The organism is Candidatus Omnitrophota bacterium (genome assembly GCA_040755155.1).
Taxonomy (GTDB): domain Bacteria; phylum Hinthialibacterota; class Hinthialibacteria; order Hinthialibacterales; family Hinthialibacteraceae; genus JBFMBP01.
Window position 1 is genome coordinate 1 of the sequence record JBFMBP010000077.1, and the last position, 57,671, is coordinate 57,671.

General features: G+C 48.6%; 41 protein-coding genes and 2 tRNA genes. 29 read left to right on the forward strand and 14 right to left on the reverse strand.

Annotated features, from left to right (window positions below; translation table 11 throughout):
* Both AB1656_09975 and AB1656_09980 read left to right on the forward strand, forming a co-directional pair.
* On the forward strand, positions 1-199 hold a 199-nt coding region (locus tag AB1656_09975; GenBank protein ID MEW6235702.1), incomplete at its 5' end, for a hypothetical protein.
* 501 nt (positions 200-700) lie between these two features.
* A complete protein-coding gene (locus AB1656_09980; GenBank protein ID MEW6235703.1) occupies positions 701-1,090 on the forward strand; it encodes a response regulator in 390 nt (129 codons plus the stop codon).
* Here AB1656_09980 and AB1656_09985 read toward each other — a convergent pair.
* The 3 genes from AB1656_09985 to AB1656_09995 all read right to left on the reverse strand — a co-directional run bounded on the left by AB1656_09985 (position 1,085) and on the right by AB1656_09995 (position 4,029).
* Complete coding sequence (locus AB1656_09985; protein ID MEW6235704.1) at positions 1,085-2,326, reverse strand: uroporphyrinogen decarboxylase family protein; 1,242 nt, start codon at positions 2,324-2,326, stop codon at positions 1,085-1,087. The genes AB1656_09980 and AB1656_09985 overlap by 6 nt on opposite strands.
* Before the next feature lie 498 nt (positions 2,327-2,824).
* Positions 2,825-3,268: a hypothetical protein gene (locus AB1656_09990; GenBank protein MEW6235705.1), complete on the reverse strand. Its 444-nt coding sequence runs from the start codon at positions 3,266-3,268 to the stop codon at positions 2,825-2,827.
* Between the two features lie 83 nt (positions 3,269-3,351).
* Positions 3,352-4,029: an endonuclease V gene (locus AB1656_09995; GenBank protein ID MEW6235706.1), complete on the reverse strand. Its 678-nt coding sequence runs from the start codon at positions 4,027-4,029 to the stop codon at positions 3,352-3,354.
* A 113-nt stretch (positions 4,030-4,142) separates the two neighbouring features.
* Here AB1656_09995 and mfd point away from each other — a divergent pair, with 113 nt between their 5' ends.
* The 3 genes from mfd (at position 4,143) to AB1656_10010 (ending at position 10,842) form a co-directional block, all read left to right on the forward strand.
* Complete coding sequence (gene mfd / locus AB1656_10000; protein MEW6235707.1) at positions 4,143-7,685, forward strand: transcription-repair coupling factor; 3,543 nt, start codon at positions 4,143-4,145, stop codon at positions 7,683-7,685.
* Between the two features lie 294 nt (positions 7,686-7,979).
* The gene (locus AB1656_10005; protein MEW6235708.1) at positions 7,980-9,401 is read left to right on the forward strand and encodes a formylglycine-generating enzyme family protein; all 1,422 of its coding nucleotides are present in this window, start codon (positions 7,980-7,982) and stop codon (positions 9,399-9,401) included.
* Positions 9,402-9,477: 76 nt separating this feature from the next.
* On the forward strand, positions 9,478-10,842 hold the full coding sequence (locus AB1656_10010; GenBank protein MEW6235709.1) for a beta-agarase: 1,365 nt from the start codon (positions 9,478-9,480) through the stop codon (positions 10,840-10,842).
* A 45-nt stretch (positions 10,843-10,887) separates the two neighbouring features.
* On the opposite strand, the gene AB1656_10015 is transcribed toward AB1656_10010, so the two are convergent.
* Positions 10,888-13,266 carry a beta-L-arabinofuranosidase domain-containing protein gene (locus AB1656_10015; protein MEW6235710.1) on the reverse strand — a complete coding sequence of 793 codons (2,379 nt, stop codon included), beginning with the start codon at positions 13,264-13,266 and terminating at the stop codon, positions 10,888-10,890.
* A 252-nt stretch (positions 13,267-13,518) separates the two neighbouring features.
* Between AB1656_10015 and AB1656_10020 the strand changes: the two genes are divergently transcribed.
* The 8 genes from AB1656_10020 (at position 13,519) to AB1656_10055 (ending at position 20,249) form a co-directional block, all read left to right on the forward strand.
* Positions 13,519-14,988, forward strand: a complete 1,470-nt coding sequence (locus AB1656_10020; GenBank protein ID MEW6235711.1) for a hypothetical protein — start codon at positions 13,519-13,521, stop codon at positions 14,986-14,988.
* Between the two features lie 280 nt (positions 14,989-15,268).
* Complete coding sequence (locus tag AB1656_10025; protein ID MEW6235712.1) at positions 15,269-16,561, forward strand: glycosyltransferase family 87 protein; 1,293 nt, start codon at positions 15,269-15,271, stop codon at positions 16,559-16,561.
* A 387-nt stretch (positions 16,562-16,948) separates the two neighbouring features.
* Complete coding sequence (locus AB1656_10030; GenBank protein ID MEW6235713.1) at positions 16,949-17,209, forward strand: DUF433 domain-containing protein; 261 nt, start codon at positions 16,949-16,951, stop codon at positions 17,207-17,209.
* A 47-nt stretch (positions 17,210-17,256) separates the two neighbouring features.
* Positions 17,257-17,658 (forward strand): Asp23/Gls24 family envelope stress response protein, encoded by a 402-nt coding sequence (locus AB1656_10035; protein MEW6235714.1) that lies wholly within the window; start codon positions 17,257-17,259, stop codon positions 17,656-17,658.
* 20 nt (positions 17,659-17,678) lie between these two features.
* Entirely contained in the window at positions 17,679-18,317 is a 639-nt protein-coding gene (amaP, locus tag AB1656_10040) for an alkaline shock response membrane anchor protein AmaP (protein MEW6235715.1), read from the forward strand.
* 15 nt (positions 18,318-18,332) lie between these two features.
* Positions 18,333-18,620, forward strand: a complete 288-nt coding sequence (gatC, locus tag AB1656_10045) for an Asp-tRNA(Asn)/Glu-tRNA(Gln) amidotransferase subunit GatC (protein ID MEW6235716.1) — start codon at positions 18,333-18,335, stop codon at positions 18,618-18,620.
* A gap of 11 nt (positions 18,621-18,631) precedes the next feature.
* Positions 18,632-18,973 carry a hypothetical protein gene (locus tag AB1656_10050; GenBank protein MEW6235717.1) on the forward strand — a complete coding sequence of 114 codons (342 nt, stop codon included), beginning with the start codon at positions 18,632-18,634 and terminating at the stop codon, positions 18,971-18,973.
* Between the two features lie 241 nt (positions 18,974-19,214).
* Complete coding sequence (locus AB1656_10055; protein ID MEW6235718.1) at positions 19,215-20,249, forward strand: hypothetical protein; 1,035 nt, start codon at positions 19,215-19,217, stop codon at positions 20,247-20,249.
* A gap of 187 nt (positions 20,250-20,436) precedes the next feature.
* Here the strand turns inward: AB1656_10055 and AB1656_10060 are convergent, their stop codons facing one another.
* The 3 genes from AB1656_10060 to AB1656_10070 form a co-directional block, all read right to left on the reverse strand.
* Positions 20,437-25,776 carry an FG-GAP-like repeat-containing protein gene (locus AB1656_10060; protein MEW6235719.1) on the reverse strand — a complete coding sequence of 1,780 codons (5,340 nt, stop codon included), beginning with the start codon at positions 25,774-25,776 and terminating at the stop codon, positions 20,437-20,439.
* A gap of 206 nt (positions 25,777-25,982) precedes the next feature.
* Positions 25,983-28,118 (reverse strand): hypothetical protein, encoded by a 2,136-nt coding sequence (locus tag AB1656_10065; protein ID MEW6235720.1) that lies wholly within the window; start codon positions 28,116-28,118, stop codon positions 25,983-25,985.
* 89 nt (positions 28,119-28,207) lie between these two features.
* Complete coding sequence (locus tag AB1656_10070) at positions 28,208-29,314, reverse strand: formylglycine-generating enzyme family protein (GenBank protein ID MEW6235721.1); 1,107 nt, start codon at positions 29,312-29,314, stop codon at positions 28,208-28,210.
* A gap of 795 nt (positions 29,315-30,109) precedes the next feature.
* Between AB1656_10070 and AB1656_10075 the strand changes: the two genes are divergently transcribed.
* The 13 genes from AB1656_10075 (at position 30,110) to AB1656_10135 (ending at position 48,681) form a co-directional block, all read left to right on the forward strand.
* Entirely contained in the window at positions 30,110-38,131 is an 8,022-nt protein-coding gene (locus AB1656_10075) for a right-handed parallel beta-helix repeat-containing protein (GenBank protein ID MEW6235722.1), read from the forward strand.
* Positions 38,132-38,822: 691 nt separating this feature from the next.
* The gene (locus tag AB1656_10080; protein ID MEW6235723.1) at positions 38,823-38,945 is read left to right on the forward strand and encodes a hypothetical protein; all 123 of its coding nucleotides are present in this window, start codon (positions 38,823-38,825) and stop codon (positions 38,943-38,945) included.
* Positions 38,946-39,227: 282 nt separating this feature from the next.
* Positions 39,228-40,415: an AAA family ATPase gene (locus tag AB1656_10085; GenBank protein ID MEW6235724.1), complete on the forward strand. Its 1,188-nt coding sequence runs from the start codon at positions 39,228-39,230 to the stop codon at positions 40,413-40,415.
* Positions 40,412-40,975: a DUF4276 family protein gene (locus tag AB1656_10090; protein MEW6235725.1), complete on the forward strand. Its 564-nt coding sequence runs from the start codon at positions 40,412-40,414 to the stop codon at positions 40,973-40,975. Before AB1656_10085 ends, AB1656_10090 begins: the two co-directional genes overlap by 4 nt.
* A 253-nt stretch (positions 40,976-41,228) precedes the next feature.
* Entirely contained in the window at positions 41,229-43,766 is a 2,538-nt protein-coding gene (locus AB1656_10095; protein ID MEW6235726.1) for a carboxypeptidase-like regulatory domain-containing protein, read from the forward strand.
* 68 nt (positions 43,767-43,834) lie between these two features.
* Positions 43,835-44,863, forward strand: coding sequence for a phosphoribosylformylglycinamidine cyclo-ligase (gene purM, locus AB1656_10100; protein ID MEW6235727.1), 1,029 nt, complete (start codon positions 43,835-43,837; stop codon positions 44,861-44,863).
* 469 nt (positions 44,864-45,332) lie between these two features.
* Positions 45,333-46,640 carry a Gfo/Idh/MocA family oxidoreductase gene (locus tag AB1656_10105; protein ID MEW6235728.1) on the forward strand — a complete coding sequence of 436 codons (1,308 nt, stop codon included), beginning with the start codon at positions 45,333-45,335 and terminating at the stop codon, positions 46,638-46,640.
* A 136-nt stretch (positions 46,641-46,776) separates the two neighbouring features.
* Positions 46,777-46,962, forward strand: coding sequence for a hypothetical protein (locus tag AB1656_10110; protein MEW6235729.1), 186 nt, complete (start codon positions 46,777-46,779; stop codon positions 46,960-46,962).
* A complete protein-coding gene (locus AB1656_10115; GenBank protein ID MEW6235730.1) occupies positions 46,949-47,413 on the forward strand; it encodes a PIN domain-containing protein in 465 nt (154 codons plus the stop codon). The genes AB1656_10110 and AB1656_10115 overlap by 14 nt, the downstream gene beginning before the upstream one ends.
* Before the next feature lie 120 nt (positions 47,414-47,533).
* Positions 47,534-47,755 carry a YgiT-type zinc finger protein gene (locus AB1656_10120; protein MEW6235731.1) on the forward strand — a complete coding sequence of 74 codons (222 nt, stop codon included), beginning with the start codon at positions 47,534-47,536 and terminating at the stop codon, positions 47,753-47,755.
* Between the two features lie 48 nt (positions 47,756-47,803).
* Positions 47,804-48,094: a nucleotidyltransferase family protein gene (locus AB1656_10125; protein MEW6235732.1), complete on the forward strand. Its 291-nt coding sequence runs from the start codon at positions 47,804-47,806 to the stop codon at positions 48,092-48,094.
* Positions 48,084-48,431, forward strand: a complete 348-nt coding sequence (locus tag AB1656_10130; GenBank protein MEW6235733.1) for a DUF86 domain-containing protein — start codon at positions 48,084-48,086, stop codon at positions 48,429-48,431. Before AB1656_10125 ends, AB1656_10130 begins: the two co-directional genes overlap by 11 nt.
* A 31-nt stretch (positions 48,432-48,462) precedes the next feature.
* On the forward strand, positions 48,463-48,681 hold the full coding sequence (locus AB1656_10135) for a type II toxin-antitoxin system HicB family antitoxin (GenBank protein MEW6235734.1): 219 nt from the start codon (positions 48,463-48,465) through the stop codon (positions 48,679-48,681).
* Between the two features lie 120 nt (positions 48,682-48,801).
* Here AB1656_10135 and AB1656_10140 read toward each other — a convergent pair.
* From AB1656_10140 to trpB, 4 genes are all read right to left on the reverse strand, one after another.
* Positions 48,802-48,874 (reverse strand) — tRNA-Ala (locus AB1656_10140).
* 116 nt (positions 48,875-48,990) lie between these two features.
* The gene (gene accD, locus AB1656_10145) at positions 48,991-49,899 is read right to left on the reverse strand and encodes an acetyl-CoA carboxylase, carboxyltransferase subunit beta (GenBank protein MEW6235735.1); all 909 of its coding nucleotides are present in this window, start codon (positions 49,897-49,899) and stop codon (positions 48,991-48,993) included.
* 151 nt (positions 49,900-50,050) lie between these two features.
* Entirely contained in the window at positions 50,051-50,884 is an 834-nt protein-coding gene (gene trpA, locus AB1656_10150; protein ID MEW6235736.1) for a tryptophan synthase subunit alpha, read from the reverse strand.
* Entirely contained in the window at positions 50,881-52,110 is a 1,230-nt protein-coding gene (gene trpB, locus AB1656_10155) for a tryptophan synthase subunit beta (GenBank protein ID MEW6235737.1), read from the reverse strand. Before trpB ends, trpA begins: the two co-directional genes overlap by 4 nt.
* A gap of 907 nt (positions 52,111-53,017) precedes the next feature.
* On the opposite strand from trpB, the gene AB1656_10160 reads away from it, so the two are divergent.
* Together AB1656_10160 and AB1656_10165 are read left to right on the forward strand one after the other, a co-directional pair.
* Positions 53,018-53,821, forward strand: a complete 804-nt coding sequence (locus AB1656_10160) for a methyltransferase domain-containing protein (GenBank protein MEW6235738.1) — start codon at positions 53,018-53,020, stop codon at positions 53,819-53,821.
* A complete protein-coding gene (locus AB1656_10165) occupies positions 53,818-54,975 on the forward strand; it encodes a uroporphyrinogen decarboxylase family protein (GenBank protein ID MEW6235739.1) in 1,158 nt (385 codons plus the stop codon). The genes AB1656_10160 and AB1656_10165 overlap by 4 nt, the downstream gene beginning before the upstream one ends.
* 79 nt (positions 54,976-55,054) lie before the next feature.
* Here the strand turns inward: AB1656_10165 and AB1656_10170 are convergent, their stop codons facing one another.
* From AB1656_10170 to AB1656_10180, 3 genes are all read right to left on the reverse strand, one after another.
* Positions 55,055-55,636, reverse strand: a complete 582-nt coding sequence (locus tag AB1656_10170) for an aspartyl protease family protein (GenBank protein MEW6235740.1) — start codon at positions 55,634-55,636, stop codon at positions 55,055-55,057.
* Positions 55,637-55,879, reverse strand: a complete 243-nt coding sequence (locus AB1656_10175; protein ID MEW6235741.1) for a hypothetical protein — start codon at positions 55,877-55,879, stop codon at positions 55,637-55,639. It abuts the gene before it with no gap.
* 399 nt (positions 55,880-56,278) lie between these two features.
* Positions 56,279-56,352: transfer RNA gene (locus AB1656_10180), tRNA-Ile, on the reverse strand.
* Positions 56,353-56,707: 355 nt separating this feature from the next.
* Here AB1656_10180 and AB1656_10185 point away from each other — a divergent pair.
* Positions 56,708-57,631, forward strand: a complete 924-nt coding sequence (locus tag AB1656_10185) for a PfkB family carbohydrate kinase (protein ID MEW6235742.1) — start codon at positions 56,708-56,710, stop codon at positions 57,629-57,631.
* Positions 57,632-57,671: the final 40 nt, after the last annotated feature.

A 57,671-nucleotide genomic window follows, 5' to 3' on the forward strand; every position in this document is an offset into this window, starting at 1 on the left:
TTTTCTCCACTCGTTTTCTTATGAATTTAGCCATTTTACAACAAATTTAATCCCTGGGATAGGAAAAGAGCGAAAGCAGGATTCAACAAGAAAAACGATTGATTTATTACTCAAAGAAATCATAAAAATCATGCAACGACGGAAAGCCGAAAACCCATCATTCTATCTCACTCCCGAAGGCGAGAGGATGGAATTGTGAAACAAGAGTAAATAATACCAATTGTTATTTATAAAGACAATCGTAAATTTAGATTGAATTAACGTTTCGTTACACTGATATTATATTAGCGCATTTTTTCACTTTTTAGTATTCCTTTTATGGTAAATGAACTATAATAAGTAGATGGGGAACTATTTATTAATAAAATGAAATGATCGTTTTTAAGGCGGATGGGTTTTAAATTCCATATTTTTCAATATCTTAAGAAGGATATTCATTTATCAATTTATCTTGCGTCCATGAAAATAGATATCATATCGCCACTGCTGTTATTTTTATAAGACATTGAATTTGTTATAATTATATAAAGAAAGGGTATCATTAATTTATCAATAATGGACTGATAATATTGATGCTATAAAGGAATAATTACACATTATATAATTTTGATTTTTGAATTTCCTTTTTCCAATTCAATGAGATAAGGTTGATTTTGAGACCTTTGTTCTGTGATTCGATAACAAGGAATGGAGGCTCGTAATGGAAAAAAACCAACTTATTCTTTTAGTTGAAGACGAAGAATGCGTTTTAGCCGTTATGAAATCCATGCTTCGTCATTTGAAATGCGATTATATCGAGGCCAAAACCGGGCATGAAGCGTTGCGTCAGATTTACGAACGGGAAGACGATATATCTCTCATCATTCTGGATTACAAACTTCCCGGAATGGATGGCATTCAATGCCTGCAACACATTCGGCGAGTATCGAAGAAGCCCGTTATTATGACGAGCGGCGAGAGCATCCCCCAAGAAGTAACAAAACATATTGGAGCGCAAGGATTTCTGGCGAAACCATTTTCCATCGGAAATATGGAAGACGAACTCATACGCCTCCTTCATAAAAAAGAGAAAGATTCGAAGCCGTTATGAATGAAATTCCTTGACGGCTTCGAATAACGCGGCGATGTTTTCAGGAGGCGCATCGGGAAGAATATTGTGTTCCGCGCAAAATACGAAGCCGCCGCCCGGCGAAAAGATCGCCAGGCGCCGTTTTACGTGTTCTTTCACTTCGTTCGGCGCGCCTCGGCTCAAGACGCGCCGAATATCGCATCCCCCGCCCCAAAACGTTATGTCTTTGCCAAATTCCCGCTTCAAGCAATCCGGTTCCATGCGGCGGCAGGAAGCCTGCACGGGATTGACGATCTCCAATCCGGCGTCGATAAGGTCGGGAATCAAAGCGTATATGGAGCCGCAGGAATGCAGAAACGTATGCATCCGGCTGTTCCGCTTCACATAATCGTACAATCGAGCATGACGCGGCTTAAATAATTTCCGATACGTCGATGGGGCCATGAACGGCCCTTCGTTCGTCCCCAGATCGTCGCCGAAGCGGATGATATCGGCAATATCGCCCACGGCGGCGCAAACCTTTTCCAGGGTATTTAAGTGGATTTCCATAAGAGCGTCGAGCAAGGCTTCCACTTTAGCGGTTTCCGCCGCCAGATCCATGAGGAAATTGTCCATGCGCCGCAAGAAAGTTCCCCATTCGAATAGATTGCAGCCGCAAACGATCATCAGCGCCCGTTCGGAGTTTTCGTGCAGTGCGAGCGCCTTTTCTCTCAATTTTTCCCAAAAACCGGTTTCGCCCGCCCGATCCCACGGACTATGCGCCAGCGCCGCCCATGATACTTTTCCCATCGCTTCCGGCAAACGCCGAAAATCGCCGGGATAGCCGTCAATATAGGGAAAACAAGTCTGGTCGAAAAATGCCGCGCCAGCGGGCATGGAGGCGATGCGGGTTCCATCCGCCGTCAGCACATCCCGCCGTTCGCCGGGCTGCGTCGAGGGGGAGAACCAACGGGGAAAGTCCGCTTCGCTTCCATCCGGCAGCGTCGCGGGACGCCAATCCTCGTCATTAGAGTTAAAAGCGCGGCCGATGTCGATGGCGTCGATTTCAAATCGGTCCAGCGCCCAATCCTCCGGTTCCGCCAACTGCTGAACTACGTCATATACTCTTGTACGTCCTTGCTGTACGCCAAGATGTTTTTTGAGCCGGTTGTAAGCGATGGCGGAAATGCCGGAGCTGGGCGTCGATCCCAAATCCACGGGGACTCGATCCGGCTGGCGATGAGCGACGCTGGCGAGAATGCGTTCTTTTCCATTCATAGCGGATATCTTAATCGTACCCAATCACAAGTAATTTTTGATTCTTCACCGATTTATATGGGTGAAAAGTATGAATCGGCCTAGCCACTATTTCATTTTTTACTTGATTTTTCTACTTCTTGAATTCTCTCGATAATAGTCTGCTTCGTAGAATTGTTCAATGAATCTAAAAACAGTGATAAGTGACAAGTGACAAGTAACGAGTGATAAGTAAAATAAATTAAGCGAGTTACGAAATACTTTCCGCTCACCTTTTGGGTGATAAGGATGTTATTACGCATCATTATTAAAAACAAGGATTAATAATCTCATACAAATTGCCAACTGATGTTTTTAGGTTAATTCTGGGAAAACAAAAAAACTCGCAAAATCCTTCAAGTCTGAGTAAGACCGGTTAGAATGAACTTCTAACTGTCGAATTATTCTATAAACCGCATAAATAAAAAACGCCAGCCGTTCCGCTGGCGTTCGAATATAAAAAACTTTTGGCGCAATTCATTAAGCCATTACATTCAACGACTGGCCTGGAGCTAAGTCTTGCGTAGGCGTATAGGCTGGCGGCGCAGGCGGGGCGGGTTGCGTCGGCTGTTGTTCGGCGGTTACGTTGTTTTGTGCGGCTCTAGGCGCAGGCCGGGAATACGTCGCGCCGGTTGGTCCTTGCGCGTTGTTCATGTTCCGAGCCAATCCTGGCTGCGTAGGCGCATTCGCCGCCGTACCGGGACCCGTTGTCAATGCGCGAACAGCTTGTTGGCTGATTTGCACTTGATCCAGCCCATTGGTTTGGTTAAATGAAGGAGCAGCCGTTTGATTCCTTGCCGGAGTTTGGGGCGTAGTAAAAGGATTGGTTGGAGCCGTTGGAGCGGTAGGCCTTCTTGGTTGAATGCCTTGCATCTGGGTTGGATTCGTCGGTATTGCCGTTTGGTTCGTAGGTCCGTTTACCATGATAGGAACCTCGCATATATTAAATTAATGAATGAATGATAACATAAATAATATCAAAAAGCAAATACTATTTTTACCTTTTTTTATCTTTGCGATGATTCGTATTCCCTCTTCCTAATTTCATTGACAAAGCGATGCGCTTCCCGAATAGGTTCCGGCAGACGGCATTGGCGGCAAAGATGGAGAATCAACTGGGTTGATCGTTCGAAATCTATTCTATGTCCTGGACTTATAAACAAAGGTTTTACATGGTTTCTCGTTCGGACGACCTCGCCGATTTTATCGCCGTTCAATAGTAAATCGCTTTTGCCGCCGCGTTCTAATCCCGGCTCGGCATATTCGCCAACCAGGCGGCTTTTGGCGCAGCCAACCGTAATCAATCCCGATTCCACGCCGATATGGCTGGCTAGTCCTGCACGCCGGGGATGAGCGATTCCCTGACCGTCGCACACTAAAACTTGTGGAAGAGCCTTCAGCCGTTCAAGGCAAGTCTTGACTAAAGGCCATTCACGGAACGCCAAAAAACCGGGGATATAGGGAAAGGCTAACTCTTCCTCCGCCCATACTCTCTCGATCAATTCCAAATTCGGATAAGTCATAACCACAACGGCGGCATAACCTATTTTAGAAAAACGGCCGCAAGATATATCCGCCGCTCCCACAGTCTGCAGCTGATCGAAGGGCGGGAGAGCGTTATGGAGATCGACGCGGCGGGCGATCTCTTCCTGCTTCTCGCGTAAGGATGGAATATCCTGTTTCATTTCATCTTTTCTCAAGGATGGATATTGTTCATTTCGTTTATAGTGGATATCTTAATCTAAAGCGTTTTTTTAAATATGGTTCGCAATCCGTTGGATAGAATTGCCGCAATTCCATGAAACTAAAATCCGAAGTCTCCCCTTTCCTGCTCGATTCCTTATTGCATGAGATCGTTTCCCGCGGCGAATTCGTCCAAGCCTTCGACATTGTGCGGCGCGGCGGCCAGGTCTATTGCGGGCAGGCGGTGGGTTCGTCCAAGGCGTTGTTGACCATCCAACTAGCGGCGGCGGCGCAAGCGCCGGTCGTCGCCATCACGCCGGATCAGAGCGGCGCTTATCTCATGCTGGACGATGTGGAATTTTTTCAACGTGGACGGGAAGCAAAAATTCCGGTCTTCGTCTACCCTCACCTGGAAATTCTCCCTTACGAATCCCAGGCGCCGGAATTGGCCATTGGCATGGAGCGCCTAGCCCCCATCCAATATTACTTGGAGCATTACTCCAACGCGCCGGATGCTGCCAGCCCGATGATCGTCATTGCGCCCGTTTCCGCCGTTCTTAAGCGCCTGCCGCCTTTGACCCAATACGAACGCCAAGCCCTGCGCTTGCAAAGCGGCAAGGAGATTAGCCGCGACGCCATCGCCGCCTGGCTGGCGGCTCAGGGCTACGAGTTTCGCGATTTGGTGGCGCAACGCGGCGATTTTTCCATTCGCGGCGATATCGTCGATATCTACTCTTTCTCCTATCCCGATCCCGTGCGCATCGAATTATGGGGTGACGAAATCGACTCCATCCGCCTCTTCGACATCTCCACCCAACGCTCTAAAACGACCGTCAAGGAAGCTGTTTTTTACGCCAGCAACGAAGATTCGTTAATCCGGGAAGCATTAGCAGACGGAATAAGGCTGCCTAGCCTGCCATCGCTGTTGGGACCGCGCTGCGCCGTGGTCTTAGCAGGAGAAGACGAAGTAGAGAAGGAAGGAGAGAAGTTCGTTTCTCTCATTGATAAACGTTATAGAGAAATAACTACTCGCTCAGACGACGAACATGAATTGTTATTGGGCGAGGAAGATTTCCATAAACATCAACAAGCCATTTTGGAACCTCCGGAGACGCTTTATTTCAATTATGGCGAATGGGAAAACGAATTCGGCGCGCGTCCGCTGCTCTCGCTTACGGAATTCGCGCTGGATCCTGGTCCTCAGCGGATCAACTTGGGCTTCGCTACGCCAGAAATTTTCGGCGAAGACAAAAAGGAGCGCATCGCCAGTCTCATCCGCCTCACTACGGCGGGCAGCCGGGTTTTGATTGTCTGCGACAACAGCGGCCAACAAAGCCGCCTGGAAGAAATCTTCGAAACTCACCGTAAAGAGAACAACCTTCCCCCCGGCGCCGCTTTCCCGCAAACCGTCGTCGGCGAACTCCATCGCGGCTTCGCTTCCGCCGTTCCCAATATTCTTCTATGCGCCGACCGCGAGATTTTCGGGCGTTACCATCGGTTTAAGACTCCCGCCCGCGAGGGCATCGCCATGCCCATCGCCGACCTTATGGATTTGAAGCCGGGAGAATTCGTCGTGCATATCGATCACGGCATCGGGCGCTTCACCGCCATCCGGCGCATGACAAACGACGGCGTCGAGGGCGAATTTCTGGAACTTGAATATGCAGACAACGGCGTTCTCTACGTCCCCATCGATCAGGTGGACAAAGTCGGTCACTACGTCGGCGGCGAAAACGCCCAGCCCGCGCTATCGAAACTAGGAACGAAAAACTGGGAGCGCGCCAAGGCCCGCGCCCGGCAGGCGATCGAAGATATGGCGGAAGAGTTGCTTGAACTCTACGCCACCCGCCGCATCCGCAAAGGCCACTCCTTCGCTCAGGATACTCCCTGGCAGCACGAGTTCGAGGCGTCCTTTCTTTACGAAGAAACCGCCGACCAATGGCGGGCGATCGAAGAGGTCAAGCGCGATATGGAGAACGGCGAGCCGATGGACCGCCTCATCTGCGGCGACGTAGGCTTCGGCAAAACGGAAGTGGCCATCCGCGCCGCTTTCAAAGCCGTCATGGACGGCAAACAGGTCGCCATCCTCACGCCTACGACGATCCTCTGCCAACAGCATTACAACACCTTCAAGGATCGTCTCGCAGAGTATCCCGTGCGCGTGGAAATGCTCTCGCGCTTTCTCTCCAGCGGAGAGCAAAAAATCGTCGTCGAGGATGTCAAGAATAACGAAGTCGATATCTGTATCGGAACCCATCGCTTGCTATCCAAAGACATTCAATTCAGCGATCTGGGATTAGTCATCATTGATGAAGAACAGCGCTTTGGCGTCAAACATAAGGAGCGGCTGCGCCAAATCCGCAAACTGGTGGATACGCTCACCCTGACGGCGACGCCCATCCCGCGCACTCTCTACATGTCCATCTCTGGCATCCGCAACATGAGTATGGTCAGCACGCCGCCCAAAAACCGTCTGCCCATAGAAACCTACATCATGGAATGGTCTCCGGACGTGATCGAGAACGCCATCCTACGCGAACTGTCCCGCGATGGCCAGGTGTACTTCGTCCACAACCGCGTGGAATCGATTCTGCAAGTCGCCAATTACGTGCAGGAGATCGTTCCCCAGGCGCGCATTTGCGTCGGTCACGGACAGATGGCCGAGCGCGAACTGGAGACGATCATGATGCGTTTCATCCGGCGCGATTACGACATCCTCGTCGCCACCAGCATCATCGAGAACGGCCTCGACATTCCCAACGTCAATACTATCATTATCAACAAGGCCGATCATTTCGGCCTTTCCCAGCTCTACCAACTGCGCGGGCGCGTAGGACGCGACCGCCATCGCGCCTATTGCTACCTGCTCGTGCCCAGCAAGAAAGCGCTAACGCCCATCGCCCGCCGCCGCCTGCTGGCGCTTCAGGAGCACAACCAACTCGGTTCGGGATTCCACCTCGCCATGCGCGATATGGAACTGCGCGGCATCGGCAATATTCTAGGACGCCAACAGCATGGGCATATCGCCGCCATCGGCTTCGATCTCTATACCAAATTGCTCGCCGATACGGTTCATTCCCTGAAAAGAAATAAGAACATCCCCTTAGAATGGGAAACGACGCTGGAAATTGTCCCCAAAGGCTCCATCCCGCCCAATTACGTCGAAAGCAGCAAACAGCGCATGTCCCTGCACCAGCGTATTGCCAAAATCAAGACCTTCGAAGAAATCGAAAGTCTTAAGGAAGAACTATCGGATATTTACGGTAAGATCCCAGCCGAAGTGGAGCGCTTGCTCTATGGCGTAAATATCCGCGTCCGCGCCCATCAGGCGGGCATGGATATCGTTAGCCTGCGGCGCAATAAAGGCTATCTGCGCTACCACCTGAGCCAGGCGGAACGTTTCAATCCCATGCGTATTTTGGAAATGGATGGGTGGGAAGGTTTGAAACTGCTGGTAACTACAAAGGGCGACAATGTCGCCATCGAATTTCAAGATCCGCAAAACCGCGGATTCCTGGCGGACAAAGCGATTCCGCTCATCGACGCGCTGGAAGCCAAAGAAGCCCCCGTCTTCCAAAAGCCAACGCCCCCGCCTCCTCCACCGCCGCCCAAGAAAAAAATCCTCTCAAAAGCGCCGGGGAGAAAACGGTTTTATTGATATTCCGATTTGATAACTTATATTACGCAGCCATTCCTATCACCCCATCAGTTGGGTTCAGAAACTTCAAGAACCGATCCCCATCCCCTGGTTGGATAACCGTCTCGTGCAGATCAAATTTTCTGCTTAATCGGCCTCCTGCCCCTAAAAATTCTTGGATTAATTATGATGGTTGGGGATGACGTGAAAATCGGTGTTGAATAATTAAAATAAATATAATAAAAATTGTTGTCGTTACGCTATATCAATGATATATAAATTCATAAATAAAATATCTACTTTGGGGGGCAAGAAATGGATAACAGAAATAAAATTATTGTAGAACTCAGCGCCATCGTTTTCTTATTCGCGCAGATAGCCTTCTCTCAAACCGTAATATTCGATTTTTCCGGCAAAACTAAAGAAGAAAACAAAATTTCCATCCGTGAAGTCGGATTCGGAATGCTTCCCTTGGCCGATGTTTCTTTTGGCAAAATTCCGACCGACGCCGATGATCCCAGCGCGACGGATGGGCGGGGCGTGATCGTAACCGCTGATCCCGGTGAAGGGGCTATGATCTATTTTCCTCCCGTTATTACGACGCATCCCGTGCTGATTCGTTGCTATGTCCGAACAACCAATTCCGACTCCTCCGTTTATCTCGCGTCCATCGATCTGGGAAAAAATGTCTTTGTCTCTACTATGACTCCGAACTATGGCCGATTTTTCGAGAATAAATATCAGCGATTGTCTTTTCTCGTTACGTCTTCTTCGCATATAGGCATCCAACCGATCCTGCAGACCGCGGATTTTACCGAACCGGATGTTCTTACGGCGTATGTCGATAACGTTGAAATCATTATTTTGGAATCAGGAAAGTATTACAGCGAAGTTTTTATCAATGGCGGCAATATCGATCCATATAGCGTCTCCGCCGATGAATGCCCCTCGATTCCAACTCAACAAACGCCTACGCCGGTTCCCATTTCCACCTATAATCTTCCTCAAGAAATTACTATCGATATTCCCAACCTGCCAGCGGACGCAACGCCTCTCGAAATGGTCTTGATTCCCGCCGGTTCATTTGTCATGGGAAGCCCGGAAACGGAAATCGACCGCGATGAAGACGAGATGCAACATCCGGCGACCATCACGAAACCTTTCCATCTTGGAAAATATGAAATCACCAATGCGCAATGGAATTCAATGCTCAATATAAAGGAGTTGCTTCCTGCAGGAAATAGAAATTTGCCTAAAGTCAATATTACTTGGGACGACAGTTTAGCTTTTATACAACAACTCAATCTTACAAAGCAAGGATCGTTTCGCCTGCCAACCGAAGCCGAATGGGAATACGCCTGCCGCGCCGGAACGACAACAAGCTACTATTGGGGAGACAACGCCAATGACAATGAAGAATTAAATCGCAAATACGCCGTATATTCATGCGACGGAGGAGGATGCGAATCGAAAAAAGCGGGTTCAAAATTGTCTAATCCATTCGGACTTTATGACATGAGTGGAAATGTATCGGAGTGGTGCTTGAACTGGTATTATCCTTATCCTAATGCCTTGGAAGAGAATCCTTTTGGACCTCCTATCGGCGAAAGTCACGCTGCGAGAGGCGGATTTTTTTTCGGATATTCATACCAAATGCGCAGCGCCAATCGCGATTTTTATAAACCTGATAATGCTTCCGCTATTGTTGGTTTTCGAATTCTAAAAGAAGTGGAATAACAAACAATGATAATATGGCGGAGTGGCAAGGGCAAGGTTTTTTCTGCTCTTGAGTATTTCAACATAGGAGCAAGTTATGTTCAAGCGATTCATCCATATTAGTTTAGCGCTGCACTTTATAACCGGAATCGCATCGACGCAAATGGAAAATGAGGATTACGATCAATACGGCGGCTGGAAAGCTATACATTCGGTTGCGACAGGCCATTTCTACGTCAAAGAAATAGACGGCGTTTGGTGGATGATCGATCCCGAAGGCAACGCCATTCTTTCTATCGGCGTGAATTATATCAACAGTCAAGGCGATTATTCGCCGGTTACGGAGAATTCGCCTTTTCAGGAGTATGTGAGTGAAAAATATAATCAACATTTTGATGTTTGGTACGAAGAGACGGCGAAACGATTGCAAGAATGGAATTTCAATACGGCGGGAGCATGGTCGAATGAATTTTATTTACATAAGCTGCCAATCTCTTTTACCGATTCCTTTGAGGATAACGATGGAAATAGAACCAACGATTGGTACTATGGCATCCCTTTGAACATTTTCAACTATTCCGGTTATGTAAACAGGTTAGCATTTTCCTTTGCAAAATTATATAATAATAATCCTTATTGCATTGGCATTTTTTCCCACAACGAACTCCGTTGGGGGCCGGATTGGCGCAGCAATCGATCCCTTTTGCTCGATTTTCTAGTATACAATCCCGACGATCGAAAGGGATTCGACGCCGCCGTGCAATTTGTCAAAGAGAAGTATAAAACCATTGACGAATTGAACTGGCAATGGGGAATCCAAGCGAGAACCTTCAATACCATCTCTTACGATACGGCGCGTTTCCCTCCTTCAGAATCGCGCGCGGAAGCAGAAGAGGAATTCTTGACCTTTTATGCGGAAACCTATTTTCAAACTTTCCGGGATGCTTTCACCCAACACAATTTACAGCAATTATATCTCGGCAATCGCTTTGCAGGCGATATTCCCGCGCCCGTTTTGAAAGTCGTCGGCAAATACGTCGATATCGTATGTCTTAATACTTATGAACTTGCGCCCCCCATCGATCAGTTGGAAGAGATTCACCGGACAACCGGCCGTCCGATCATGATTACGGAATTCTCGTTTCGCGCTAGGGATTCGGGATTGCCCAATACGATAGGCCCGGGTACTCTCTTAGCGACTCAGGCGGATCGCGCTAGCCATTATCGATCTTTCGTCCAACAAATTTTATCCTTGCCGTATATGGTAGGCTATCATTGGTATCAATATATGGATCAACCTTATGAAGGCCGCTTTGACGGACAAAACAGCAATTACGGCTTGGTTACCATTCACGACGAGCCTTGGCAAGAGTTAGTAGACGCCGCTAAAGACGTAAATCGAAAAGCCATGGAAATTCATGCCGCATCCAAGTCGGCCGTCCCTTCTTGGCCGGAGTTTTAAAATAGGCTCTCACACAAGATGCGCTCCGCTATCTTTCAAAAAACCTTATTCCAAAACGCTCCATTCCAATATGCCGCCGCTATAGTCCTTTAGCAATTCCACCTCCACGCGCAGGGAGGTGGTCGTTACGGCGTCGAAATCCGCATGGTTGAATTGATGGAGCGCCGTTCCATATTCCGAAACGCCAGCAATCGGCTTCCAATCCTTTCCGTCTTTGTAGAGCAATTTCCACGATTGCGGAACGCGGCAGCCGCCCTTGTCGCGGTCGTCGAACCAGTAGATTTGTACCGACGATACAGTCTGGGATTTGGGAAAATCATACTGCGCCCATTCTGTCGTACCCTTGCGATCCCGCCAGGTGAAGCGCGGGATGGATGCGTCGTTCGAACTTTTGGATTCGATTCGGTCGTTCAGCGCGTCAAGGTTCGCGCCTTCTCGCGAAGAAGAGGCGCGGCTTTGCGAGGCGATAGTGGGGAATGGCGTTAAAGCGGGAATTTCCGGCAGCCACATCGCCATCGCGCCCGCCTTGCGATTGTCCCAGGCGTAATAGGGAATGGCGGTAAACGGAACCTTCTTCCAATCGGCGGCGGGACGATAGAGTTTCCCCTTCCATTCTTCCTCGCTGCGCATCGCAGCCTCGCCCTCGATAACAACGACGCCGCCGAGCAAGTCCGGACGACGATTAGCGGTCACTTGCGCATCGCGCGGCAATGCCAGTTTAAATACGTCGGCGGCATTGTCGATTTCTTCCAGGCAATAGACCATCGGGCCGCGTTGCAAGGCAAGACGCCCAACATCCTCTTTCACGAAGGGATGGGCTTCAACGCGCTGGATGGGCATGGGCAAATCCAGTTGAATCGCATCGCCCCGTTGCCAGCGGCGTTCGATGCGGGCGTAGCCGTTATTCATAACATAATCCGCTTTGCGGCCATTGACGCGCAAGCTCGCGCCCTGGCGCCAGCCGGGGATTCTCAAATTCATGGCGAATTCCGCTGGTTCTTCGGGATCGACGTTGACGCGGACGGCTCCATCCCAGGGATATTCCGTCGATTGAGACAACGTCAAGAGAACGCCGTTGAGGGAAAAACGGGATTGGCTGCAGATATATAAATTGATATACGCCCCATCCTGCCCGGCGGCGTAAATATACTCGCCGATTTTAGGGATAAAACGCGCGACGTTCGGCGGACAACAGGCGCAACCGAACCAATATTGCCGATGCTGATGGCTGTCGGCGACTTTGCCGCCGCTGGGATCGAATTTTTCCGGTCCATGACTGGCCAGGGGATTGCGATAGAAAAATTTGTCTCCATCGAGAGAAACGCCGGACAATAAGCCGTTATAGAGCGATTGTTCGAAGACATCCATGTACTTGGCGTCCCCGTAAAGCCAATTCAGCCGGGCATTGAAGAAAGCCAAGGCGATGGCGGCGCAAGTCTCGGAATAGGCGTCCTCATTGGGCAAATCGTAACCGCCGGAAAAACCCTCGCCGTGTCCGGAAACGCCGATGCCGCCGGTGATGTACATTTTGTGCGTCGTCATATCTGTCCAGACGCCATCCATCGCCTTGAAATAGCCCTTATCGCCCGTAATCGCCGCCAAATCGGCGACGCCGCTGAAGAGATACATGGCGCGCACGGCGTGTCCGAATACGTGCATTTGCTCGCGCACGGGAATATGATCCTGAGCGTATTTCCCATATAGTTCCCGTCCATCGGCGCGTCCGCGCTCGTCCACGAAAAACTGCGCCAGTTGCAAATAACGCTCGGCGCCCGTCAGACGATAGAGTTTTACCAGCGCCAGTTCGATCTCTTCATGGCCGGGAACGCCATGACGCTTATCCGGGCCGAAGATGGATTCGATGAGATCGGCGTACTTAATGGCGACGTCGAGCAGCGTCCGCTTGCCCGTCGCCTGATAATGGGCAACGGCAGCTTCGATCAGATGCCCGGCGCAATAGAGTTCGTGCATGTCTTTCAGGTTGGACCAGCGCTCCTTCGGCTTTACCAGGGTGTAGTAGCAATTAAGGTAGCCATCTTTCTGTTGGGCGGCGGCGATCGTGGCGATAATATCGTCCACTTTCTTATCCAGCGCGGGATCGAGATGATTGGCGAGAGAATAGGACGCCGCTTCCAGCGCCTTGTAGACGTCGGAATCATTGAAATAGATGCCTTCAAACTCGCCTTCCATCAGCCCCGCCGCTTTGGCGAAATTGCTGATGCGCCCGGTTTTTTCGCACCATTCCAAATTTTTGGGAATCGTTACCGTGCGGTTAATTTCCAAGCGCGGAGACCAGAAACCATCCTCGATTTTCACTTCGGTATAGGGTATAGGCGAGAGTTTTTGATAGGCCTTGTCCGCCGCGTTGGCCAATAGCAATGCAGAAAAAAAGATTGCGGCAAGAAATGGAATAACCCGGGTCATGAGGCATCCTCCAATCATGGACTTGATTGTCTTTAAGTACGATTATTCTCGATCAATCAAATCATAATTCAATATCCGGCGTCAAATTCCAGCGTTCATTCTATTTATTTTTTATGAAAAACGATTTCGTTTTCTTATGCGATATATACATCGCCTTTTTTCTGTGTATAATGGCGCCGTTCTGATTCGTAAGCGTAGTTTTCACCATAATTAAGCGGGTTTTCCCGCTTTTCGTAAAGGAGAAGAAAACTTATGAAAACTTCCTTTCGACGGGCCGCCTTTCCTCTAACTCTGGCTATTTTCCTGCTCATCGTATTCTTAAACCCGCAGCCGCTTCAAGGCGCCGTCCTTCAAGTGAAAAAAGACGGGACGGGAGACTATACCACCGTGCAAGCCGCTCTCGATGCGGCGAAATCGGGAGATACCGTTATCGTAAACGCTGGAACCTACACGGAAGACGTTAACATCGGCGATCTTAACGCTCCCTCCGTCAAGAAAGACAACGTTACGCTCAAAGCCGCCGAGGGCGCAACCGTGGAAATTATTTCCGCCAATACCAAATCCAGGGCGGGAGGTTTATTGCTGGCGGGCATCGACATTGGTCCCCAAGATATGGCGGGCTTCGTCGTCAACGGCGACGGCGTCGTCGTGGAAGGAATTCATTTCGTGCAGCCTGTCTCCAACGTGAGCGGCATCAACCGTAACGTGTGCGTAACCGTATGCAGTTCCAACGTCACGTTTCGCCGCTGCGAGATCGTCGGCCCCTCGACGGACGACGGACCAACGCAAAACTTTGGCGGCGACGTAGTGGGGCTGGCATTCGCCAGCGCGGACGTATACCGGATATCGCAAGGATTGAGCGCTCCCCCGACGAATCTCTTATTGGAAGACTGCAAAATTCATCACGCCGAATACGGCGTTGCCATCGAGGATTTTTTGAATATTGGCTATTCGGCGCTGGTGACGCTGAAGAATTGCGAAGTCTATTACAACCGCTATGGCGTGGAATCCAACGACGGCGGTTATCAATTGATCGACAGCCATTTCCATCATAATCTCATCGGAGTGCAATTTTCCGACGACGCCTCCGCTATCTCCCATTGCGTCATCGACTACAACCAGGAACATGGCGTGAATCTCAACGGCGGCGAAGGCGACGCCAACGAACCGCCGGAACATCCTAGTTTGAAAATCGACAACTGCGACATCGCCCATAACGGCGGCGATCAAAACCACTACGGAATCCGCGTCCGTTATGGAACTTTGGAAGTTGTCGATACGATTGTCCGCGATAACGCCGGCGCCAACGTTTTTTTCGAAGCCATCGATACAGGAGAAACCACCGCCAAGATCGATCGCTGCGATCTCTATAAATCGCTCCTCGGCATCGGCGTCAAGACGACGGATAGTCCTAAAAATATCATCAATGTTTCGATAACCAACTCCATCATCGTCGATGCTGACGGCATCGAAAACAACATGGAACCGCTGGCGGACTTCACTGTGGAGTATTGCGACATTTTCGTTACGGGCGATCAATTCATGGGGGAAATTATCAAACAAAGCAATATTCTGAAAGTCGATCCCGCATACGTTGACGCAGACGCGGGCGATTTCACTCTCAAGCCGAATTCGCCTGTCGCCGAAGCGGGAAAGAATAGCGGGCGCATGGGGTCCAAAGGCGTAGCGGCGCCTATTAACGACTGGATGGTTCTTGAGTAGATTATGATCCTATGTTTTTTTGCAGAATGGCGGCGGATTGGATGAGCTCATTCAATCCGCTTTTTGATTTTTCTTCTCTCGGCGCATTTAACCAACTTAAGGGATAACGCCGCAATAGTATTTTCCGCGGCATCCCAAAAAACATCCGAGGAATCCGAGATTCAATAATTTTGCGCTATTCGCGCCTTTTCGCGCTTTCTCATTGTAAAAATTCAGCCATACTAAGCATCTAGCCTTACTGCTCATGAGAGATTCCTTGATATTGGATCGAAGACAAGCAATGGATCGGGACCAACAGCGCGTTATTGGAATACTATTATTGATCGTTGGAGCTGTTTTTTATTTTCACTCTTCCGTCTATCAATCCTATTACTCCCATCGCAACGATTTCGCCCATCTCTATTTGGGCGGCTATATAGCGGATCGGGGCGGGAATTTTTTTGATTTCAACTTGATTTGGAACGCCAAGAATTATTTGCATATCCCTACTGGCCTCAATCCGTTCGTCTATCCTCCCTTCTTCGCAATTTTACTCATTCCGCTGAGCCATTTCTCCTATAATAACGCCTGGACGCTCTTTTTCGTTCTCAGTCACGCAGCGTATTTTTTCTCTCTCGCTCTCATCGTGCGCAGCTTCCGCCGCGAAGAGGAATCAGCCTGGCTTTGGTGGGGAGGATTGATGGCCTTGTCCGCCTGCTTCATTCCACTGCCCAAAACCTATTCCGCCGGACAGATGAATACGTTCATGCTGTTGATCCTTAGCGGCGGATGGTTTTTATGGCAAAGAAAGCGCGAGGCGGCGGCGGGCGCCGTCATCGGCTTGGGAGCGGCAATCAAAATCACGCCCGCTATTCTATTGCTCTATTTTCTTTGGAAAGGCCGCTGGCGGGCGGCGGCGGGCGGATTCGTAGTCATCGGCTTATCGATTATTATTTCCTATTCCTGTTTCGGCGCAGAAATCCATCGATCCTTTCTGCGCGAAGCGCGGCAGATGTCTTACGGCTCTTCCACGTGGTCTAACCTGCCACCGCCGTATGATCGCTTCAACCAGCATTACCACGTAGAACCACACAACCAGGCGCCGTCCGCCCTCTGGCATCGCCTTCTGACCAACAATCCCTCTACGCAAGGAGCCGCCAACTCGCCCCGGACGGCGAAGGCGTTTTCCTATCTGACGGCGCTGGCGATTCTGGCCGCGTTGGCTTGGGGAAATAAGTTAGGCTCCGGCGAATGCCGGATCGAAGAATACAGTTTATGGATTCTGGGAATGCTGCTATTGCCCAGCTTGTTATGGGATCACTATCTCGCGCAAGCGATTTTGCCCATCGCGGCGGCCTGGCGTTTGGCGTTGGATGGACGGTCGCGCGGCCTCGTTCTTCTGGGCCTATCCATCGCCATCATGGCGATTCCCTTTCTGCACGACCATCCGCTCTACAAGGAAGGGTGGATGACGCTTTTCATGTCCTTAAAACTTTTCGCGCTGTTGCTGCTGGGCATTTATTTTTTCTTGAACTTGCCAAATCGAAACGCCAAGGGAAAATTTCCCTGCGACGAATATCCTGACTTCGAATAGATAAAATAACTCATGTTACGCGCGATGAGTAATTAAAGGAATCTCTTATTCTCGTCGTTCGAATCACGAAAACATAAAAGGAAAAAGAAAAACACGAAAAAAATGGTTGACGCAAAGGATCGCGCCGAATGAAAGATTTTTCCGTGATATCCAAAAGAATCCGTGAAATCCGCGATTCGAATATTTCGTGGAATTCGAGTTATTTCGTGTTTTCGTGATTCAAAAACGTAACTGATATAAAGTCCATTCGCCGCTCTTGGATGGTTTTTCCAATGCGTAGGCGGGACGCCTGCACACCCAGGCTGCGTAACATGAGTAAAATAAGATAGATCGTGTTTTTCTACTCAGCGGCGCCGCGTTAACAAAGTATTGAAGGGCTTTTTAACGATGACCTTAATCAATCGCATCGAAATCAATCCTGATATCATGCTGGGCAAACCTGTGGTTCGTGGAACCAGGATTCCAGTGGAACTCATCCTGCGCAAACTCAGCGAGAGAGCAAGCGAGGCGGATTTTCTGGATGCCTTTTCTCAGTTGACGCCTGAGGACATACAGGCGGCTATCCTTTATGCCGAAGTAATGAAGGATATGAAGATGAAAGACCTTTCAAGAGAGAAATTCAGGGCTATTTTTTTATTTCTATATTGATGTATGATAATAGAGATTAGAATTGGCGAAACAACCCGGAGGTAGTAATGATCGGTTATTTCGATACGGATTTAGGACGAGTTCAAATTTCCGCCACCATCGTTCGGCGATTCATCATGAAAGAGGTGGAAAAAAATCGTTCTTTTCGCTTTCCGGGAACGAAACAGGGGGAGCCGGTCAGCCGAAAAACGGCGGAACGCTGCATTCGCGTCAACTTCGTCGAAGGACATGTGGAAGCGATTTTGATTATCTCCGTCCTCTATGGAACCCGGATCATCAAGGAAGCCCGCGAGTTGCAAGGCAAAATCGCCCGGACGCTGCAATTGGGCGCCGGATTGAACGTCGATAAGATTTCTATCAATGTAGAGAGCGTTTTCGAAATGGAACCGGAAAAAACGCCGCTGTTGCTGGATCACGAATCGATGCGCGCCAATGCCGTCAATCAATAAGAGAGCCTGATAGGAAGTTCATGAGACAACTTACCCTGCTGGCGTCGTTTGTCATCTTAATCTGTCTATCCCTCGCCTGTTGGCTGATCGTGTTGGGGAACAGTTCATTGCTGTTGGGCATCAGCGTTTGGCTTCCCAATATCTATATGGATGCATGGGGTAAAATCGCATTTTGGGCGTTTGCTTTGCTTTCGCTGGGTTGCAGCCTGTCGTTGCTGGCGATGATTTTCGGATTCGAACCCCGAATGCGCAAGCATATCATTTTGGAAGACGAATCCGGCGCCATCGGCGTCTCGTTGGACGCCATCGAAGACTTCATCAAACGCAAAGCCATCAACATCAACGGCGTGCGCGATCTGCATGTGCGGGCGGAAGCGGTCGAGGGCGAGTTGTTGCTCAAAACCAAGGTCGTGCTGGAACTGCAACGCAACGTGCCGGAATTCACGAAGATGTTCCAGGAAAAAATCCATCGCGAACTGGTGGATACCCTCGGCCTGCAAAACGTGAAGGAAGTCCAGGTTCTCATACAAAAAATATTGCCGCGAGAGACGAAATCCGAACCGATTCTCTTATCCCCACCCGCGCAAATTTATCTCAAAGAGCCGGATGAAGAAAATTCCCCCGGCGAGGATCATCCCACGAAAATCAACAACGCCTAAAACCAAAGGACGAACATGAACATCAGCCGCGAAGAAGTCAAACATATCGCTCTCTTGAGCCGCCTGGAACTTACGGAAGACGAAGCGAAACTCTATACCGGCCACCTGGCGGAAATACTGCAATACGTCGAAAAATTGAAAACGCTGGACGTGTCGGACGTCGAGCCGATGTCCCACGCCGTGCCCATGTCCAACATCTTCCGCGAAGACGAAATCGCGCCTTGCCTCAGCAACGAAGAAGCCCTCAAAAACGCCCCCGACAGCGCTCCCCCCTTCTACCGCGTCCCCCGCGTTACGGAATAAGCGGTAAATTTATGACCATATTCGTACTCGCCGCCAATTCTCAAGAAAAAGCTATTGAAAAAGTCTTCGATTTCGTCGAAAATAAAGACCAAACCGAATGGCTCAACTTGGAGCGTTCCAGCGTCGCTTTGGTCGCTGACGACGAAAATCAAAGCGTGGTGAAGATGCGTCCCGCCGTCATGCGCACTGGCGGTCCCAAGATCGGCGTCGTCATGGGCGATGTGCTCTACTTGAAAGCTCAGCCGGTGGCGGGAAAGGGAAACTACGGCGTGTTCGGCCAGCGCATCGTCCAAATACCCAACCTGAAGTATATCCAGTTCCAAGGGGGAGAGGAAATCCTCGGCGGAGCGTAGTATCCCGTCGATTTCCATCTCCTGGTCGAGACGCGCAAGGATGCCGGCAGTCCCTGGCAGGCGGATGCCGCCTTCCCCGCCCGCGGACTCGATCCCAACCGCGCCGTCAGTCCTGGTTCCTGCTGGTTCATGGAGGATTTGACGCAATGGGCGGGCCAGGAAGTGCGCCTCTCGCTCATAGGAACAATCTTCGAGTGAAACAAAGAGAAAACGGAATATAGCAGGAAGGGACAATGGAAATATGTTAAACACGAACCGAAATAATTTCCAAGACGATAACCGCATCCGACGCAGAACATTTCTGCATAAGTCGATGGCCGCTTCAACATGCGTTATATTGGGATGTAGCTTTGAAGAACATAACCTGCTCGCGCGGGAAATCGAACAATCCCCGCCCAATCCTTCGCTTGGTTCCAGCAACAATATGAAAATGGGTCGAATTGGCAAGCTTTCAGTATCCCGCTTGATTGTTGGGGGAAATCTAACCAGTGGAATCGCTCATAGCCGCGATTTAATTTATGTCTCTCCCTTGCTGAAGAATTACTTTACTGATGAAAAGATTTTCGAAACCTGGGAATTGTCCGAGGAATGCGGAATCAATTCGGCGATTCTTCGGTTAGACGATCAAGTCATCCGGCTTACGCACAAATATTGGAACGAGCGGGGCGGCAGGCTTCAGTGGATCGCGCAAATCAAGCCTCGAACCATGGACGTCGAACCGTTTCGCGCCGATATAAAACGCGCGATAGATAATGGAGCCGTTGGCGCCTACATCCAGGGGAATGTTTCGGATTGTCTCGTAAAAGACAACCGTCTCGATCTTCTGGAAAATGCCTTGCAGTGCATAAAGGACCAAGGCGTAATTGCGGGGATCGGCGGGCATTCGCTTGAAGTGCCGATCGCCTGCGAGAAAGCTGGATTGGAACCCGATTTTTATCTCAAGACATTACATAGCCGAAATTATTGGACATTCAATCCGGCTAATGATCCGTGGGAGAAATTTCATGTCAGTACGGGGAAAACGTATGACAATGTTTGGTGTACGGAACCGGAAGAAACCATTGCGTTCATGGAGAAAGTGAACCGGCCTTGGATTGCTTTCAAGGTAATGGCGGCTGGAGCCATCCATCCCAAAGAGGCGTTTCAATACGCCTATGCCAATGGAGCGGATTTTATCTGCGCTGGAATGTTCGACTTTCAAGTGCGAGAAGATTCCATCATCGCAAGCGAGTTACTGTCCAGCCAGATGGCGCGATCTCGGCCTTGGCGGGGATGAAGAAAAACCAAGTTGTTTGCATTCTGTCCGGGTGAAAGGATTTGCGGACGCGGGAACTATTCTATGCCGTAAGATAAATAAGTCCCATCTATTCATTCGATTAAACAAATTCTATTGACGGTTTTAAAATTAGAAAAAATGGGGGACAACCGTATATGATTGTCCCCCATTAATGCTTTTTACCTTTTTACATATCCAGCCAATTCGTTATGCTGGTTTCTGCGGACAATACAATCTTGAAATATCGAGATGAACCGCTTGGATCCGTAGGAGCCGTTAATTGCAGCGAATTTTGACTTTTCATGGAAATCGTTTTCGCTCCAGCTAACGGCATCTGCGTTGCGGGATCCAGTTCTACTAATTCCGCTTTGGATACGCCGGAAAAACTGGTTGTATCCCACGTTATCGCTGCAGGTATTTTTGTTTTCTGATCGATTTCGAGAATCCATTCTTGTTCGCCGTTCATACTGCGAATATCTCGGACGGTATTGACATAATCGATTCCCGTGTTAGTCCAAAAATATGCATTGCCATCCGAATCGGGAACTGCGGGCGGCGCCAAGTAATCTTCTATGCCTATTCCATCCACGGCGGCGGCGTCCCTCCCCATCTCTAAACTCGCTAAAGGAGCTTGTCCGATAGAAGGATTCAAAACGTATATTCGCGCCGGATTCTGAACGGATGCAGGTTTAGAGACCGGACCTCTTCCAAGTACTTTTCCTGAAGGGGTTTCAAATAATGTAACGGGAGCGTTCACTTGGAACCAATATCCCTTTTGCAACTCCAAGTAATCTGTAGGAGCAATTGGAATGTATTTCTTGGCAACGTTGTCGTATCCCCAAACGACTCCTATTCCTTCCGTACTGCGCAATACTTCGTCATTCACTCCAATAAGGTTCCATATTGGAAGCAACGTGATGGGAAGATTATTTTCCCGATAACCTTTTATTTCATACGTACTATTTTGAGCAACAAAAATCCAATAGCCCTTATGGGTTTCGAATTTGTAAGGTATTTCGTATTGCGATATTTGAGGATTGTAGGTCCATATTGGAGTATTCACGCCGAAAACGATTTGAGGAGTAATATTATTGTCAACGCTTAAAGGAACGGATATCAAATTCCATCCCTTTATCAGATTGTAAGTTACCGACTCCACAGTCACTACTTTAAAATTAATCTGGTAGTAAAATTTACGCGCTACGAATCCCCCTTGAGAAGCAATGTTGATTAAGGATTCCTTTTGCATGTCCATCGATTTTCCGGTGGGTATTTCCTGAGCATCCGTAGGCACAAGATAGGCGATAAGGCGAACATTCGCGAGAACAGGCAACGAAGCCGGATTCCACTGGATCACCGCTTCCTGGTTGGGAGGAACGGTAATGATTAACTTCCATTTCATATTTTCCGTATTGACATCCCGCATATCTTTCCACAATTTGCTTTTTTCAGCGACATCGTTAATAAGGAAATAGGCTTCTCTTCCCGATGGATCGGCTGGAGGACTTAACGTGTCAATGCCGACATCGTATTTATCGGTTGCTCCTTCTTTCTTTCCAAAAGCGAGTTGGAAGTTGGATGGACCGATTTTTATGGATATTGGAAATTCAAATGGCCCAATTATCGGATTTATTGATGGAGTATAAACGGGAGGTATTGTAGGCGTATTTGTTGGTTTAATTGTAGGGGTATTTGTGGGCGTATTTGTTGGAGGAATAACCGGAATAGGCGTATTTGTCGGGGGAACAACAATAACAGGCGTATTTGTTGGGGGAATAATTGGAACGGGCGTATTTGTAGGGGTAAAAATTGGTACGGGCGTATTGGTGGGGGTAATTGTCGTAAACCCTGGAATATCAACATCTCTCTGATAATAGTATATCCCGTCTCCGCCATCGCCGCCCCAAACGACATTATTTGACGTAAATTTTCCGCCTCCGAAGCGAAGATCGCCTATCGTAGAGCTAGTATCATCATGATATATTACGAGAACAGAACCGCCGCCGCCGCCGCCGCCATAACGATTCGTGGATTGACCGCCAATAGCGGATATTTGGATATTCGAACTGCCGATTTTATTGGCAAATACGCATACAATACCTCCTCCAGCGCCTCCCGCAATTTTCTTTGCGTCTATGGAAGAGTCGATATTATGGTTATAGCCTTTTCCGCCGCCCCCGCCGATAAACAGTTTATGCAGGAGCAATTCTCTCGAATAGGGATAAAGGTCGACAATATTTTTCCCTCCGGTAATCAACTTTCTATGGTTGAAATTCCATATACCGTTCAAACCATCGGCGCCGTTTGCGCCGCCGCCGCCGCCGACAATCGTATCCGTTGGCAGCTTATACGAATTAAAATAAAGAAACTCATCTGCGTTATCCGGTTCTGGGGCTTTCACTTCTCTTTGCCCATAGTGATTCAACGTTACGTAAACGCTGCCGAATTGATTTCTTTTTATTATTTCATTATCGCTGGTTGCAGATTCACTATTAATGATATTAAGGCGTCTTCCTACCACAATATCCATATCGCTATCTTTATCCACATCATCGACGGCTATAGCATGGATGTCATCGTCATCACTACTAAAACTCAGCAATGGAACAAATTCCACAGATCCGAAACTGTCTACGCTCGTCAAAATGATTTGGCTTGGAGTTTGATTTTGACTCCATTTACCGCCAATTACCATATCCATAAAATTGTCCTTGTTCATATCTTTCAAGACCAAGGATTGAATATCTTTGTATCGGTTATAAGGAATTGACTTGACGAAATTTCCTTTGCCGTCATTAAGATAAATAAAGATATATTGTCCAGCGGAAACTATATCCAAATCGCCATCTTTGTCCATATCCGCTAAAGCAACGCAGTTTGTAACTTCTCCTTGGCCGAATATCCGTTTATTCGTATCGCGGAAATTGCCGCCTTCTCGTATTATGTTGTTATTACTGTCTTTTTCCGGTTGATTGATATAGACAGAATTAACGCCTTTCGCATTACCGGTAACTAAATCTGGAAAACCGTCGCCATTAACATCGCCAAATGACAGGGAGCGTATTTGATCGTCTTCTTGTCCGATAATTTTTACATCTGGAAATGGTTTAGTAACCAATCCATTCATGTATTTTTCGACGGAATTGAGATAGACATAACAGACGCCGGCGTTGCCCACCGCTAAATCCATATCCCCATCTTTATCCACATCGGCGAAAGCAAGCGCATACGTTTGACCAATTTCAGAAACGTCCAGGATATCCTTTTTCAGTTGATAACCATTACTTCCATAATTTCCTTTCCCATCATTGAGATAAATAACCACGTTATGGCGCGTCACGTCATTTTCTTTGGTCGCAACCCATTTTCCCACAGCGATATCATCCCAACCGTCTTTGTTAACATCAGCTATGGCCACGGCATTCGTAATTTCCGTGTTGTTTGCGTTCGTACCCAAACTTTGAAACGATCCCCAATAATCAAGACCATTATTGTAATAGACTACGTTTTGTCCGTCTTCGCACCCTACTACGATGTCCAAATTATCGTCTTTGTTCAAATCCTTCATTGCAATAGCGTTGATATGATCGGAACCGGTTCCGAAATGGCCCATATCTTCAATCATGGGCGTTCCATCCGAATCGACGATAATGGGCGCATATTCCGATCCAGCTTTAATCTGGGGTTGCAATAAATAATTCATTTGATTGTAGTTCCCTACAATCACTTCCGAGATAAGATCATTATCGATATCAGCCACGAGAAGGCATGTCGTTTGACTGCTCGCTTTATCGTTCGCGTTGCTGAAATAGAGGTATTTATTCGATGGGAACGTTCCGCCTTGATTTAAATAAACAATCGAACGTTGCCCGTTGTCATTCCCCACGATTAAATCCAGTTTTTGATCTTTGTTAATATCGTATAAAACCAATGAACGAGTCGAATCTTTCCCCGTGCCGAAATTGACTATTTTTGTACTAATATTGTTACCGTCCCTTTCGTGAAATGAAATATAGTTTTGTTCCCCATAATTTCCCGCCGCTATATCCGGTCTACCATCATTATCCACATCCCCAACCGTTAAACAAGCCGTTTTGTCGTTACCGGATCCAAAGGGGAGCGCTTGATTGAAATGGCCATTCTCGTTGATATATACGGCGTTTTGCCCTTCCCAATTGCCTGCGACAATATCCAAATCGCCGTCGCCTAAGTAATCGCCGTTTTTCTCCCAATCCACCAAAACAAGACACGTTGTACGATCGCTTCCTGTTCCGAAAGAAATGACTCGATCATCGCTAAATTCACCTTTCCCATCGTTCAAATAGACAAGATTTTGTTCCCCATCATTGCTAACTACAATATCCAAGTAAGTATCGTTATTGATATCTCCCACCGCAACGGACTGAGTGTGTTCGCGCCCAAGACCAAAAGACTTATGATCGACTAAACCGATCATATCGTCCTTAAAATTCAGCAAATTTCCTCTACCATCCGTATAATAAACGATGTTTTCTTGTCCATCGCACCCCATGACAATATCGATTCCGCCATTGTTGTCAAAATCCCCCACGGCAACAGAAGTTACATTTTCTTGAGCGGTTCCAAGGAATTTTACGCCAGCAGTAAATTTTCCTTGTCCTGAATAACTCTGTTGTTTGAGATTGTTCATATAAATTATACTTTGACCGCCTACATAGTAAGGATCGGTGCGAAGTTGTCCCGTTCCTCCCACCGAAGTTAATTCACCATAACTGGTCGAATTGTTTCCAACGATTAAATCCATATCGCCGTCATTGTCGATATCGGCGAGCGCCATCGCTCGAGTGGAGTCGTTTTGCGTTCCCACTTTACGAATCGAGCTGAGAGTGCTGGCGTTGCCGCCGGCATTAACGCCGCCATAGATGTCGCCATCGGCGGTTTGTCCGCCGCCGCTCCCAACGCTGGGAGCAAATCCTTTGCCGTCCACATTGATTTTTATATCGTTTAGCGTATTTTGCACGCGAAAAACGACTAAGCCGTATTTTGAGCTTGTAATCGTTCCGCCCCCTTTAACCTCTTTATAATTGGGTACACGTTGTAAAATCACCGTCTGCGAATTTTCTATACCATCGGTTTGTCCCCAGTTTCCATATTCCTTGACGAGATTCGTCAGGAACGTAATTTTCTTTCCCGACATTTCTTTAATTCGTAAAAATTCGTAATTTCCAATATTTTTCCAACGGCGATTTTGCGCCGTTATCTTTATAAGCATCACTTCATCACCGACTTTTAACGTACTTGTCAATGGAGCGTCTTTGAGAGTCGCCGTATTTAGCGAGAGACTATACACTTCATAAGCAACTCCATCTCCTTTAACACTCAAATCATAGGTGCTGGTTGTGGGAACGGTTAAAACTCCGTCTGCACCGTTTCCGTATCCGAAAAGAGTAGACGGATAATCTTGCCCTTGAGCGGGAAATCCTGCTCCTCCGAGAAACAACAAAACGGCGATCGAAAGCATACAAGTATTGCGATTTAAATTTTTCATGATCTCTCTCCTTTTTTTGAGATATTATTTCTATGGTAAAGTGTTTTAAGCCCAAAAATAACGCTGCATTTATTTTCTCGCTATGGACCGCTCATCAAAAGAAACAATCGTTCTAAATAGAGAATAAAGTAAGGCAAAAGTTTTATTACTTCTGCAATCAATTGCAATTCGCTTTTATGCATTATTCTATCTCACGATTGTATGAATTAATCCATTTTTTTCCATATATTCATGAGTGTGGACGGTTCTGATATCGTGATGCGAAATACTCGAACCATAGGTTCCTTACCCTGCGATTTCATAAAAGATACAGCGTTTTGATTTCTCAATTGCACCGGCGCTGCGCTGGTTGACGGCCTATGCGTGTTGTAATCGAGTTCCACCAATTCCGCCGTCTCCAAAGCAATAAATTGCGATGAATCCCAGCGGAGAGAACCTTCTCCTTCGGTTTTTTGCTCTACGAGCAGCAGCCATTCTTGCTTCCCTTTCATGCTCCGAATATCCCGCACCGTTTGTTTATATTCGGCCCCTGTAAGGAAATAGGCATTTCCCCCCGCCGCCTGCACATGAGGCGCCGTATAATCTTCGCGTCCCGATTCGTCCGACGCCTCTACATCCCGACCCAACTCCAACGTTTGAATCGGCGCATCCTCAAACTGCGCCATAAACGTGTAAAGGATGGCGGGATTGGCTTCCGGCGAGGATTGACTTTGCGACATTCTTCCAATTCGCTTCGCTCGATATCCCGACAACATATAAACGGGATAATTCTCGTCGTTGTACACTTGATAGCCTTTCCCGCGCTGCAACTTGCTTGTAGTATTCAACAACATCATTTTTTCATCCTTCTCATATCCTTTCCCTGGCTCATATTCAAAAATTCGAATCTTATTTTGTATCCTATTCACCGATACTTCCTCGCACACGCCGATCAAATTCAATCCCGGCTCCAATGCGATCTCTCTATTGGGTATTTCAATTCCCTTAATCCACATAGTCTGATCCATATCCGAATACACCCAATATCCCTCGAACAAATTGAGAAAAGCGGGATGCTCCTCTTTTTGCGCAAAATTATTATATCTCCAGATGTTGACATTCGGCCAAAGCAAACTTTCCGGAGGCAACCATGCGTAAAAAGACAAAGACAATGGAATGGAAATTAAATTCCAGCCCGATTTAATCTCCAATTGAAAATAGTCTTGTTTCATATCAACCGTGATAAAGAGATTAAACATACGAGAGGAATATTCCGTACTAACCATATAATATATATTCTTAAACATGTCTAAGCTAGAATCTTTTTCCTGCAAATAGACTTTGCCTGTAACCGATGCCGGAATATCCCATCTCATCACCGCATATTCGTTCGCCGGGAGATCCAGCGTTACTTGCCATTTAAGTATCTTATTTTGAGGATCGGGATATGTCAGACCTCGATAATCCTTAGAAAAGCCAGAGAAGTTTGAAGTTCTTTCCCCCAAATAAATCAGATCGCTGTTCGGCGCTATTTCATCAAACTCTGCGTCATATTTATCTGTTGCTCCCGAATTCGTTCCAATTTCCAATTCATAATAACTTTTCTTTAATTGCACCTTCAGCAGAATGGTAAAAGGTTTTAACGGCCACGGAGTAAAAGTCGGCGTAATGGTGGGCGTTTTGGTTGGCGTAGGCGTACGCGTTGGCGTACCCGTATACGTTGGCGTAATGGTTGGCGTAGGCGTGCGCGTAGGCGTAATGGTTGGCGTAGGCGTAATGGTAAACGTTGGCGTACGCGTAGGCGTTAGCGTCGGAGTTTTCGGCGTAGGAGTAGGCGTTGGAATTGGCGGCGTAGGAGTAGGCGTATTTGTTGGCAATGGCGTGCTGCTTTTGTATTGCACAATCCCACGGCTTCCCAATGGAATATACTCTATTGGCTTATCATAGATGTTTAGTTTGGTTATTCCATTGATAGTGAAGGAATACGAATGATCGAATTCTGGTTCCAACCAATTGTAATAATCGATCGATGAATCATCGGTTCTAGCGATTTCAAAGGTTTCCTTCTTTTCCGTTTCCCCATCCTTTGTTGCATAGATAACGTAATATAGAATCTTGGGATCCTTAAAATTCCAGCGGATGGTCAAGCATTTCTTATCCGGCGCATCCACATCGGTTTTTGTTAACAAATTATCCGTACTAAGCCAATCGTCCGTGACTATAATCGTATTCGTTGCAATGATGGGAGTGGCCACAGGCCGCGTATCAAGCGTAAAACGAAAAGAGAAGATTTTATGGACATCAGAATTGCTTGGAGAGGCGAAAAGAGCTAACGATAAAGTGAGAAACAGCCAGCGTTTCATTTTTGTCCTCCAATTATTATGAAAGGACTAACTTGGCGGTTTGTCCAAATTTCCGTCCGCCCTCATCGAAAAACAATAGAAAAAAGCAATCAATTCGATTCCAAAACAAGCCGTAAGCCCATGGATTTGGACAATTCGTTAGGTTTCCAGGAGTATCGACAAGCCGACCGTAATTTTGTGGGATCGCTGCTATAGGCGCCACCCCGGGCTATGCGATCCGAACCAACATCTGGACCCTTAGGATCAATTTCCGTTATTGAATCTTTACCTTTATACCAGTTCTTATCATACCAGTCCTGGCACCATTCCCATACATTCCCGCTCATGTCGTACAAACCCCAGGCGTTCGGCTTTTTTGTGCCTACTTCGTGGGTTTTTTCGACGGAATTGTTCTTATACCAAGCGTATTCATCGATCAGAGAGTAATTCGGATCGTTCCCCCAATAAAAACGAGTCTTCGCTCCGGCACGGCAAGCGTATTCCCACTCCGCCTCCGTCGGCAAACGGAAGGTTCCTTGCCCCAATTGACATAATTTTTGGATAAAGATTTGGCATTCATCCCAGGATACATAGTATACTGGATAATTCATTCCAACACCGATATCCAATTCGGGATTGCTGCCCATCAAGGCTTTCCATTGCGCCTGAGTAACTTCATACTTCCCAAGATAAAAATCTTTCGTTATTTTCACCCAATGTTTTGGTTCTTCATCGGCTTTCGCGTCTGTGTCGTCTAACTTCTTCGATCCCATCTCAAAATCAATCCCCGTCCGGATTAGCGCCATCTCCAGGGGCTTGGCAGTGGAAGGCAAATTGTCGATGGTAAGCGTAATGGTCTCGCCAGCGCCGGATTCGTCATCCGCCGCCACTTTAATACGGTAGTTCGTTTCGTAAACATTCGGATTATCTTTTCCGGCATCCCAAACGATTTGCTTGTCTTTTCCGGGCGATGTCTTGCCAAAATCCCCCGTCAGCGAATTCGCTGGAATGTTGCGGCCAAAGCCATCCAACACCTGGACGCTGATCGTCACGGAGGCGCTATCCGAATCTTCCAGGTCGTAAGAAATATCCACGAGATTCGTCCCCCACCGCTGGGATACTCGGATGTTGCTGATAAGCGGGGCGCCCGCATGAACAGAGGATATCAAGGTAACCATTATTCCCAAAAGAACCAGGAAATACGCTTTTCGAACCATTGAACCTCTCATAATGCCCTCCGTTAACGAACCGATGGCGAATAATGCTTAAATCATTAATATTCAAGACGTTATAATGCGTAAAATACCCAAAAATAATCAATCGCATAAAACGAACATGAAATATATACCACAATTTTTTTAAAAAGTATATTAAAAAACGTTTTTTTAGTTATTTTTTCATGAGAAAAAGATAATGATTCATATTTCTTAATCACTGCTCTCATGCCGTAAGATGATATTCGTATGCCGAATGCAACTATTTGAAATTAAAATCCAACCTCTAACCACCCCTATCCAATACACTTAGAAATGAGGTTTCTCATTGTGAAAGCGCAAATGATTCAAAAAATCCCATCCTAATTAGAGCCGCATAAATCCGTCTCGAGCGGTTTACCATTTTTAAAGAAAATAATGGGACTCATGCGTTTGCGTTTTCCCTAAGGAATCAGCCTTTATCTTTTTTTATCCGCCGGTCGAGCGTTATAATCGCGCCCAATGCAACGAAATCCCGTCCCCGAGAAATCGGGGATTTTTGTTGGAAATCCATTGAAAAATCAACATATTTTACGTATTTTCCCTTTTCATCATCTATTCTTATCAATTTCATCATCTATTCTTATCAATCTAATCTATTAGGAAAAAGGCCGGCGCGCGGATCATAAGTTTTCATAAAAAAAACGTTTTTTTTTGAAAAAAAGCTTGACGAGATGTAATTCAATATGAAAAAATCGGTCATCATTGTCTGTTTAAGTTAGGAAATTTCGATTTATATGTTATTCACGGGAGAAAATCATGAATCATTACAAAGTTCGTAAAAATTACCACTATCCTATTGCTATATTCATTCCGATTCTTGCAGCCTTTTTGTCTTTCTCTTTTATGGAAGCCAGCGCTCAGCCGCTCTTATCGAAAGGAGATATTACCGGCGATGGCGTTATCGACGGGCGCGATGCGCTCAAAGTTCTGCGAGCCGTTGAGAATTTGGAAACGCTTTCTCCGGCGGAAATGGAAAAAGGCGATGTTTTTCCCATACCCGGCGTAGGCGATCGATTGACCGGCGATGGCGTCTTGACCCGCGAAGACGCTCGGCGGATTCTGCAAATGAGCGTGGGTCTTTATTCCGAGGGGGAAATCACGGGCGACTTCGATGCGCTGCCTCCCATGATTGACGATTTTTATCCCAAACATGGCCCAGCTGGGACAAAAGTTACGATTATCGGTCAAAATTTTGTTGGAAGCATTCACAAGGAAAATCTGGTTTTCTTCGGCGATATCGAAACGCCGGTTCAGGAAGCCGCAGGGACTCGTCTTGTCGTCGAAGTCCCGGCGGGCGCGGAGACCAACCGCCTTCGCGTCATATCGGTCGGCGGCATAGACCAAAGCCCTTTCGTTTTTCGCGTTACACGAAAAATAACAGTGTCGTTGCAATTGGATGGGGGATTGAATGCGCAGGATTTTTCGGTTGTCAACAATCTGGAGGAATCGCAAAATTCCACTTCCAATACATTTAATATCGAAATTCCCCAGCAGGAGGCCAACTTGATTGCCGCCGTTCCCAAGGATGATCGCTCGATCTTTTATTTGGCTTTCGTCACGCCTGAATCGTTAAAAAGCGGCAATTCGGGAACGTCCTCAAATCCGGTGATTTTAAACGCCCAGACGACGGCGGCGGCGTTGACGCTTTTGCATCCGTATATGCTTACCGCCCAAACTTCCACAATCGATTACTTGACAAGCCTGGCGCCGACTCTTCCCGAAACCCAAAACCTGGCGCAAGTCATCGCGCAACGTTTTGCGGCGAATGCGGATGGATTGAACGATGCGGCGGTAAAAACGGCGTGGATGCAATCGGTAGCGGCGGTTCTCAATGCGTTGCCCCATACGACGGCGTTCGACGTCGCCGCAACGCCTGCGGCGGGCAAGACGATTCCCTCTCGCACGGCAATCGGTTCTATGCCGAATGCATCCGCACCAAGCGAAGGAGATGCGCAGACATCGAAGCCTACGCTCATCGACTCGTTGACAGTCAGCTTCAACAAAGCCGACGCCGATCTGACGAACGTTTATTTCGACGATCTGGCGGGCGGGCTTCATGTCGAATTGAATCCCGGCTACAGCCCCTTGGACTGGATTACTACGATATATCGCGTTGTTCCGAAGTCATTGCCGCTGGGCGCCAATACTCCTTATGCAGAAATCCGGTCGAACGATTATGCGCATACGGGCTACGAACGCGTCTCCGCCATCGTCTCCGATCGTCTGAAGAGAAAAATGGACGTTTATGGAGCGGGCGTCGACAAGGCGTTCGCAGGCGAAGATTGGATTCCAGCGCAAAGCCAGGTATTGCCGCTGGAAAACGGCGATGAAGCCGTCTATATGCTTCGTTCGTACAGCGGTTCATCATTCGATCGCCAGGGATGGGACGCCAAAGTCCTGCAAGCAATTCCTAATGGAAGAAAGCAATCCCTGCGAGCCGCGTCGTTGAATATCGTTCTGCCTTTGGTCGATCTATGGGCTATAACGGTCGAAGAATATCGAACCGCCATTGTGGACGCCGTCCATCAAGGTTTAGTAAGCTGTATGGATCGGCTCAACCAGGAGACCGCATCTTCGAATCTTACGGCGATGACGCATCAACAAGCGTTGAATGCTTATCTCAAAGCGCTGGAGTCGGCGGGCGGCGCGGTCCGTTCGGCTTTCACCTTGCTGGATATTCCCGCCAATCGAAAGAAATTGCAAAAAATACTGTTTACTGCTTTGCAGCATTCGGCTGGGAGTGCGAATGTATTATCGAAGACGGCGGCGGTTGGAGATATTGGATCGCGGTTGACCAAACTCGCCGGTTATCAAGCGGAAAACGATGCGTCTCCGTTGGAATCGATCATGGTCTTAGCGGGGGATCCCTATAAACCTTCGATCCATCACCTATCGCCGGCGGAAGGGTATGAGGGAGAAATCATCAAAATCGTCGGCCGCCATTTTGCCATCGATCCAAAAGATAACTTTGTAACCTTCGGCAACGAACTGGTTGCGGAACCAGTGGATATCCAATTGTTGGGCGAGGATATGATTCTTTCGGTCAAGGTTCCGATAGGGCTGATCAGTTCGGTTCTGCCTAAAGAAATTAGTAGTAACGTTTACGTTACTACTCCCGCTTCAAAGGAACGGACCGAAACTAACGATTTCTTCAAAGTTTTGATCAGTCCAATCTTGTATTCCATCGGCCCCAACCAGGGATACGCTCCGGCGTCTGCGTTCCTGACCGGTCCTTTTGCAGGATTTAAGGGGACGGAAATTTCTCTGAATGGCAATTATTTCGATCCGCGCAATGAGAAAGAGCCTTTGCAAGTCTTTTTTGACGATCCGGCGGCCGGCAAATCCTGGGAGGTTCCCTCTACCTTCGAGTATTCGTCGCGTATGCGCATAACCACGCCGGACTTGAAGCTGGGCAAATACCGCATCCGCGTCTTCAATCCCAACTCCAATCTCTCCACGGACGCGTTCGACTATACGATTCTCGGCGAACCCAAAATCACGACGCAGGAACCGTCTTTTGCGTATGACGGGCAACAGGTTCATGTAGAAGGAGAAAATTTCGACAGTGCGATCTTCGATCTCAATGGGGAACAAATATACCCGCATTCTTTAACCAATACTTCGTTCTCGATCAAGATTCCGGAAACAAGCGAAAATACGAATTATGCGCTCAAAATATTCACTCCGGCGGGGAAAGTGGAGCATTCCATTCCGGGATCAAGCGAAAAAAGAATACCTAACCTCGTAGCGCTTCCTCGTGGATTCACCGTAACGCCCACGGATACAAGCGCAGGAATGCAGGCTGATGGAAGGCTAACCCTGGATGAAGCGATCGCTTTTGCCGGAGGTAGATTGTCCCTCTTCAATCCGCCGTATGACGATCCCAACGAGGAATGGACGCATCATTTCAACGAAAGGAAAGTCCAAACCGGCGAAGACAGCCAGGGACGTCCGGTTTACCAATACCAATGGGAAGAAGCGAATGTCGATAGAGTAACTCTGACGATCGGCAACGGCCCCGCCCCGGAAATGCGCAGGCATTTCCGCGTCGAACATTATCACGCCGATCATGGCGGCGGAGTTTCTCAACCCGCTTTGTATCAAAGCGAGAGCCTGGATGCAACGGCGAACGATAAAGAAGAAGGCGACTTGATAACTTCTTTACCCAGCAGCCTAGATTGGAGGACGTTCATCGGTTCGCAAACCGCCGACGAGATAATCGTCACGGCGCCCAATTCCACCTGGTATTCGGAAGGATTTACTTTGACGCCGCAAGATAAAATCGCATTGCCGAATACTTCGCAATTGATTTTTACGCGAGACAGTCATTCGTTCGAAATCCAGGACGGCTGTTCGGTTTCTTTTGGAGAAGTGCAAGCCAGAAGTCCGTTAACTCTCTCAGCGAACTCCGCAAGAATCCTTTCCGGGACGTTTTCCGGATCGCGATCGGATGGAATCTACTTCACCTACGGCAGCCGGGGAAATATTGTCGGATCCAACGTTGCCGTTCGCTTGTGCAACGGGCACGGCTTGTATATTTCAGGCGGCGGCTGGAATCGGATCGAACAGAACTTCTCCGTCCAATACGCCGGGAGAAATGGAATTAACCTTTCGAATAGTTTCGAGAATCAATTGGCCAATGTAGATATCAGAAATTGCGGCCAGGACGGCGTTTCTATCGATGGAGGCATGTTCAATACCATCTACGGCTGCCTGACAAGATACAATCAAGGCCACGGCCTCAATTTATCCTTCACGAAACGAAATGAAATTTACAACGTTATTAGCGGAAACAATACAAAAAACGGAATATCTGTGGAAAATTCGGGCTTTAACTCGCTGAGTTACGGTCAAAGTTTTTTGAATCAGAACGGAATCGAACTATGGGGGCAACTTGCTTCAGAAAACCGCATAAGCAGCTTTAAATTAGGCCATTCCAAATGGGAAAACGGCGACGATATGATTGCCGGCAATTCCAAAAACGGCGTTTATCTGGGCGCCGGCGCCAACCATAACGATTTCAACGAAATCGAAATATACAATAGTTACGAAAACGGCGTGCTGATGGAGCACGAAAACACCATTTACAATCGGATTCAGGCGGCGATTGGCGAAGACACCAGCAACGCTTCCGAAGCCAACATTTATTTCAATGGCTGCGAGGGACATGGCGTCCTGATCCAAAAAGGCGCCTCCTACAATCAACTCTACGCTTGCAAAATCGAAAGGAACAAGAAAAACGGCATCGCCATCCTCGACGAAAAAACCGTTGGGAATTCCATAAATCAAGCTTTGATCGGCGGGCGATCCCAGAAGGTCGAAAGTCTCGAAAAGATAATCGGCGCCAATGGGGGCTATGGGATTTATATCGAACAAGCCCGCGAAACCGCCATCAACGAATGCGTCATCGGCCGAAATAAAAGCGGCGGCATCCTGGCGAAAAGCGCTCACAAGTTGGAGAATGGCGCACCTACCTTGAAAATTTATAAAACCGCCCTTGGGTATACGCGCGCGCTCTCCTCCGTTACGTTCAATGTGGAAAACTATATGTTGAAAATCCTGCCCGGCGATGCGATTCGAATAGAAGACAGCGACGGCGCAATTCTCGATCAATCCTGGATTCAGGGATTCGACATAGGAATTTACGCCGGGGGCGTAGGCTCCGGATATCATACATTGAACCTAATGAACATCCGCAATACCGCCAAAGAAGGAATCGTCTTGAATGGATCGAGTAACGACTCGATTCGGGCCACAATCAACGCCCCGCAAGAATCCGGCATGATCCTGACCAATGTACAAAATCTGGTTTTAAACAAATGTACGATTTCGAGTTGCGAAAAGAATGGAATAGTCGTCGAGAATGGAACGAATATCGCCATCTCGAATACGACAAGCCAAAAGAACAAACAGCGTGGAATTCATATCAACAATTCATTAACCGTGGCGCTCGACAATGTATTCATCAAGAACAACGGCAGCCTCAGCGTGGAAAGCGAAGGCCTCTATATGGAGGATGCGCGGGAAGCGGTATTGCAACGGGTTGGAGTAAGCGACAACGTATTGGATGGCGCCCGCTTCCGATATGTCCGCGATTCCGTCTGGCGGGGCCTTCATCCCGCCCAGCCGGTCGCCTATCAATATGACATTACCCGCAATCGCAATGGAATCGTCCTCATGGATTGCCGGAACTTCACGCTGGGAGAACCGGGACGCTTGTTGACGGTCAATTACAACACCGGCGCGGGCGTGTTAATCAAGCAAGGCTTGCAAAGTCAGATCGCGCTGAAGTCGATGGTTATCGGAGGGAATAAAAAAGAAGGCATCCGGGTGGAAGGAGGAACCGGAATCCAAATCGGCGGATTCAATGCTCAAGAAGGCTGCAAAATCTCCGGCAACAGCGAAGCGGGAATTTACGCCGAAGGCCAAGATTCCAGCCTTTCGATTCAATACAATACAATCGGCTCTTATTCCTATTACGGCGGCAACGGCCTCGGCGTTGTTTTGACGAACGGAATTCATGACGTGGTTCTTCATGGCAATACGATTAAATCGAATCGCGGTTACGGCGCAGCGATCCAGGGAGGATCGTACCACAATTGGCTTTCCTTCAATTCGATTATTCAGAACAGCAAAAGCGGCGTTTATATTGAAGGGGCGGAATCGAAATTCAATACGCTGTTCGCCGATTCGTTTTTCATAAATTCCGGCGACGATATTCTGCTCAACGGGGGCAACGGCGGAATCGAATCGCCGAAGCCCGAATCCCTGACTTGGCGCGATTACAATATTACTGGAACGGCGAACGCCCCCAACGGCAGCCGCGTGATTATAAACCGGGAAACCGGCAATAGCCGAGATCCTATGCTGCTGGGAACAGGTTACGTCTTCAATAACAAATTCAACATCTCCTCGTCTCTTCCTAAGGGAACGGCGATTAGCGCTTTGGCGATTCATCCTGACGGAAATACGTCCGAGCTGAGTTCTTTCGTTATGCATCCCAACGAATTGCCGTCCATCATTTTTACTTCGGAGAGAGCAGGGAAAAAGTATTTGGCCGTTCAAGGCCCCTCCGATCAAAAACCAGTTTGTCTCGTTAAGGATGATTACAACCATTACGATCCCCATTACGCGAACGGTAACTATCATCTTCTCTTTACTTCGGAACGGAGCGGAAACGCCGATCTTTGGCTCACGACCAGCAAAGCGTACGAGTTTAGCCAATATACTTTTCATTCCGCCAAAGATTATTCGCCCGATTGGCTGGGTGGAACCAGCCATGTTCTGTTCGTTTCGGAAAGGGATGGAAATCCGGAAGTCTATCAAATCGAAGTGGACCCCTATGGTACTATGGGCGAATTGACTCAACTATGGGGTTCGCCTTCCACGACCCAGTTTTACAGTGGATTCGCGGGCGAAGCGTTGGGAGTGCAATACGAATCCATTGAGGGAACCTTGCAAGAAATCCGGTTTTATATTTTCGGCGAGCCTGCGCCTTTCCAATGGTCCGTATTGCCGGTCGTCGATGGCCAACCCGGCGATGCGCCCATCGCCAGCGGCATAACGGCTCCCGCTGGGACGGGATGGCATTCCGTCAAGCTGGATAACGTAATCGTTCCCGAAAACTACGTAGTAGTTATGTCGTTTTTGGAAGACGGCAAACCCCAACTGGCCCGCGGGAGCAACGGAAACGTAAACGTCTGGTGGTTTAAAAAAGTTGGCGACGTCAGTTGGAAGTTGGAAAATTATAAACCATTCTGCATCGATGTCGTCGTGGGGCCGCTTCCGCCAGTACGCTTGACGAACGATCCCGCCGCCGATCTCGATCCCTCCTGGTCGCACGACGGCAAGCGCTTTGCTTTTACGTCGAACCGGGGCGGATCGAAAGATATTTATATCGCGAACGTCGATGGGACCGGCGTCAAAAAACTTACCGATGGCGCCGGACAAAACGAAAAACCAGCCTGGTCCCCCAATGGGGATGCCATCGCTTTCGTTTCCACGCGGGATGGGAATGAAGAAATCTATCTAATTAATATAGACGGAACCAATCTGACTAGGATCACGAATAATGCCGATCGCGATACTGATCCCGATTGGTCGTACAGCGGAGGGGAATTGTTTTTCAGTTCCGGCCGCGATTCCGGTATGGAAATCTATATGTATCGTACATGGGACAAAAAAACGGTTCGCCTGACTGTCTCTCTGGCAGATAACACTCAACCGAACGGCGGTGCCGCTTATGTCAAACAAACCGCTGGCGAGATGGCCGGATCGCAAATAACGTCGGCGAATTTGACGGGGAAAAACCGGACGTTTGTCTCTACGTTGTCGGGCGAAGTGGAGCTGCGCGTGGATTCGGCGAATATGACTCCAGGGGAGACGTCAACGCTGAACGTTTACCTCGCGGGCGCGCAATCGCTCGGCTGTTTGGCATTCGAACTAAACTATGACGGCCGGTCGTTCAACCTGGCCGATGCGGTTCCCGGCAGTCTTGGCGGAAACCTGGGTATGGCCGCCGTCAATCCCGATTGGTTTCCCTGGAGCGAAGGATGGGCGCGTTTCGGCTGGATTCACGCTTCCGGCGTTCAAGGGGGATTCGAAGCGTTGCAATTGCAATTCGCCGCTTCATCGAATGTCCCCAATGGCGTTTATCCGCTGACTCTGCAAAATGCGCAAGCTTTCGATATAGGATTGGCGGCCATCCCGGTTAAAATCGTCAATGGCCAAATTACGATCAGCGGCCAAACGCCCGTCGATTCATGGATGCTCTTTTAGGGATAACGAATGGTCTGAGATTAAAGTACAGGAAATCGAACCAATCCCCGCCATGCGTATTTTCGCATAGCGGGGATTTTTTCTTGATTCGCAAACTTAATTCTTACCTGTTATACCAACCTGCATTGATATTGCTGTTTTAAAAAATTCTTCTCCCAAGATGGGGAGAGGTTAGGTGAGTGTTGATATTATTAGACTTATATTCCCCTCACCCTCGCCCTCTCCCAAAGGGCGAGGGAATTTATAAGCAACAATCCTAACGCAGAATGGTATTACTCATGTCCCCGAACGCTATAGCCATTAGGGGATGCATACGCTCCCATTTACCATCCTTATCCATCGCTTGAGCTGCCTTTCTTTGATATTTTCCCCCCCGGCTCCAAACAAAAAGAGAGATTCGCCCGCCAATCCCAGTTATTCCCAATCCTTTTTTCATTATAATCGTTAATAGGATTTGCGAGTGTTAATATCATTTTTCGTGCGCGCTCAAAGAAATGGGGATCATCGAAATGGTTCGTTCATCCCTTGAATATAAACGCGATAGCCGGAAAGGGATTTCGCCGCTTCCCAGAGCCTTGTCTCTCGAATCGTATGGAACGAAACTATGGAGTCAGGCGAATATCCCGAACGATAAAACCAAAAATCGACGAAAAATTCTCTTTTCCGCCTGAAGTTAAAAGGAGTTTCCCACATGCGATCCTATATGGTTCTGCCTATTGTTTTGGCGATTGTCGTGATTGTCGTCAATGCCGCCATCGAAGAAGGCGCCACAATCGTCCGCATCGGAACGGCGATATTCGGTTCCCGCGCTTAACCGTGATTCTATAACTTTCAAATTAATGGCAAATAAATGTTTCTTGTCATAAAAATAATGTTAAAGTATGTGAATAAACATATAGAATTATATGGATTTACGAATCGATATATCGGTTAAGGAAATTATTGTTCCTAATAAGGAATTTGGTCGGAATCCCTCTAATCGATAAGAAGCCGGAATCGCCTACCGAGTTGAATATTGGCGTAACTACGATGATCTTCATGATTTGATTTTACGAACGCTTTTCGATATGTAGGATAACGAATAACGAGGGTTGAGATGAAAATCGAATCTATGCGATTAAAAAATTTTAAAGCTTTTCGCGATGTGACGCTCACTAAAATTCCTTCCTTTTGCGTCTTCGTAGGGGCGAACGGCTCCGGAAAGAGCACACTATTTAGCGTATTTGGTTTTCTACGCGACGCAATGACGAATAATGTCGAAACCGCTCTATTGAAAATGGGCGGCAGCCGAGGATTTCGCGAAGTTCGCAGCCGCAATTCGGGTGGTCCTATCGAGATAGAACTGAAATTCAAAGAAAAACCTAGTAGTCCGCTTACAACATACTTTTTAAAAATCAATGAAGAGAAGGGACATGCGGTAGTAGAACAGGAAGTCTTGAAATATCGCCGAGGGAGCAAAGGGCAACCTTGGCAATTCTTGAATTTTACCCGGGGAACTGGTACAGCTGTTACAAATGAGTTGGACTTTGTTAAAGATGTCAAAGAACTTCGGCGCGAAAAACAGGACCTAAAATCGCCTGATATTCTAGCCATCAAAGGCTTGGCGCAATTCGAACGATTTCCCGCCGTGGTGGCGTTGGGAAACTTGATAGAAAACTGGCATATATCGGATTTTCATATTAGCAAAGCTCGGCCCGAACAAGAGGCTGGGTATGCAGAACATCTTTCGCGGGAAGGAGAAAACTTATCGCTTGTTATTCAATATCTTTACCAATCTCATCGAAAAATATTCGAGAATATTCTTAATCGTCTCAGACTGAGAATTCCTGGCCTATCAAATATAGATTCAAAAACAACTGAAGAGGGACGGGTTTTATTGAAGTTTAAGGATGGATCCTTTGAGGATCCTTTCCTGGCTAGGTACGTTTCCGACGGCACGATAAAAATGCTCGCCTATTTGACTTTATTATACGATCCCAAGCCGTATCCATTATTATGCGTGGAAGAACCGGAAAATCAGCTCTACCCGCAACTACTCGAAGAACTTGCCGAAGAGTTCCGCGCTTACGCCCACCGGGGCGGACAAGTTTTCGTTTCGACGCACTCGCCGAATTTCTTAAATGCGGCGGAACTCGATGAAGTGTTTTGGCTTTTGAAAAAAGATGGATATACAACAATTAAGCCCGCTGCCGAAAATAAACAAATCGCCGCTTATATGCAGGACGGCGACAAGATGGGACGCCTTTGGGATGAAGGTTTCTTTGAGGGAGCCGATCCTCAATGACGACGATCGTGTTTTTTCTTGAAGAACCTTCCGCTCGGGAAATGCTCAAAGGGGTTTTACCACGTTTACTATCTTCGGAATACCAAGTGCGGTTCATATACATTATCTTCCAGGGCAAACAGGACCTTGAGAAGAACTTAGAAAAGCGCCTTCGCGGTTGGCGGACGCCTAATTCTGTTTTCGTTGTGTTAAGAGATCAGGACTCAGGAGATTGCACCAAGATAAAATCAAACCTGATTGCTCTTTGCCAAAAATCGGGAAAAGATAAAATCCTGGTGCGGATTGCTTGCAGGGAATTGGAGAGTTTTTATCTTGGGGATCTGGAGGCGGTAGAGAAAGGTCTTGAGTTATCTGGATTAGCCCATAAACAGAACAATAGTAAATATCGTTCTCCCGACAACCTTAACCACCCGGCGGACGAACTTGGCGATCTGACAGATAAACAATACCAGAAGATTGCAGGATCGAGAGCCATTGCTCCCTATTTGAAATTGGAAGGGAATCGCTCGCCTAGTTTCAATGTACTGCTGTCTGGAATAAAAAATCTATTGGAGGTTTAATGAAGGATATCCTTTGGTACAAAGATGGACAAGGGAAAGATTCTATCGATAAAAGTGAAAATTCGTCTTTTAATTGGGGAGGCGCCGTTATATATAAGGGGGAGAATTTAATCTAGTAAATGATCAAATCGCCGTGACCCGCTTTTCATGATAATATAATCGATAAAAACATATTAGCCCATGAAGGTATTATTATTTCTAAAAGTCAACGAAAAATACTCTTTTTGGAGCGGAGATAAAAGGAGTTTAACTAATGCGTTCCTATATGGTTCTGCCTATTGTTTTGGCGATCGTCGTGATTGTCGTCATCGCCGTCATTGTTTTTATGCCATCGTCGAATTTCGATGGAAAAAGATCGGGGGCGGCTGCCCCGCCGGGAAGCGAACAAGCCGCATCAAAAGATTTGCAGCCGGGTCAACAAGAAGGCGCCGATTCGACGGCTGCGCCAACCGGCGTTGAAAAAAAAGGAGCCACCGCAGGCGAATCGCCTTCGGCTTTGGGAGAAGGCGGAATCGTTAGCGGCGCCAATGCAACCAAAACGCCGCTGGCTTCGGCGCCAGGAGCATCTTCCGGCATATCCTCCGCCTCCGGCGCATCGCCCACGGCGGGAGCGCAAGCGAGCGGAAACATTCCGCTTATTCAAGCCATAGGCGGCGTGGTCAACGATACGAAGGGATTTCCTCTTTATAACGTGAGAGTAGAGGCGGCGGGATATCCCTCGATCGTTACAGCCAACGACGGGCGTTTCAAAATCGACGGCGTCAAAGAACAAACCATAACGCTGACGGCGTCGCGAGAAGGGTATCAAACGCTGCGGATGGATGGCGCACGCACGGGATCGATGCAATTGACGTTAGTATTGGTGAAAAACGGCAGCCTGGCGGGACGGGTGATCGATCAATTCAACGAACCGGTATCCGCCGCACGCATCGCGATGAAGACGTTGGAGGGCATCTGGTCCGTCGAACTGAACGCCGATCCCGGCGGACGCTTCGAAGTGACGAATGCGCCCGATAAGACGATCCATATCCAGGCCAGCCAGGAAGGCTATACCGACGAGGGCGAAGGATCGAAAGAGATTCAACCTCCTTTTTCGCAAGAAGCGATTCTTCAATTGAAGCAACCGGCGTTTTCCATCTCCGGGCGAGTAGTAATGAGAGATTCGAATCAAGGAGTCGCCCGTTTCAATTTAAGCGCGAAGCAGCAGGATGCGGGCAGCGATCGAAAAGTATTGACGGCGGTTACCGACGGATCGGGGTATTACCAATTCGAAGATTTGATTCGCGGCTCGTATCTCGTGTCCAGTCTCGCCAAAGAGAACGCTTCGCTGAACGTCGTCATTCCCGTCGATGAAGATTTTAAGAGCGTCCGGGTATACGAATGGGATGCGAAGAATATCGATTTTAAAGCCGTATCCGGGCGTACGATTCGCGGAACCGTCGTCGATCAAAACAACCGGCCGATATCGGGAGCTAACGTTACCATCGCCAAGTTGGAATCGGTCAGCGCCGTCAGCGGCTCCGACGGACGCTTTACCATAAGCGGCGCTCCGGTATTGACGGAACAATCGCCGAATTACATTACGCTCCAACTTTACGCAACGCACCCGGATTACGGCGCGGGATTAAGCGATCCTCTGCCCAACGAATCCGCCGGGCAGCAGCTATCCGACATTACCATAACGCTGCACGGCAACGCATCGCTGCAAGGAAGCGTCGTCGATCAAAGAAGCGTGGGCGTCGCCGACGCCGCCGTCATTCTCCAGGATTTGATCCAATCCAAGATTTTGGAGACTCGGACCGATGCTTCCGGAGCATTCGTCTTCGATAAGGTTTCCACATCCGACAAGCCGATCGCCATGTTTCGCGGAACTCACAGCCTGACTGTTGCGAAGCAGGGTTATGCGCAATCGAATCAGGAAGTGGTTCTCTCGGCGGGACAACAACAATCCATTACGGTGAAATTGCAATCGTCTGGAACCATTCAAGGGCGGATAACCGATAACAGCGGCAAACCATTAGCGGGAGTGCAAGCAAAGGCGCTGCATTCGCAAGGAGGAACCACCACCGCCGTCAGCGACGCCTACGGCCAGTATATTCTGCCTTCGCTAGCGGATGGCGCCTACGATCTGCTTTTCCGGCTGGAATCGAGTCCGCCTTTGTCGGGCGCTTTGTACCAGGTACCCGCCGGTTCTCCCAATGTAGATATCGTATTGACGCCGGGAGAGTGGGTATTAGCGGGAACCGTAGTCAATAACGAGACCGATCAGCCGCTGAAAACCTATCTCGTTACTATAGCGGGTCAACCGGATAAAGCGGCGGGACGCTGGTTCTATCAAACCCGCACGTTCAATTCACCCGATGGAACTTACCAGGTTACGCTTACGGAACCGGGAAATTACATGTTGACTTTTTCCGCGGAAGGGTATCAGCCGCAGGAAATGCCACAACGCATCGGACCCGATACCATGACCTCGCAATATTTGAATCCCCGCTTGTCGCCAATCTCCAGCGTGGGCGGCTTGACGGGAACTTTTATTCCCCCGGAAGGCATGGAACTGGCCGGAATCGAGGTGCTCGGCGTGCAATCCTATCCCGTGAGCGGGAATACGTTCACGTTGGAAAATATTCCGGCAGGAAAGCAGAATCTGCTCTTCCGGGTGCGGGAAGGCAACGCCCTGGCGCCTATGTATTATGGCGTCTTGCAAACGATCGTCATAGAAAACGTAATCACGCCGTTGGGACAAATCCGCGGCCTGGATGTGAGCCGCTCGTCCTATCGACCAAACTAAGCGTAAAAAGTCCATTTTCATGAAATCCATGAAATCCGTTTCAATCCTATATAAGAATGGAAGGAAGCATGAAACAGAAGTCGCGTTATGCGGAATCCGGCGTAGATATTGAGGCGGGCGATCGAGTAAAAAAACGGATCGCCGAATTGGCCCGCCACACTCATTGTGACAAGGTTTTGCATAAGGACGGCGCTTTTGGAGGATTGTTTGCGCTTAAGGGCTTGAAGGAGAAAAATCCCGTTCTCGTATCCAGCGTGGACGGCGTAGGCACCAAGGTCAAACTGGCCTGCGCGGCGGGACGGCATAAGGGAATCGGCGCGGATATCGTCAATCATTGCATCAACGATATACTGGCCTGCGGAGCGCGGCCGCTCTTCTTTCTCGATTATTTCGCCTGCGGGCGGCAGAACGACGAGGTCGTGCTGCAACTCATCGAAGGCATGAGCGATGCCTGCCGCGCGGCGGGCATGGCGTTGATTGGCGGGGAAACCGCCCAAATGCCCGATGTCTACGCGGCGGACGAGTACGACGTTGCGGGAACCATCGTCGGCGTTGTGGACGAACTAGAGATTATCAACGGCAAGGATATCGCGCCCGGCGATAGTATCCTTGGACTGCCGTCATCCGGATTGCATACCAACGGCTATACGTTAGCGCGCAAGGTGTTGCTGGAAGAGAACGGCTTTAGATTGGACGATATTCCCAAAGGTTTGTCCAAAACGCTGGGCGAGGAGTTGCTGACGCCTCATCGATCCTACCTAAACGAATTCCAGAAAATCCGCGCCGTGGCGCCCATCAAGGGCGTCGCCCATATCACCGGCGGCGGCTTCGAGGGCAATATCTCCCGCATTCTGCCCGATAACTGCCAGGCGGCGATCCACCCTAACCGCTGGCAGACGCCGCAGATTTTTCGATTGATCCAGGATTTAGGCCGAATTTCCTGGGAAGAGATGCACCGCGTCTTCAACATGGGCATCGGGATCGTCTTCATCCTCTCGGCGCGTCATGAGGAGAAGGCGAAAGAAGTATGCCCCGAAGCGATTAACATCGGCGAAATTACAGCGGGTTCGGGAGTGACGTTGATTCGTGAAGATTGATCCGATAAAAGTTGTCAGCGACCAGCTATCTCTGGTCTGCGCCATTAGAATCTCAAGTCGATGATTTTGCTTTATAACTCATGTTACGCGCAATGGGTAATTAAAGGAATCTCTTACTATTGTCGTTTGAACCACGAAAACACGAAACGAAAAAGAAAAACACAAAAAAAAGAAAAGAAAAACGGTTGACTCAAGGAATCGCGTTGTGCTAAAGATTTTTCCGTGAAATCCATAAAAATCCGCGATATCCGTGTTTCAAAAATTTCGTGGAATTCGAGCCTTTTCGTGGTTTCGTGATTCAATACGATTAGCGAAATCACTCCATCCTATTTTTCATTGCGCGTAACATGAGAAAATAAGAATAATTGACAACCGCCCATTCTTTATGAAAGAATGGCGAATAATGGCTTTCTTTCGAAGCCGGAGCATTGTTTTTTTACTACGCGTCACTCCGTGAAGGGATAAAAAAATGAACCCATCCAACCCATCGAAAAAACGTAATTCCACAACTCGCCGGTCCTTTTTGAAGACGGCGGCATCCGTCGCCGCCATCGGCGCATCGGATATCCAACGTTACGGCTACGCCGCCGCCAGCGATGAAATCAAAATCGGCTTGATCGGCTGCGGCGGACGCGGCAGCGCCGCCGCCAATGACGCCCTGGACGCCGAACCGGGAATCAAATTGGTCGCCATGGCCGATATCTTCGAAGAGCGCTTGCAAAAGTCGCTAGAGGGATTGCGGGATCGCAAGCCCGATCAGGTCGCCGTTGACAAGGATCATTGTTTCGTCGGCTTCGATGGCTATCAAAAAGTCATCGACAGCGGCGTTGACGCGGTAGTGATCGCCTGCACCTCTATCTTCCATCCCAAGTACGTGAAAGCGGCTATCGACGCCGGAAAGCATGTCTTTGCGGAAAAACCTCACGCCATCGATCCTCCTGGCGTCCGGTTAGCCATGGAAACGTTCGATCTCGCCAAGAAGAAGAAACTCTGCATCGTTTCGGGATTGATTTACCGCTACGTCCCCGCCTTCCGCGAAACCATGAAGCGCGTTTTGGACGGCGCAATCGGCGATATTGTGGCCATTGAAGAGAATTATTTGCGTACGCCTTACGTTCTCGCTCCGCGCCAGCCCAGCGATAAGGAAATCGAATATCAGTTCCGCAATTGGTATCATTTTTCCTGGCTGTCCGGCGACGACATCCTTCAGTCGTTGGTGCATAATCTGGACAAGGCGATGTGGGCGATGCGCGAAGAGGCGCCGATCAAAGCGCACGGCGTAGGCGGACGCTCCGCCGCTTTCGGCGAGATATACGGCAACGTCTTCGATCATTATGCAGTAGTTTATGAATACGCCGACGGGCGCAAGATTTACGGCTTCGGCCGCACGCAGGAGAATTGCTACACAAACACGTCCGACATCCTGATCGGAACCAAAGGCCGCTGCGAATTGATGAATGGCCGGATCACCGGAGAGACCAATTGGGAATACGACGGAGAAAAGAGAGACGGCTATAAGGTCGAACATGAAGAACTGTTCAAAGCCATCCGCTCCGGCAATCTTATCGTGAACGATTACGGAGTGAAAAGTTCCATGGTCGGCATTCTAGGGCAAATGGCCTGCTATTCGGGAAAGCAAATCGGCTGGGACGAAGCGCTGAATTCCGATTTCACCTTCGGCCCGCCGACAGGCGATTTCAAAACCAAGCCCCCCGTCTTGGCGGATGCGGAAGGGAATTATCCCGTAGCGGTTCCGGGGAAGACGAAAGTGATTTGAGGAGAGTGGGATTCGGCTGGGCTGGGCGGCAAGGGCAAGTATTTTTTGCCTTTGAATTCATCCTATTCTCAAGGGCAAAACAACATTGCCATTGCCGCCCGGCCTCAGCCAAACATACTAGAAAAGGAGCGTCGTCATGAAAGGGATTATCAAAGGAAATACAATCGTTCTGGAAGATAAATTGCCGCAAGGCATTCAGGATGGTGAACCGGTAGAAATCATGATTATTTCAAAAAAAAAGAAAGTCTATCCCTTTCCGACATTCCCATTGTCTGTAAAAACAGAATATCTTTCGCGGGAAAAAATGTATGAAGAAAGTTAAGATTTTTTTCGATACCAATGTTTTGGTTTATGCCCATGATGAAAAATCGCCATTTCACGAGGAATCGGCGGATTTGCTCAGTTGCGTTTTTACGGGTTCGGTAACAGGAGTTGTTTCCGAACAGAACTTGCTTGAATTGTATCGGGTTTTAACCCATCCAGCCGCTATGAGCCATTTGCCGTTCGAACCGGAACAGGCGGCGTCTTTGATTCGACGGGTTTATTTGGAGGATGCGTTTGAGGTGGTATATACAAACCGATCCGTCTTGCAAAGATGTTTGGAATTAATAGTACAACATCACGTAGTAACCGCTAAAGTGTTCGACATGAGACTGGCCGCTCAAGTTTTGGAATCCCGCGTCGATTATCTGGCTACCTATAACATAGGCGATTTTAAAGGAATTCAAGGAATTGATTCCAAGACGCCGAAAGAGATACTCGCTCTATTTTGAAGATGTCGTTTTTCATATTGTATTCGCCGTCGATGTCCAGCAAGACAATGTTCGAATCGTAACCGCCTATATCCCAAATCCCGAACAATGGAACGATGATTTCAAAAGGAGGCGAATTTTATGACTTGTCACGTATGCGGAGGCGTCATGAAACCGGCTTTGTCGGATATTCCGTTCAAAAGGGGAGACCATTCGATGGTCATCTTCAAAAATCTCCCTGTTCATCAATGCGAAAATTGCCGGGAATATTTAATTGAGGATTCCATTATGCAGCGAGTGGACGCTATTCTCGAACGCTCGAACGCAGCCGCCGAATTGGAAATCGTCTCTTTCGCGGCCTAACGGAAAATAATTGTATAATATGGGAAAATCAAACCTCTGGGAGCGGCGATGCAAAGGCAGGCTGTCATTGACGTTTTGAAAACTCATCGGGCGGAACTTTGTGAGCAAGGAGTGAAATCCTTGGCGTTGTTCGGTTCCGCCGCGCGTAACGAGTTTTTGCCCGGAAGCGATATCGATTTGCTGGTGGAGTTCAATCGTCCGATCGGCATGTTTCATTTTTTGCGCATACGGAGGCGGCTCTCGGAGATATTGGGATGCGAAGTCGATTTAGTTACTCGTCCCGCGCTGCGTGAGGAAATGCGCGAGGAGATTTTAAGGGAGGCGGTCGATGTCGCCTAGATCGTGGCGCATTCGTTTGAACGATATTCTTCACGCCGCCCGAAAAACCATAGCCCACACTCAAGATATGGACTTCAAACAATTCTGCTGTGACGAATGGCAGGTTGACGCCGCACTCCATAATTTTGCCTTAATAGGCGAAGCATCGCGCCATATTCCCGATGTAATCAAGACGCAATATCCGGATGTCGCATGGGAAGAAATGCGTGATATGCGTAATGTGGTTATCCATGAGTATTTCGGAGTCGATTTGAACGTCGTATGGCATACAATTCAAAATGACTTTCCCGATTTGATCCTGCAACTGGAGCGGATTTTGAAAGATATAGATCTGTAATTCTTGAAGAACGACTTTTCATAAGCCCATAATGAAATATAGAGCCATCATAAAAAAGAAAGACGATTGGTGGATTGGCTGGTTAGTGGATTTGCCAGAAGTCAATGCGCAGGAAAAAACGCGGGATGAATTAATTGAATCTTTGCGCATCGGCGCGGAAGACATGCTGGACGCCGCCATCCCTTTCGAACGCGATGCGCAAATGATAACCGTTGAGGTATCGGAGCGTAGTTGGTCGGCCTCAGTATAAACTAACCATGAATGCTAAAAAGATGGTTCTCTCTGTATGACCCATCGAAAATATAATGGAAAAGAAAAAAGCCCGTAAAACCGCATGAAATCGTTGGTTTTACGGGCGGTTGAGGCGTTATGGAGCGCAAGGGATTCGAACCCTCGACCCCTACCTTGCGAAGGTAGTGCTCTCCCAGCTGAGCTAGCGCCCCGTTTATTATGGCAGGAGTATAATCGCAATCGTTTTTTTTGCAAAGCCCCATTCGCCGCCCATAAAAACGGCCGCCGAAATAGGGCGGCCGGATTGATTTTTGACGGCGGCGGGTACTTACTTCGTAACGGCGTAAACGCCCCCGGTCGTCCCGTCAAACTGGGGGATTTGCAGCGACGCCCGGTTGTACCAGGCGTGCCGCAGCAATTGCTTCAATACGGTGGGGATCATCGGACGTTCGACGATGCAATCGATCATGCCATGCTTCAAAAGAAATTCCGAACGTTGGAAGCCTTCCGGCAATTGTTGTCCGATGGTCTGTTCGATCACTCGCGGTCCCGCGAAACCGATCAAGGCGTACGGTTCCGCTAAGATAATGTCGCCCAGCGCGGCGTAACTGGCCGCCACGCCCCCCATGGTCGGGTTCGCTAGAACGGAAATGTAGGGAATGCCCTCTTTCTTCAAGCGGGAGATGGCGGCGCTGGTTTTGGCCATCTGCATGAGGGAAAGCATCCCCTCCTGCATCCGCGCTCCGCCGCCGCCGGTGGATACGATGACCAGGGGAATGGAGTCATGCAAGGCGCGCTCCGCCGCCCGCGCGAATTTTTCGCCGACGACGGAACCCATGCTGCCCCCCATAAAGGAGAAATCCAACACTCCGGCGATGACGGCCATGCCGTTCATCTTGCCGAATCCCGTAACCGCCGCTTCGCAGCGTTTGGTTTTCTTCTGCGCCTGCTGCAATTTCTGATCGTAGCCGTCGAAATCGAGCGGATTCTTGGAAGCGAGTCTTTCGTCGAATTCAAGAAAAGAACCGTCATCCAGAATGTGGCGCAGACGATCCTCGACGGGGTGCGTATAATAAAAATCGCATTTAGGGCAGATGAATAGATTGCGTTTGATTTCTTCGTTGGTAACGTATTCGCCGCATTGGTCGCAGACGCGCCAAATGCCGCTGGGCAAGTCTTTTTTCTTCTCGTTCTTGGCGAGAGGCGTGAATCGATTCTTCTTTTTGAACCAAGCCAATAGCCTTCTCCTTGTCTCCATTAGATTTGAAAATCAGATCGTTTACGGCTAAACAGATTCCTCAACCACGATAACAATATTTATAAGCAAAATAAATCACTTTATTAAACAAAAAAAAATTCCAAAAATCAACAGCGCTAAAGGATTTATTTTATCTCGCCGATCCATGCAGCGCATCGGCGATCGGTTTGAGAAATTCCGCCGCCGCCCGTTCGGGAAATTCGGGAGATTCTTCTATGATGCGCACGAGAGCGCTTCCAATAACAACGCCATCGGCCTCTTGAGAGATCATATTCGCCTGTTCCGGCGTGGAAACGCCAAATCCCACAGCCACCGGCAAATCTGAAACGGCGCGGATTCGCTGGAGATTGGCCTTCAAATCCTGCGATATATCGGAGCGCTCGCCAGTAACGCCCATGCGCGATACGTAATAGATAAAACCGCGCGCTAGCCGAGCGATGCGTTGAATCCGTTCGTCGGTGCTAGTGGGCGCGATAAGGTAGACGAGCGCCAGACCTTGTTTCTCCAAAAAACAGCTGAATTCTTCCCCTTCTTCGGGAGGAAGATCAGGAACGATAAGCCCATCCACTCCCGCCACGGCGGCGTCGCGGGCGTAGGCTTCCAAACCGTAATGATAAAAAAGATTGTAATACGTCATGATAACGATCGGCGTATTCGACTGGTTTCGGATTTCCTTGACGGTTTGCAGCAGGTTTTTCATGGTTACGCCCCGCCGCAGGGCGCGTTCACCCGCTTTTTGGATGACAGGGCCATCCGCTACGGGATCGGAGAAGGGCATTCCCAGTTCGATGACGTCGGCGCCCGCATTCGCCAGCGCTTGAGCGATGCTTTTCGTCGTCTCCAGATCGGGATCGCCCGCCATAATGTAAGGGATTAAGGCCTTTTGCCCCTGCTCCCGTCGCCGCAGTATGGCTTGTTGGATGGCGGCGGAGCCGCGTTCGGCCGAAAGGACGCGCTGGTTCATTCTACGACTCCCTTCAGATGTTTCGAAGCGGCTTCCACATCCTTGTCTCCCCTTCCCGACAGGTTAACGATGACGATTTGGTCTTTCGATAAGCATGGCGCCTGTTTCATGGCTTCGGCGATGGCGTGCGACGATTCCAGCGCTGGGATGATTCCTTCCGTTCGCGACAGCAGCACGAAGGCTTTCAATGCTTCTTGATCCGTGGCGGCGGAGTATTGAGCGCGGCCGCTGTCTTTGAAGAAGCAATGTTCCGGCCCCACTCCGGGGTAATCCAATCCGGCGGAAATGGAGTGCGTATCCATGATTTGGCCGTCTTCGTTTTGCATCAAATAAGCCATCGATCCATGCAGTACGCCCGGCTCTCCTGCATTGAGAGGGGCGGCGTGCTTGCCCGTCGCCAAGCCCAGACCGGCGGCTTCCACGCCGATGAATTTCACTTCTTTATCGTAATAAAAGGGATAAAAAAGCCCCATAGCGTTGCTGCCGCCGCCGACGCAGGCGATAAGGCAATCGGGCAGTCTTCCCGCTTGTTCCAGAATCTGCCGCCGCGTTTCCTGGCCGATGATGGATTGAAATTCCCGCACCATTTTGGGGAAAGGATGCGGCCCCGCCACCGTGCCGATGACGTAGTGCGTCGAGCGCACGTTGGTCACCCAATCCCGCATCGCTTCGTTCATGGCGTCTTTCAGCGTTTTGGTTCCGCTGCTCACGGAAACGACGCTTGATCCCAGCAGTTTCATGCGGAAGACGTTCAGCCGCTGGCGAACCGTATCTTCCTCGCCCATATAAACGCAGCATTCCAGCCCGAAAAGCGCCGCCGCCGTAGCCGTAGCCACGCCGTGCTGTCCGGCGCCGGTCTCGGCGATGACGCGCTTTTTGCCCATGCGCGCCGTGAGGAGAACCTGGCCGATGGTGTTGTTGATTTTGTGCGAGCCGGTATGAGTGAGGTCTTCACGCTTGAGGTATATCTGCGCGCCGCCCAGATGCTCGCTGAGCCGCCGCGCATAATAAAGGTTGGTGGGACGCCCCGCGTATTCCCGCATCAGGCGGTCGAATTCGCCGTGAAAATCCGCGTCTTTCCAAGCCGTTTCGAAGGCGTCGTCCAGTTCTATCAAGGCGGGCATAAGGGTTTCGGGAACGAACATGCCGCCGTAATCGCCATACCGTCCCCGCCGGTCGGGATAGGCGTATCTTTCAGCGGCGAACGCCGCAGGTTCGACAGCCATAAGCCGCTCTTTCTCCATTGGATAGGAATAGAAATCCATTTACTCGTAATGAAGTCCAAACAATGTCCTATTATAGTAGCGCCGAAACGGAAAAAAGTAAGGTATTGCTTTTAGGCGTCTGAATCCAGATGGCCAGGATGAAAGCATGATTAGGATAGCGAATGAATACCGTTTTCCATTTGATTTGAAGTATAACCAACATTATTGAGGGGAGGGCGAGGCTCAATGTCATTAAGTTAAGGCGTAAATTAACGCAATTCCATTCCCTCGCCCTCTGGGAGAGGGTTAGGGTGAGGGGAAGCTCAATCAATTCTTGCTAATATGCGTCCTTTTTTTGATAAAGAAAATTATATTAACCTTAACTTAATGACATTGGGGCGAGACTCCCGCCGAGCATTATTGATGCAATGGTTCGCCAGGAGGCTCACCCTCCCATCCTATCTACTGCCGATGCTTCAAATCCAAAGGCATTTCGTATTATTTATCTCTCGAATCGAATAATTTCCAATCATTCTATTGATTTATCGTATCCACATCAGCGGATATTCATGATTAAATCTCATATTTATATATTTTAGAATGAATTGTCTCATCCAGGCGGAGAAATCTCGTTCGCGAGGCTTCCGCAATGCAAAATATTTCATCACGATGATTTACCTGATCGGCGCCATACTGAAATAGATAAACCATTGCGTATAAAATCATAAATTTCTGCGGATATTATCGGAGAGAATTGGAAAGAAAATTGTAAAAGATTTGAAATGACATTTGCAAGTTCGTACCCTATTGATGCCTCTCTTTTATACCGGCCTAAGGAGAAATAACGCGCCGCTTTTTCCCGGCGCTTCCTCTTCGCCAGCGCATGCGCTAGGATTTTTCCAACCTTAGACTCCAGGAGAAATCAACGATGGGCGCTTACGTGCATGGCTACGCCGAGGAAGAATTGCAACGGCTTTACGATCAATCCAAAATGCTGCGCGATCTTTTTCATCGCAACGTTCGTTATCCCGCAGGAAGCCGCGTCCTCGAAGCGGGCTGCGGCGTGGGAGCGCAAACCGCCGCCCTTATCCAAAATAACCCCGATGCGCTTATCGCTTCCGTGGATATTTCCTTGGAATCCCTTAATCTGGCGCGAACCGCCGCCGGAAACAGCGCCGTGGATTTTCTCCAGGCCGACATCTACTCGCTTCCCTTCCCCGCCGAGACGTTCGATCACATCTTCGTCTGCTTCGTGCTGGAGCATCTTTCCGATCCTTTGGGGGCATTAACAAAACTTAAATCACTCCTCAAGCCAGGAGGAACTTTCACGCTTATCGAAGGCGACCACGGTTCCGCTTTTTTCCATCCCGACAGCGAAGAAGCGCGGCGCGTGTGGAACTGCCTGGTGGACGCCCAGGCGCGTCTCGGCGGCGACTCTTTGATTGGACGGCGCTTGTATCCTTTATTGCATGAAGCTCAATTTCAAGAGATCGCCGTAGAGCCGCAATTCATTTACGCCGACGCGGGACGGCCGGAATGGGTGGAATGGTTCACCGTCAAGACTATTACGGCGATGGTCAAGGGCGTCAAAGAATACAGTTTGCAAATGGGATTCATCGACGAAGAAGAATGGGAAAAAGGCATTCAAGCCTTACTAAGAACGGCGGCGCATCCCGACGGCGTTTTTTGTTATACGTTTTTCAAAGCCACTGCCCGCAAGAGGCGGCCATGACGGCTCATCCATCGCCATTACTCCGCGAACGTTTTTTTGCTTTTTTGCATGGAAACTATCAGGGCCGGATTCTCTTTTTTCCCGACATCACCGATTGGTATAAAGCCCGCCGTACTCCCCTCGGCGAGCCGCAGCGATACGAACCGGGGCAGATTATTTATGACGACGATCCCTTTCACCGGCAAAACCGCGATATGCCGCCGAAATTTCGGGATTGGACGCTGCTGGATTTTTATCGGCGCTGCGGCTGGGGATGCCCAATTCATCTTTACAAATGGCGCGAGGAAGTACGGGACGGATGGCGTCAAGACATACGCTTCGATAACGGTAAAGAATACGCCCTGTTAAAAACCCCCATCGGCGAGCTGCGCCGGGTACGCACTCTGGCCGCCGATGGCAGTTACTGCATTACCGAACATTTCGCCAAAACAATTAAAGATTTGGATATCCTGCTTTGGGCGGTTCGGCATACATCGATATCCATTCGTTTCGACCGCATTCAAAAAGCGTTGGAGGCGCTGGATGGATTCGGCGTCATTGACATTCCCGTTGGCCGCTCTCCCTTCGGAACCTTCATTCACGACGCGATGGGACTCTATCAAGGAATCTTCGCGCTGCATGACGAACTGGCGGCGGTGGAGCGTTTTCTCGACAGCTTAGCCGAGCCGTTCTTGCAGACGATTCGCGCCGCCGCGCAGACTCCCGCCCGCATCGTCATCGTCAGCGATCACGCCGATGAATATCTCATCTGTCCGCCGCACTATCAAAAATACTGCCTTCCGATCTATCAAAAAGCCTGCGTCATACTTCATGAAGCGGGCAAGATCGTTTCCACCCATGTGGACGGCAACCTGCATGGTCATTTTCGCCTATTGCCGCAAACCGGTTTCGACCTGTTGGACGGCTGCACTCCCGCGCCTATGAGCAACTACTCCGTTAGCGAACTGAGCGCCGCGCTGGGCGATAAACTATACGCCTACTGCGGCATTCCCGCCTGCCTTTTCGCCGCCAACCGCCCCGACGAAGAAATTCTCGCCTGGGCGGAAACGATCGAACGCGAAAGTCGCGGGCGCATGATTCTCAATGTGGGAGATATCCTCTCGCCGGAAGGAAACATCGAGCAGGTAATTCGCGTGGGGGAGTGGGTTGGATAGATGATAAGTAAAACCTACAAAAAAGGGACAATCCCACTACGGAACCGCCCCTCATTAAATTAACCGCACTTAAGTATTTTTATGCCGGATTCCTTGTTTTGTCGCAGCATTGCTTATATTTTTTCCCGCTTCCACATGGACATTTTGAGTTTCTTCCTAGTTTGGGAGGTAATTTAATAGGCGTTTCTTTATAAGGATTTTTTACGAAATCGATGGTTTCTAGGGAAGGCATCCGAAACGAAAAAACCGTTTTCCCGTTTTTATTAGTGATGGCGAAATCTCCCATTACAATCACATCCATTCCAATCAAAACATCAACGGAATCAGTTAAAATTCCTTCAGTGACAATAACTTCAGGAACTCCAACCTTGTTTGGCAAGCCAATATTTACGATATATTTATTCGATATATTTTCCCCTGATGCAGTGCATACTCTGGCGACGCCAATTGGTTTTAGTTTTAATTTTTCTACAACAACATTAGTGATAAGGCTTTTTGTGGCTCCCGTATCCCAAATAGCCCAAAATTCAACTCCAGGATAATCTTCTATCCTTAATCCTGGTTTACTTGGATCAAAAGCAGGATGTATCACAACTTTGCTTTTAATTACATTAGCAATATTTTCGTACGTTTGTGTAAATGAGAATTGTTTTATAGGCATTTATGCGAAAGCCACCCTAGAATGATAGACTTGGGTATAAGATTCCGAACCTGGTTCGCATTTTTGCACTAGAAAAGTCCCCAACTCGGTCGTTTTCGTGGTTTCGCGAAGCGCTTCAATCTCGGAATTATATGCGCCTAGCACTTCTTCGCCCTTAATCACGACGAACTTTCCGTTATATTGCTTCACCAATTCATCCTGATGCTGCAAATAATATTCGAACTCTTTTTCAAGAGGTTTCATGGTTTTCTCTGCCGTTTCTCTTAATCTCTTCAACCCAATTATCGGCATCGCATTTCAACTCTATAAAATATTATCAATAGATCCACTTCTTTGTCAACGGAGAATATTCGGTAAGCCCACCATATCCACTTATTCCACCACCATTGCCAATAAATCCGAATCTGCCACCGATTTTTCATAAATTACGGACGCCCTAACCCGTATTCCAGCTTTCCCATCTCCGCCTCCAAAAATCCAATCCCTCAATTATCCCCTCAATTTAAGAGAATAGAAGGGAATTATAGGGAATAGGAGGTTAAACCGTCTAAGGAAGTTGAAAACAAAATCGCAATTTTTCAAGTGAAGATTTATAAAGGGTTAAAACAATAAAAAGGCGGGAAAACAGAGGTTAAAGAATCATGGGCCCACTAGGACTCGAACCTAGGACCGACCGGTTATGAGCCGGTAGCTCTAACCAACTGAGCTATGGGCCCGCGTTTATTACTCTATGTCAACTTCCGTCTCCGTCAAGACATCGCGATCTGCGGGCAGGCATTTTATCGTCATGCCGCCTCGCCATAAATGCTTCTATTCTCTTGGATCGACGCAAACAAACAAAAAGGCGCGAAAAAACGTAAAATGCTCACCGCAAACCCTTTGCGGCATCGGCGCTGTCGCCTATCATTACAGAAAGCCGAATTTCCGAATTCAATCGTCCTTGATCGCATTCCTTTTAGGATAATCCGCTTCCCGTTGGATTGTCAAACAGGTTGAAGCGTAATGGTTTCGCGGCGGCGATTTAAACTCCGCCCAAAGAGTCCAATGTTATATTTAGGATTAGGTTTTCTTATGAGCAATTCCCAATTACTCATCGTCGGCTCCGTGGGTTTCGATACCGTCCGTACGCCTTACGCAAGCGGCGAACGCATTTTGGGCGGCACGGCGGTTTATGCTTCCTGTTCCGCCAGCCATTTCGCGAAATCCGCCATCGTCGGCGTTGTAGGCGACGATTTTCCGCTTGAACACGAAAAATTGCTCGAATCCAAATCGGTCGATTTAACATGTTTGGAGCGGCGTCCCGGCGCCACTTTCCATTGGAAGGGCTATTACGAGGGCGATATGAACCAGGCTATTACCGAAGACACCCAACTCGGCGTCTTTGGCGATTTTTCGCCCAAAATTCCCGATTCCCATCGTAACATTCCTTTTCTCTTCTTGGGAAATATCCACCCGCAGCTGCAATTGGACGTATTGGACGCCATGTCAGGGAATCCCATCGTTGCGGCGGATACCATGAATTTCTGGATTAACGGCGAACCCGAACTTTTGCGAAAAGTCATAACCCGCGTGCAGATCATGCTGGTCAACGACGGCGAAGCGCGCATGATTTCTGGAAAAACCAAACTGCTGGAAGCGGCGAATTTCATTTTGGATATGGGACCGAAAGTCGTCGTTATCAAGAAGGGCGAGCATGGCGCAATGCTTTTTTCCAAAGAGGATATCTTCGCCGTCCCGGCAATTCCACTGCGGACGGCCAAAGATCCCACCGGCGCAGGGGACACTTTCGCAGGCGGCATGATGGGCTGCCTGGCAATGTTGGGCAACATAGCAATAGCCTCCTTGCGGCAAGCCGCCGCCGTGGGAACCGTGATGGCTTCTTTCACCGTGGAAGATATCAGCCTTAACCGCTTGGTCTCCGTGAAAAAAGAGGATATTCGGGAACGTTTGCAGATTTTGAGGAAATTAACGGATTTTGGAGAGATTATAATATAACAATAACGAGGCTCTTGAAAAATTCCATTATTCCTCCCCC

Excerpts from the sequence above, each read along its gene's own strand:
- AB1656_09980 (MEW6235703.1), top strand. The coding sequence starts at position 701 with ATGGAAAAAAACCAACTTATTCTTTTAGTTGAAGACGAAGAATGCGTT.
- AB1656_09985 (MEW6235704.1), bottom strand. The coding sequence starts at position 2,326 with ATGAATGGAAAAGAACGCATTCTCGCCAGCGTCGCTCATCGCCAGCCG.
- AB1656_09990 (MEW6235705.1), bottom strand. The coding sequence starts at position 3,268 with ATGGTAAACGGACCTACGAACCAAACGGCAATACCGACGAATCCAACC.
- AB1656_09995 (MEW6235706.1), bottom strand. The coding sequence starts at position 4,029 with ATGAAACAGGATATTCCATCCTTACGCGAGAAGCAGGAAGAGATCGCC.
- mfd (MEW6235707.1), top strand. The coding sequence starts at position 4,143 with ATGAAACTAAAATCCGAAGTCTCCCCTTTCCTGCTCGATTCCTTATTG.
- AB1656_10005 (MEW6235708.1), top strand. The coding sequence starts at position 7,980 with ATGGATAACAGAAATAAAATTATTGTAGAACTCAGCGCCATCGTTTTC.
- AB1656_10010 (MEW6235709.1), top strand. The coding sequence starts at position 9,478 with ATGTTCAAGCGATTCATCCATATTAGTTTAGCGCTGCACTTTATAACC.
- AB1656_10015 (MEW6235710.1), bottom strand. The coding sequence starts at position 13,266 with ATGACCCGGGTTATTCCATTTCTTGCCGCAATCTTTTTTTCTGCATTG.
- AB1656_10020 (MEW6235711.1), top strand. The coding sequence starts at position 13,519 with ATGAAAACTTCCTTTCGACGGGCCGCCTTTCCTCTAACTCTGGCTATT.
- AB1656_10025 (MEW6235712.1), top strand. The coding sequence starts at position 15,269 with ATGGATCGGGACCAACAGCGCGTTATTGGAATACTATTATTGATCGTT.
- AB1656_10030 (MEW6235713.1), top strand. The coding sequence starts at position 16,949 with ATGACCTTAATCAATCGCATCGAAATCAATCCTGATATCATGCTGGGC.
- AB1656_10035 (MEW6235714.1), top strand. The coding sequence starts at position 17,257 with ATGATCGGTTATTTCGATACGGATTTAGGACGAGTTCAAATTTCCGCC.
- amaP (MEW6235715.1), top strand. The coding sequence starts at position 17,679 with ATGAGACAACTTACCCTGCTGGCGTCGTTTGTCATCTTAATCTGTCTA.
- gatC (MEW6235716.1), top strand. The coding sequence starts at position 18,333 with ATGAACATCAGCCGCGAAGAAGTCAAACATATCGCTCTCTTGAGCCGC.
- AB1656_10050 (MEW6235717.1), top strand. The coding sequence starts at position 18,632 with ATGACCATATTCGTACTCGCCGCCAATTCTCAAGAAAAAGCTATTGAA.
- AB1656_10055 (MEW6235718.1), top strand. The coding sequence starts at position 19,215 with ATGTTAAACACGAACCGAAATAATTTCCAAGACGATAACCGCATCCGA.
- AB1656_10060 (MEW6235719.1), bottom strand. The coding sequence starts at position 25,776 with ATGAAAAATTTAAATCGCAATACTTGTATGCTTTCGATCGCCGTTTTG.
- AB1656_10065 (MEW6235720.1), bottom strand. The coding sequence starts at position 28,118 with ATGAAACGCTGGCTGTTTCTCACTTTATCGTTAGCTCTTTTCGCCTCT.
- AB1656_10070 (MEW6235721.1), bottom strand. The coding sequence starts at position 29,314 with ATGGTTCGAAAAGCGTATTTCCTGGTTCTTTTGGGAATAATGGTTACC.
- AB1656_10075 (MEW6235722.1), top strand. The coding sequence starts at position 30,110 with ATGAATCATTACAAAGTTCGTAAAAATTACCACTATCCTATTGCTATA.
- AB1656_10080 (MEW6235723.1), top strand. The coding sequence starts at position 38,823 with ATGCGATCCTATATGGTTCTGCCTATTGTTTTGGCGATTGTCGTGATT.
- AB1656_10085 (MEW6235724.1), top strand. The coding sequence starts at position 39,228 with ATGAAAATCGAATCTATGCGATTAAAAAATTTTAAAGCTTTTCGCGAT.
- AB1656_10090 (MEW6235725.1), top strand. The coding sequence starts at position 40,412 with ATGACGACGATCGTGTTTTTTCTTGAAGAACCTTCCGCTCGGGAAATG.
- AB1656_10095 (MEW6235726.1), top strand. The coding sequence starts at position 41,229 with ATGCGTTCCTATATGGTTCTGCCTATTGTTTTGGCGATCGTCGTGATT.
- purM (MEW6235727.1), top strand. The coding sequence starts at position 43,835 with ATGAAACAGAAGTCGCGTTATGCGGAATCCGGCGTAGATATTGAGGCG.
- AB1656_10105 (MEW6235728.1), top strand. The coding sequence starts at position 45,333 with ATGAACCCATCCAACCCATCGAAAAAACGTAATTCCACAACTCGCCGG.
- AB1656_10110 (MEW6235729.1), top strand. The coding sequence starts at position 46,777 with ATGAAAGGGATTATCAAAGGAAATACAATCGTTCTGGAAGATAAATTG.
- AB1656_10115 (MEW6235730.1), top strand. The coding sequence starts at position 46,949 with ATGAAGAAAGTTAAGATTTTTTTCGATACCAATGTTTTGGTTTATGCC.
- AB1656_10120 (MEW6235731.1), top strand. The coding sequence starts at position 47,534 with ATGACTTGTCACGTATGCGGAGGCGTCATGAAACCGGCTTTGTCGGAT.
- AB1656_10125 (MEW6235732.1), top strand. The coding sequence starts at position 47,804 with ATGCAAAGGCAGGCTGTCATTGACGTTTTGAAAACTCATCGGGCGGAA.
- AB1656_10130 (MEW6235733.1), top strand. The coding sequence starts at position 48,084 with ATGTCGCCTAGATCGTGGCGCATTCGTTTGAACGATATTCTTCACGCC.
- AB1656_10135 (MEW6235734.1), top strand. The coding sequence starts at position 48,463 with ATGAAATATAGAGCCATCATAAAAAAGAAAGACGATTGGTGGATTGGC.
- trpA (MEW6235736.1), bottom strand. The coding sequence starts at position 50,884 with ATGAACCAGCGCGTCCTTTCGGCCGAACGCGGCTCCGCCGCCATCCAA.
- trpB (MEW6235737.1), bottom strand. The coding sequence starts at position 52,110 with ATGGCTGTCGAACCTGCGGCGTTCGCCGCTGAAAGATACGCCTATCCC.
- AB1656_10160 (MEW6235738.1), top strand. The coding sequence starts at position 53,018 with ATGGGCGCTTACGTGCATGGCTACGCCGAGGAAGAATTGCAACGGCTT.
- AB1656_10165 (MEW6235739.1), top strand. The coding sequence starts at position 53,818 with ATGACGGCTCATCCATCGCCATTACTCCGCGAACGTTTTTTTGCTTTT.
- AB1656_10170 (MEW6235740.1), bottom strand. The coding sequence starts at position 55,636 with ATGCCTATAAAACAATTCTCATTTACACAAACGTACGAAAATATTGCT.
- AB1656_10175 (MEW6235741.1), bottom strand. The coding sequence starts at position 55,879 with ATGAAACCTCTTGAAAAAGAGTTCGAATATTATTTGCAGCATCAGGAT.
- AB1656_10185 (MEW6235742.1), top strand. The coding sequence starts at position 56,708 with ATGAGCAATTCCCAATTACTCATCGTCGGCTCCGTGGGTTTCGATACC.